Annotated in this window: 51 protein-coding genes, 1 tRNA gene and 14 pseudogenes (2 of these 66 cut by a window edge); 31 read left to right on the top strand and 35 right to left on the bottom strand. The window is 72.1% G+C overall.

Annotated features, from left to right (window positions below; translation table 11 throughout):
• Positions 1-122 carry the 3' portion of a hypothetical protein gene (locus OG534_RS37180; RefSeq protein WP_326593383.1) on the top strand. It extends 10 nt beyond the left edge of the window, so 122 of the gene's 132 nt are visible here — the last part of the coding sequence; the start codon falls outside the window, past its left edge; it ends in the stop codon at positions 120-122.
• A 179-nt stretch (positions 123-301) separates the two neighbouring features.
• Complete coding sequence (locus tag OG534_RS37175) at positions 302-571, top strand: hypothetical protein (protein WP_326586047.1); 270 nt, start codon at positions 302-304, stop codon at positions 569-571.
• A gap of 351 nt (positions 572-922) precedes the next feature.
• On the opposite strand, the gene OG534_RS37170 is transcribed toward OG534_RS37175, so the two are convergent.
• A complete protein-coding gene (locus OG534_RS37170) occupies positions 923-1,162 on the bottom strand; it encodes a hypothetical protein (RefSeq protein WP_326593382.1) in 240 nt (79 codons plus the stop codon).
• 170 nt (positions 1,163-1,332) lie between these two features.
• On the opposite strand from OG534_RS37170, the gene OG534_RS37165 reads away from it, so the two are divergent.
• A complete protein-coding gene (locus OG534_RS37165) occupies positions 1,333-2,400 on the top strand; it encodes an epoxide hydrolase family protein (protein ID WP_326593381.1) in 1,068 nt (355 codons plus the stop codon).
• A gap of 466 nt (positions 2,401-2,866) precedes the next feature.
• On the opposite strand, the gene OG534_RS37160 is transcribed toward OG534_RS37165, so the two are convergent.
• The 4 genes from OG534_RS37160 to OG534_RS37145 all read right to left on the bottom strand — a co-directional run bounded on the left by OG534_RS37160 (position 2,867) and on the right by OG534_RS37145 (position 7,520).
• Positions 2,867-4,087 (bottom strand): fibronectin type III domain-containing protein, encoded by a 1,221-nt coding sequence (locus tag OG534_RS37160; RefSeq protein WP_326593380.1) that lies wholly within the window; start codon positions 4,085-4,087, stop codon positions 2,867-2,869.
• Positions 4,088-4,831: 744 nt separating this feature from the next.
• Positions 4,832-5,191 carry a hypothetical protein gene (locus tag OG534_RS37155; RefSeq protein ID WP_326593378.1) on the bottom strand — a complete coding sequence of 120 codons (360 nt, stop codon included), beginning with the start codon at positions 5,189-5,191 and terminating at the stop codon, positions 4,832-4,834.
• 344 nt (positions 5,192-5,535) lie between these two features.
• Positions 5,536-6,624 carry a serine hydrolase domain-containing protein gene (locus OG534_RS37150; RefSeq protein ID WP_326593376.1) on the bottom strand — a complete coding sequence of 363 codons (1,089 nt, stop codon included), beginning with the start codon at positions 6,622-6,624 and terminating at the stop codon, positions 5,536-5,538.
• A 323-nt stretch (positions 6,625-6,947) separates the two neighbouring features.
• Positions 6,948-7,520: a TetR/AcrR family transcriptional regulator gene (locus OG534_RS37145; RefSeq protein WP_326593375.1), complete on the bottom strand. Its 573-nt coding sequence runs from the start codon at positions 7,518-7,520 to the stop codon at positions 6,948-6,950.
• 139 nt (positions 7,521-7,659) lie between these two features.
• Here OG534_RS37145 and OG534_RS37140 point away from each other — a divergent pair.
• The 3 genes and pseudogenes from OG534_RS37140 (at position 7,660) to OG534_RS37135 (ending at position 11,103) form a co-directional block, all read left to right on the top strand.
• A pseudogene (locus tag OG534_RS37140) lies at positions 7,660-8,453 on the top strand (SDR family NAD(P)-dependent oxidoreductase).
• 624 nt (positions 8,454-9,077) lie between these two features.
• Positions 9,078-10,115: pseudogene (locus OG534_RS38885) on the top strand (CehA/McbA family metallohydrolase); the annotation flags it as partial.
• A gap of 157 nt (positions 10,116-10,272) precedes the next feature.
• Positions 10,273-11,103, top strand: coding sequence for a hypothetical protein (locus tag OG534_RS37135; protein ID WP_326593373.1), 831 nt, complete (start codon positions 10,273-10,275; stop codon positions 11,101-11,103).
• Between the two features lie 93 nt (positions 11,104-11,196).
• Here the strand turns inward: OG534_RS37135 and OG534_RS37130 are convergent, their stop codons facing one another.
• From OG534_RS37130 to OG534_RS37090, 9 genes and pseudogenes are all read right to left on the bottom strand, one after another.
• Positions 11,197-11,610 carry a hypothetical protein gene (locus tag OG534_RS37130; RefSeq protein ID WP_326593372.1) on the bottom strand — a complete coding sequence of 138 codons (414 nt, stop codon included), beginning with the start codon at positions 11,608-11,610 and terminating at the stop codon, positions 11,197-11,199.
• A 651-nt stretch (positions 11,611-12,261) separates the two neighbouring features.
• Positions 12,262-12,870, bottom strand: coding sequence for a hypothetical protein (locus tag OG534_RS37125; RefSeq protein ID WP_326593371.1), 609 nt, complete (start codon positions 12,868-12,870; stop codon positions 12,262-12,264).
• A 10-nt stretch (positions 12,871-12,880) separates the two neighbouring features.
• Positions 12,881-13,630, bottom strand: coding sequence for a dienelactone hydrolase family protein (locus OG534_RS37120; RefSeq protein WP_326593369.1), 750 nt, complete (start codon positions 13,628-13,630; stop codon positions 12,881-12,883).
• Positions 13,631-13,681: 51 nt separating this feature from the next.
• Positions 13,682-14,398, bottom strand: a complete 717-nt coding sequence (locus OG534_RS37115) for a hypothetical protein (protein WP_326593368.1) — start codon at positions 14,396-14,398, stop codon at positions 13,682-13,684.
• 187 nt (positions 14,399-14,585) lie between these two features.
• A pseudogene (locus tag OG534_RS37110) lies at positions 14,586-15,773 on the bottom strand (anhydro-N-acetylmuramic acid kinase).
• Entirely contained in the window at positions 15,770-17,122 is a 1,353-nt protein-coding gene (locus OG534_RS37105) for an MFS transporter (RefSeq protein WP_326593367.1), read from the bottom strand. Before OG534_RS37105 ends, OG534_RS37110 begins: the two are co-directional and overlap by 4 nt.
• Before the next feature lie 200 nt (positions 17,123-17,322).
• Positions 17,323-17,697, bottom strand: coding sequence for a nucleotidyl transferase AbiEii/AbiGii toxin family protein (locus OG534_RS37100; protein ID WP_326593366.1), 375 nt, complete (start codon positions 17,695-17,697; stop codon positions 17,323-17,325).
• 15 nt (positions 17,698-17,712) lie between these two features.
• Positions 17,713-18,312, bottom strand: coding sequence for a hypothetical protein (locus tag OG534_RS37095; protein ID WP_326593365.1), 600 nt, complete (start codon positions 18,310-18,312; stop codon positions 17,713-17,715).
• Positions 18,313-18,525: 213 nt separating this feature from the next.
• On the bottom strand, positions 18,526-19,962 hold the full coding sequence (locus OG534_RS37090; RefSeq protein ID WP_326593364.1) for an amidase: 1,437 nt from the start codon (positions 19,960-19,962) through the stop codon (positions 18,526-18,528).
• Between the two features lie 175 nt (positions 19,963-20,137).
• Here OG534_RS37090 and OG534_RS37085 point away from each other — a divergent pair, with 175 nt between their 5' ends.
• Positions 20,138-20,464, top strand: coding sequence for a GYD domain-containing protein (locus tag OG534_RS37085; protein ID WP_326593363.1), 327 nt, complete (start codon positions 20,138-20,140; stop codon positions 20,462-20,464).
• Positions 20,465-20,556: 92 nt separating this feature from the next.
• On the opposite strand, the gene OG534_RS37080 is transcribed toward OG534_RS37085, so the two are convergent.
• Positions 20,557-20,877, bottom strand: a complete 321-nt coding sequence (locus tag OG534_RS37080; RefSeq protein ID WP_326593362.1) for a hypothetical protein — start codon at positions 20,875-20,877, stop codon at positions 20,557-20,559.
• A gap of 668 nt (positions 20,878-21,545) precedes the next feature.
• Between OG534_RS37080 and OG534_RS37075 the strand changes: the two are divergent.
• The 3 genes and pseudogenes from OG534_RS37075 to OG534_RS37065 form a co-directional block, all read left to right on the top strand.
• A pseudogene (locus OG534_RS37075) lies at positions 21,546-23,342 on the top strand (ATP-binding cassette domain-containing protein); the annotation flags it as partial.
• 162 nt (positions 23,343-23,504) lie between these two features.
• On the top strand, positions 23,505-23,933 hold the full coding sequence (locus OG534_RS37070) for a hypothetical protein (RefSeq protein WP_326594063.1): 429 nt from the start codon (positions 23,505-23,507) through the stop codon (positions 23,931-23,933).
• A 70-nt stretch (positions 23,934-24,003) separates the two neighbouring features.
• Positions 24,004-24,723: pseudogene (locus tag OG534_RS37065) on the top strand (NUDIX hydrolase); the annotation flags it as partial.
• Here the strand turns inward: OG534_RS37065 and OG534_RS37060 are convergent.
• Positions 24,618-24,902 (bottom strand): hypothetical protein, encoded by a 285-nt coding sequence (locus tag OG534_RS37060; protein ID WP_326593361.1) that lies wholly within the window; start codon positions 24,900-24,902, stop codon positions 24,618-24,620. The pseudogene OG534_RS37065 and the gene OG534_RS37060 sit on opposite strands and share 106 nt — an antisense overlap.
• A gap of 125 nt (positions 24,903-25,027) precedes the next feature.
• On the opposite strand from OG534_RS37060, the gene OG534_RS37055 reads away from it, so the two are divergent.
• From OG534_RS37055 to OG534_RS37030, 6 genes are all read left to right on the top strand, one after another.
• A complete protein-coding gene (locus OG534_RS37055) occupies positions 25,028-25,501 on the top strand; it encodes an NUDIX hydrolase (RefSeq protein ID WP_326593360.1) in 474 nt (157 codons plus the stop codon).
• A gap of 63 nt (positions 25,502-25,564) precedes the next feature.
• Positions 25,565-26,794, top strand: a complete 1,230-nt coding sequence (locus OG534_RS37050) for a methyltransferase (RefSeq protein WP_326593359.1) — start codon at positions 25,565-25,567, stop codon at positions 26,792-26,794.
• A gap of 127 nt (positions 26,795-26,921) precedes the next feature.
• Entirely contained in the window at positions 26,922-27,248 is a 327-nt protein-coding gene (locus OG534_RS37045; RefSeq protein WP_326586065.1) for a hypothetical protein, read from the top strand.
• The gene (locus OG534_RS37040) at positions 27,245-27,787 is read left to right on the top strand and encodes an NUDIX hydrolase (protein WP_326593358.1); all 543 of its coding nucleotides are present in this window, start codon (positions 27,245-27,247) and stop codon (positions 27,785-27,787) included. Before OG534_RS37045 ends, OG534_RS37040 begins: the two co-directional genes overlap by 4 nt.
• Positions 27,788-28,012: 225 nt before the next feature.
• Positions 28,013-29,746 (top strand): methyltransferase, encoded by a 1,734-nt coding sequence (locus OG534_RS37035; RefSeq protein WP_326593357.1) that lies wholly within the window; start codon positions 28,013-28,015, stop codon positions 29,744-29,746.
• Positions 29,743-30,219, top strand: coding sequence for a hypothetical protein (locus OG534_RS37030; RefSeq protein WP_326593356.1), 477 nt, complete (start codon positions 29,743-29,745; stop codon positions 30,217-30,219). The genes OG534_RS37035 and OG534_RS37030 overlap by 4 nt, the downstream gene beginning before the upstream one ends.
• Positions 30,220-30,230: 11 nt before the next feature.
• On the opposite strand, the gene OG534_RS37025 is transcribed toward OG534_RS37030, so the two are convergent.
• Positions 30,231-31,001 (bottom strand): hypothetical protein, encoded by a 771-nt coding sequence (locus tag OG534_RS37025; RefSeq protein ID WP_326593355.1) that lies wholly within the window; start codon positions 30,999-31,001, stop codon positions 30,231-30,233.
• Between the two features lie 126 nt (positions 31,002-31,127).
• Positions 31,128-31,796, bottom strand: a complete 669-nt coding sequence (locus tag OG534_RS37020; RefSeq protein ID WP_326593354.1) for a hypothetical protein — start codon at positions 31,794-31,796, stop codon at positions 31,128-31,130.
• A 363-nt stretch (positions 31,797-32,159) separates the two neighbouring features.
• Between OG534_RS37020 and OG534_RS37015 the strand changes: the two genes are divergently transcribed.
• Complete coding sequence (locus tag OG534_RS37015) at positions 32,160-32,885, top strand: MFS transporter (protein ID WP_326593353.1); 726 nt, start codon at positions 32,160-32,162, stop codon at positions 32,883-32,885.
• Positions 32,855-33,622 (top strand): MFS transporter, encoded by a 768-nt coding sequence (locus OG534_RS37010; RefSeq protein WP_326593352.1) that lies wholly within the window; start codon positions 32,855-32,857, stop codon positions 33,620-33,622. Before OG534_RS37015 ends, OG534_RS37010 begins: the two co-directional genes overlap by 31 nt.
• A gap of 74 nt (positions 33,623-33,696) precedes the next feature.
• Here the strand turns inward: OG534_RS37010 and OG534_RS37005 are convergent, their stop codons facing one another.
• From OG534_RS37005 to OG534_RS36995, 3 genes are all read right to left on the bottom strand, one after another.
• On the bottom strand, positions 33,697-34,932 hold the full coding sequence (locus OG534_RS37005; protein WP_326586072.1) for an FAD-dependent monooxygenase: 1,236 nt from the start codon (positions 34,930-34,932) through the stop codon (positions 33,697-33,699).
• Positions 34,933-35,032: 100 nt separating this feature from the next.
• Positions 35,033-35,350, bottom strand: a complete 318-nt coding sequence (locus OG534_RS37000; protein WP_442807269.1) for a DUF7677 family protein — start codon at positions 35,348-35,350, stop codon at positions 35,033-35,035.
• A gap of 97 nt (positions 35,351-35,447) precedes the next feature.
• On the bottom strand, positions 35,448-35,915 hold the full coding sequence (locus OG534_RS36995; protein ID WP_326593350.1) for an RICIN domain-containing protein: 468 nt from the start codon (positions 35,913-35,915) through the stop codon (positions 35,448-35,450).
• 147 nt (positions 35,916-36,062) lie between these two features.
• Here OG534_RS36995 and OG534_RS38880 point away from each other — a divergent pair.
• Together OG534_RS38880 and OG534_RS38875 are read left to right on the top strand one after the other, a co-directional pair.
• A pseudogene (locus OG534_RS38880) lies at positions 36,063-37,097 on the top strand (ATP-binding protein); the annotation flags it as partial.
• A pseudogene (locus tag OG534_RS38875) lies at positions 37,084-38,022 on the top strand (nSTAND1 domain-containing NTPase); the annotation flags it as partial. The pseudogenes OG534_RS38880 and OG534_RS38875, both read left to right, overlap by 14 nt.
• Before the next feature lie 225 nt (positions 38,023-38,247).
• On the opposite strand, the gene OG534_RS36980 reads toward OG534_RS38875, so the two are convergent.
• Positions 38,248-38,475 carry a hypothetical protein gene (locus OG534_RS36980; RefSeq protein ID WP_326593347.1) on the bottom strand — a complete coding sequence of 76 codons (228 nt, stop codon included), beginning with the start codon at positions 38,473-38,475 and terminating at the stop codon, positions 38,248-38,250.
• Here OG534_RS36980 and OG534_RS38870 point away from each other — a divergent pair.
• From OG534_RS38870 to OG534_RS36970, 3 genes and pseudogenes are all read left to right on the top strand, one after another.
• Positions 38,405-38,593 (top strand): annotated as a pseudogene (locus OG534_RS38870) (hypothetical protein); the annotation flags it as partial. The gene OG534_RS36980 and the pseudogene OG534_RS38870 overlap by 71 nt on opposite strands.
• Before the next feature lie 64 nt (positions 38,594-38,657).
• Positions 38,658-39,587, top strand: a complete 930-nt coding sequence (locus OG534_RS36975; RefSeq protein WP_326594030.1) for a WD40 repeat domain-containing protein — start codon at positions 38,658-38,660, stop codon at positions 39,585-39,587.
• Positions 39,588-39,640: 53 nt separating this feature from the next.
• On the top strand, positions 39,641-39,904 hold the full coding sequence (locus OG534_RS36970) for a WD40 repeat domain-containing protein (RefSeq protein WP_326593346.1): 264 nt from the start codon (positions 39,641-39,643) through the stop codon (positions 39,902-39,904).
• Between the two features lie 234 nt (positions 39,905-40,138).
• Here OG534_RS36970 and OG534_RS36965 read toward each other — a convergent pair whose 3' ends face one another.
• The 7 genes and pseudogenes from OG534_RS36965 to OG534_RS36935 form a co-directional block, all read right to left on the bottom strand.
• Positions 40,139-40,534 (bottom strand): hypothetical protein, encoded by a 396-nt coding sequence (locus OG534_RS36965; protein ID WP_326593345.1) that lies wholly within the window; start codon positions 40,532-40,534, stop codon positions 40,139-40,141.
• A 69-nt stretch (positions 40,535-40,603) separates the two neighbouring features.
• The gene (locus tag OG534_RS36960) at positions 40,604-40,831 is read right to left on the bottom strand and encodes a hypothetical protein (protein ID WP_326586078.1); all 228 of its coding nucleotides are present in this window, start codon (positions 40,829-40,831) and stop codon (positions 40,604-40,606) included.
• A 9-nt stretch (positions 40,832-40,840) separates the two neighbouring features.
• Positions 40,841-41,827: pseudogene (locus OG534_RS36955) on the bottom strand (TerC family protein).
• 165 nt (positions 41,828-41,992) lie between these two features.
• Positions 41,993-42,847: a hypothetical protein gene (locus tag OG534_RS36950; protein ID WP_326593344.1), complete on the bottom strand. Its 855-nt coding sequence runs from the start codon at positions 42,845-42,847 to the stop codon at positions 41,993-41,995.
• A 7-nt stretch (positions 42,848-42,854) separates the two neighbouring features.
• Complete coding sequence (locus tag OG534_RS36945; RefSeq protein WP_326593343.1) at positions 42,855-43,511, bottom strand: hypothetical protein; 657 nt, start codon at positions 43,509-43,511, stop codon at positions 42,855-42,857.
• Between the two features lie 380 nt (positions 43,512-43,891).
• A complete protein-coding gene (gene gdhA / locus OG534_RS36940; protein ID WP_326593342.1) occupies positions 43,892-45,247 on the bottom strand; it encodes an NADP-specific glutamate dehydrogenase in 1,356 nt (451 codons plus the stop codon).
• 310 nt (positions 45,248-45,557) lie between these two features.
• Positions 45,558-47,146, bottom strand: a pseudogene (locus OG534_RS36935) (SpoIIE family protein phosphatase).
• 278 nt (positions 47,147-47,424) lie between these two features.
• Here OG534_RS36935 and OG534_RS36930 point away from each other — a divergent pair.
• Positions 47,425-47,649 (top strand): hypothetical protein, encoded by a 225-nt coding sequence (locus OG534_RS36930; RefSeq protein ID WP_326586083.1) that lies wholly within the window; start codon positions 47,425-47,427, stop codon positions 47,647-47,649.
• Between the two features lie 131 nt (positions 47,650-47,780).
• Here OG534_RS36930 and OG534_RS36925 read toward each other — a convergent pair whose 3' ends face one another.
• The gene (locus OG534_RS36925) at positions 47,781-48,194 is read right to left on the bottom strand and encodes a nuclear transport factor 2 family protein (protein WP_326586084.1); all 414 of its coding nucleotides are present in this window, start codon (positions 48,192-48,194) and stop codon (positions 47,781-47,783) included.
• A gap of 2 nt (positions 48,195-48,196) precedes the next feature.
• Here OG534_RS36925 and OG534_RS38865 point away from each other — a divergent pair.
• The 7 genes and pseudogenes from OG534_RS38865 to OG534_RS36895 form a co-directional block, all read left to right on the top strand.
• A pseudogene (locus OG534_RS38865) lies at positions 48,197-49,078 on the top strand (arylamine N-acetyltransferase family protein); the annotation flags it as partial.
• 286 nt (positions 49,079-49,364) lie between these two features.
• Positions 49,365-49,619 carry a hypothetical protein gene (locus OG534_RS36920; protein WP_326593341.1) on the top strand — a complete coding sequence of 85 codons (255 nt, stop codon included), beginning with the start codon at positions 49,365-49,367 and terminating at the stop codon, positions 49,617-49,619.
• A 198-nt stretch (positions 49,620-49,817) separates the two neighbouring features.
• Positions 49,818-51,443 (top strand): alpha/beta hydrolase, encoded by a 1,626-nt coding sequence (locus tag OG534_RS36915; protein WP_442807195.1) that lies wholly within the window; start codon positions 49,818-49,820, stop codon positions 51,441-51,443.
• A gap of 98 nt (positions 51,444-51,541) precedes the next feature.
• Positions 51,542-51,616, top strand: a tRNA-Trp gene (locus tag OG534_RS36910).
• A gap of 75 nt (positions 51,617-51,691) precedes the next feature.
• Positions 51,692-52,273: a hypothetical protein gene (locus OG534_RS36905; protein WP_326586089.1), complete on the top strand. Its 582-nt coding sequence runs from the start codon at positions 51,692-51,694 to the stop codon at positions 52,271-52,273.
• 170 nt (positions 52,274-52,443) lie between these two features.
• Positions 52,444-52,671, top strand: a pseudogene (locus tag OG534_RS36900) (GNAT family N-acetyltransferase); the annotation flags it as partial.
• Positions 52,672-52,851: 180 nt separating this feature from the next.
• Complete coding sequence (locus OG534_RS36895; protein WP_326594028.1) at positions 52,852-53,157, top strand: hypothetical protein; 306 nt, start codon at positions 52,852-52,854, stop codon at positions 53,155-53,157.
• A gap of 16 nt (positions 53,158-53,173) precedes the next feature.
• Here the strand turns inward: OG534_RS36895 and OG534_RS36890 are convergent, their stop codons facing one another.
• The 5 genes and pseudogenes from OG534_RS36890 to OG534_RS36875 all read right to left on the bottom strand — a co-directional run.
• The gene (locus OG534_RS36890; protein WP_326593339.1) at positions 53,174-53,608 is read right to left on the bottom strand and encodes a hypothetical protein; all 435 of its coding nucleotides are present in this window, start codon (positions 53,606-53,608) and stop codon (positions 53,174-53,176) included.
• On the bottom strand, positions 53,608-54,360 hold the full coding sequence (locus OG534_RS36885) for an MFS transporter (protein WP_326594026.1): 753 nt from the start codon (positions 54,358-54,360) through the stop codon (positions 53,608-53,610). Before OG534_RS36885 ends, OG534_RS36890 begins: the two co-directional genes overlap by 1 nt.
• Before the next feature lie 58 nt (positions 54,361-54,418).
• Positions 54,419-54,601 (bottom strand): annotated as a pseudogene (locus OG534_RS38860) (MFS transporter); the annotation flags it as partial.
• A 149-nt stretch (positions 54,602-54,750) separates the two neighbouring features.
• A pseudogene (locus OG534_RS36880) lies at positions 54,751-55,919 on the bottom strand (serine hydrolase domain-containing protein); the annotation flags it as partial.
• A 179-nt stretch (positions 55,920-56,098) separates the two neighbouring features.
• On the bottom strand, positions 56,099-56,394 hold the 3' portion of the coding sequence (locus tag OG534_RS36875; protein WP_326593338.1) for an ArsR/SmtB family transcription factor. 22 nt of this gene lie beyond the right edge of the window; only the last 296 of its 318 coding nucleotides appear in the window; the start codon falls outside the window, past its right edge — the gene reads right to left on this strand; its stop codon occupies positions 56,099-56,101.

Raw genomic sequence — 56,394 nt, 5'->3', positions numbered from 1 at the left:
TCGACATCAGGCTGTCGGACGAGGTCGAGTCCCTCACCGTCGGCCCCACGCCCCGGGTCACGTACTGGAACACCGATCTCCGCGCGGTCGAGGACTTCCTGTTCAGGTCGGGCAACAGCTAGGAGCTCCCTCATCGGGGGCCGGGCGCTGCCGCTGGGCCGAGCAACCGGGGGGAAGCACAACGGCGGTGGAGCCGCGGTTCGATTTCGGGTGTGAGACTTGTGACTCATCACATACGAGTCCGACCTGCGCCTGCTCGCCGGGCTCCGCGTGGCCGGGCTCCTGGTCGGAGGACATTTTCGTGGCGAGGGGCAGGCAGCTGGCCGTGGTCACGAACGGCGAACGCGCGATGGTGGTCCTGACGGATACCGATGGCAGCCCCTGGGAGCACCTCGTCGATCCGCACGCCGACAGCAGCTCTGGGCGCTATCCACTGTCCAACGGGCAGATCGACACATACGCCGACCGTGACACCGTCACCTTCGACCTTGCGTGCCGTGCCGTCGCGCACTTCATCACCCACGCAACCTGGCCCGCCGACGTGAGCATCGAGGACGACCGCAGCTCCTGACCCGGCGCGCCGGGTTCCGATCGGGGGCCGGGCGGTCGATACACAATCAGCCGGCGACCGGACCTGGGCCGAGCGTTCGCCGAGTGGATGGGCGGCGCCCTCCGGGGGCACCCTGCGGGTGTCACGTCCGTGACGGCCCCGGACTCCTCTCCAACCTCAGCTGCGGGGCCGAGCTCCCGTCCCGGGCTCTCCCGTGGAGCCAGATCGCGGAGTTCGCAGTGGACCTGCACGTCATGGTCGTGCTCGCCGTCGTCATCGTTGATGTCGAACTGTCGTGCTCGGCACGCAGGAAGACGAGGGCTTGCTCTCTCCGCGGTCCATTGCGCACGCCGGCCCTCCTCACTTCGTGAATCAGCACCTTGACGTCGTGGGGCGGGTCGTCGGGGGCGGGGTCGCGGCGGATGCCTTCGGATTCGGCGAGCTCGTGGCGGACGGCGACCGCGTGTCACTGCGGTAGATGCCGGTGCGGCGGCCGAGTCCGGCCTGGCCGGCCGCGCCGGCCTCGGCGAGGGCGACCAGTGCGGCGAAGTGTCCCTTGTGCGCGCCCTCGGCGGCCAGACACTCGCCGACGAGGCGGTCAGCGACGGCCACAGACACCGGCGTGCAGCCGGGCCGGTGGGGGGCGCGTTCGGGAGGCGGGAGGCGGGGTCGGGTTTATGGCGGCCTCCCCCTCCCCCCTTGCGTTAGTGCTACCAACGATCTAGCCGCGTTAGTGGCACGAACGTTTGGGCTGCGAATGAATCTTCCTGGAGGGAAGAACCGTGATCAAGCCGTTCCGCATCGACATCCCCCAGACCGACCTCGACGACCTGGCCGACCGTCTCTCCCGCACCCGTTGGCCCAACGAGGTCGCCGACGCCGGGTGGGACTACGGCTTCCCGCTGGCGCGGCTGAAGGAGCTGGCCGCGTACTGGCGCACCGGCTACGACTGGCGTGCGCACGAGGCCGAGCTCAACGGGCTGCCGCACTTCACCACCGAAATCGACGGCCAGAAAATCCACTTCGTCCACGTCCGGTCGGCGAAGCCGGACGCGCTCGCGCTGATCCTCACCCACGGCTGGCCCGGTTCGTTCCTGGAGTTCCTGGACGTGATCGAGCCGCTGTCGCGCGACTTCCACCTGGTGATTCCGTCCATCCCGGGTTACGGCTTCTCGGGGCCGACCCACCAGCGCGGCTGGGACAGCGTCCACGTCGCGCGGGCCTGGGCCGAGCTGATGCGCCGTCTCGGGTACGAGCGCTACGGTGCGCAGGGCGGCGACTTCGGCGCGGGCATCTCGACGGCGCTCGGCGCGGTGGCACCCGAGCAGGTGGTCGGGGTGCACCTCAACTACCTGCCGACGCGGCCGGACCCGGACGCCGACGTCGAACTGTCCGCAACGGATGAAGCCCGGCTGGACAAGGTCAGGCAGCTGATGGCGAACCGCCCGCCGTACCAGGCCCTGCAGGCCACCACCCCGCAGACCATCGGCTACGCGCTGACCGACTCTCCCGTCGGCCAACTGGCCTGGATCGCCGAGCGCTTCGCGCAGTGGACCGACCCCCGCTCGACGATCAGCGACGACCGGATGCTCACCGACGTCTCGCTGTACTGGCTGACCGCCACCGCCGCATCCTCGGCGCGGCTGCACCGCGAGACGCCGCGGCGGACCGAGCCGCGCCCGGTGCCGGTGGGCGTGGCGGTGTTCGCGCACGACATCACCCAGTCGGTGAGACCGCTGGCCGAGCGGTTGTACGACATCAGGCACTGGTCCGAGTTCGACCGCGGCGGGCACTTCGCCGCGATGGAGGTGCCGGAACTACTCGCCGAGGATGTCCGGGGTTCTTCCTGACCAGCATCAAGGACGACGATCAGGTCGCCACCGGCTGAGACGCACCGCCGGCCGCCGCCGCGAACGGCCCGGCGCACGGAGAACGCCCAGGCGGAAGACCCTGCCGAGCAGGCCGCTCGTATCCGCCGCTCGTTCCGGGCCGGGTCAGACGAGATCCGCGATGGTCGTCGCCCATGCGTGGGACATGGCCGTGCTGCCGCTGCCGCCCGCAGCGCCTCGAACGTGTAGAAGTACGTGTTCCCCTGCGCTGCCGTGTCGTCCGTGTAGTTCCTGGTCTCGGTCGGCAACAGCCCGGCGTGCAGCGGTTCGTACGCCTCGGTGGACGGGTTCCACCTGCTGACCCGATAGCCGACGATCGGGTCGCACAGCGAGGTGTCGTGGCATCCCCACGAAACGACGAGCCTGCTCGGTCCGGTGATCATCGTGGCGTAGGACCCGCCGTTGAGGAGCCCGGTGGTGACGACGGTCACGGACGGACGAGGTCCAGCTCGGTGGCCGTGACCGTGGCGACCGTCGGATCGTCGAGCCGCAGCCGGTTGTCCCAGCGGTCCTTGGCTATCACGGCGTAGACGTAGGTCTCGCCGTCGGGGATGGACGGGCAGAGCATCGCCTGCGGGTCGGACGTGCCTTCCGAACAGCTTTCGAGCCAGCGGACCGTGCCGTCGGGCTGACGTACTCCGCGCCAGGCGAAGTACGAGGCGATGTCGTCCTCTGCCGGAGCGTCCCAGCTCAGCAGCATGCCGTCGTTGCGTGGTGTGGCGCGCAGGCCGGTGACCGGGCCGGGGGCCACGCGGTCGCCGCTGCGGACGGTGACGGGGGCGGACAGCGCCGACTCGCTTCCGGCCGCGTCCACCGCGGTGACGGCGTACGTGTAGTGGGCGCCGGGGGTCATGCCCTGGTCGGCGCGCATGCGGTCGTACGCGGAATCGGTGTTCACGCAGGATACGCGGGTTAGCGTGGCGGGGTCGAGGGTGGTGCCCGGAGAGCGGTACAGGCGGAAGTGGCCGCCGTTCACCCGGTCGTTGTCGAAGGAGTCCGGCATCTTCCAGGAGACCCGGGTCTCGGACGCCTGGACGTAGGTGGTCAGGTCCGTCGGGGCCTGCGGGGGCGTCCGGTCGACGCCGTCGCCGATCACGGTCGCGGAGAACGCCGACGGGTTGCCCTTCGCGTCGAGGGCTCGGACGCGGTAGTGGCGGGGGGCGTTGGCGGGCGTGAGGTGGTCGTCGTACGACGGCTGGGTGGTCGTGCCGAGCAGCGTGTACGGGCCGGCCGACTGCGCGGCCCCGTACACCTCGTACCGGGCGGCATCGGCCACGGGCTGCCAGCGCAGCAAGGTGGTGAACCTGTCGCCTGTGGCCGTCAGGCCGGCCGGGGCTGCCGGGCCGGTCCGGTCCAGGGAGGTCGCCGACACGTCGAGGCTGCCGCGGGACTCGCGGCCGCCCTTGTCGACGGTGCGGACCTCGTAGAAGAAGGTCTGGCCGGTGGCCGGCAGCGCGTCGGTGAAGGAGGGGGCGGTGAGCAGGGCGGAGCCGCTGGCCTTGGACCAGCTCGTGGTGGCGAGCCGACGGTACACGCGGTAGCCCGCGAGGTCCGTTTCCTTGCTCGCGGTCCAGCGCAGGGTGGCCTGGCCCGTCATCGCGTCGTACGTGGCGGACAGGCCGGCGGGCGTCGCCGGGACCGCCTCCACCCACCGGTCGAACAGGCGCCCGGCGGGCGGGCGGGCGCCACGCGGTGTGGCGGAGATCGTGGAGGGTGCGACGGAACCGGGGTGTTGCCGGCGGTATCCGGGCTGTCGGTGACGTCGTCCGCGGAGAGCGTGACGGGCGGGTGGCGGCGGTCGCCGGGGTGGCGACGAGGACGCTGCCGACCGTGGTGAGGAGGGCTGTCGTGGCCAGCGCGCTCAGCCGGGTACGAGTGGTCACAGACGAAGGGCCTTTCCAGGACCCCGGCGACATGCCGGGGCTGCTCCGTGAGGAGGTGAAGGTGGCGTGGGAGAGGGCGGCTACGGTCGGGCCCGTGGGGTCGATCCTCCGCCGGAGGGGACTTTACCTTCCGGCATGCGCATCCGAACAGCGGGTTTGGTGGAGGGGTGTTCCAGGGACTCCGGGGAAAGGGACCCACTCGGCCAAATCCCCGCAGACCAGATTCCCGGCGACCTCAGCCCTCCGGAGCCATGCGACCGGCGCGGGGAACACCCGGCCGCCGCAACCCTCACGAAGGGGAGCAATGAGCAACGACCTTCACCGGGACCGGGAGCAGTACCCGGGCCGGGACCGGCTGGTGCCCGCGAGGACCGAAGTCGCATCGAGTGGAGAAGGGATCCGGGTACCGGGTACCCGGTACGGGGAGTATGGGGTGCCGGTCCGCCGGTCCGCCGGTCCGCCGGTCCGCCGGTCCGCCGGTCCGGGGGCCCGCGGCAGGGCAAGGGCCGTCAGGTGCGCGTGCACACGTGGATCGACATGGATCCGGAGAGATCCATGTGGCGGATGCGCAGTTCGCTTCCGTTGTAGGCGGCTTCCAGCTTGCCGAACATGTCGTTGGCGCCCAGCGGGTACCAGGGCAGGGAGAGCGCGACCCGGTCGTCCACGGTGTCGGGGACGCGCTCGGCGAAGGACACGTCGGTGCCCTCGCCCTCCCCCTTGGGGCCGGTGAGCACCTGGATGTCGAGGCGGCCTCGCTGGTGGCTCCACCGGCCGTTCCAGGTGCCGGCGGGACCCGACCAGACGATGCTCCAGGTGCCGTCGGCGCCGGCGACCGCCTCTGCCGTCGCTCTTGCGTCCGCCCTGGCCACCGGGGAGGGTCGACCGGATCGCCCAAGTGCCCTTCACGAATTCCGCGAAGGCGCGCCCCACGACACCGCTCGCAGCGGACGCGGAGGACGTGGGGGACGTGGCGGACGTGGGGGCAGCCGGGGAGTGCGAGAGCGAAGGGGAAGGGGAACCGGACGGGGCAGGCGACGAGGACGGTGGGGCGGCCGGTTTGTCCTTGCCGGTGCAGGCGGCCAGCGGTGTGGCGCCGACCCCGACCGCCAGGTACCGCAAGGTGTTGCGCCGGCCGATGAGTCTCGTCGCCGTTCGGATCTCGCGTGTGTTCATCGGGTCCCCCGCCTCGGTGCATTTGGATCTTGAACCGAGTCTACGAGGTCACCGCCCCCGCCGGACGCCGAGCCGTGTCAGTGCGGCATGGCCGCATGCTCCGACTGAAGGGTGCGCAGGAGGTCGAAGGCAGGGCCGTCCACCGGGCGCTGGGTGTTGCCGAGGGCGATGACGGCAAGCCGCTTCTCGGGTCGAAGCCGACGAAGGAGGAGAAGCCCCCGGTCCCTCCGTTGTGCCAGACCTGGAGGTGGGAGCCCTGCCGGGGGTGGAGGCGGTGAGCCATCCAGCCGAGGTGCACCCAGGCGAAGGGGCTCGTACGGTGCTCGACCGAACGGCTCAGGCGGATCGCCTCGGCGAGCTCTGCGGGACCGCCGTCCAGCTGGGCCCGTACGAAGGCCACCAGGTCGGTCGCGGTCGACCGCAGGCCGCCCGCTCCCACCAGGTCGGCGAGGTGCCACGGTGCGGCGGGGCGCCCGCGGCGGCCGTGACCCTGCGCGGAGCGTTCCGAGCGGGTGCCGTCCACCGTCACGACGGTGTCGGTCATGCCCAACGGGGCGCAGATCTCGCGGGTGATGAGGGCTTCGTACTCCGTGCCGGCCCGGCGGGCGAGGGCCAGCCCCAGCAGCCCGGCGCCGAGGTTGGAGTAGCGGAACCGTTTCCCCGGCGTGGTCCCCAGGCGCGTCCTGGCCAGCCCCGACAGCAGGACGTCGGCCGTGCAGTCGGCGTACGGATCCGGCTTCGACGGGCGCAGCAGAGCCTGGAGGAGCATGCCTCGGGGCAGTCGCGGCAGGCCGGAGGTGTGGGTGGCCAGATGCTGCAGGGTGATCTGACGGCCGTCCCGTGACGGTACGGCCGTCCCGTCGGGCAGCAGATCGCCGAGCGGCTCGTCCAGGCCCACCGTGCCGGCGGATGCCAGGCGCGCCAGGGCCAGGGCGGTGAACGACTTGGTCACCGAGCCGATCTCGAACAGGGTGTCGGGGCCGGGGGCACGGCCGTGGTCCGCGCCGGTGCTGCCGGCACCCCGGATCTCCACGGCGTCTTCCGCCACGACGGCCACTACGGCGCCGACGCGCTGCTCGGCCAGCCGGTCCGCGGTCTGCTGGGCGAGGGTTCCAAGTTCTTGTGCCATGACGGCCATCATGGCTGCGTCCCTCGCGCTACTGGTGCGCCCTGATGATGATTTCCGGCCGTCGGCACTCCGACCTGAGCAGTACGACGAGGCGATGACGGTGGGTCACCCGCGGTCGGGACCACGTGGACGATCTGCCCCTCGGCGGGCCACTGGCCGCGGGCCAGTAGATCCTGATCAAGCGGTGCGAGATCCGATGAGCCAACGACGACCACGGCGCCGCAGCGGGATCCGGGACCGTCCGGCGCCCTCTGGTCCCGCCAAGCAGGCGAGCGGGCGAGCAGGCGAGCAGGCGAGCAGGCGAGCAGGCGAGCAGGCGGCGTCTACGGGGTCTGCGCCGGGGTGAGTTTCGTGAGGATCAGCAGGGTGTCGACGAGGTCCTCGGCGGGGGCGCCGGTGGCCAGGCGGCGCAGTTGCTGTCCGAAGACGAGGGCGACGGCCGCGGCGGCCAGGCGTTCGGGGTCCGGCACGCCGAGTTGGGTCAGGATCCGGGTGGCCAGCAGGTCGTAGGCGGCGAAGCACTCGGCTGCGGCGGCACGCAGCCGTTCGTCGCGGCCGGCTTGGACGTACAGCTCGAAGGGCGCGATGTGGCGGCTGTCGAAGCCGTTGCCGCCCGCGACCTGCGCCACCACCTCGGCCGCCTGTCCGATGTCGAAGCGCTCGTCGGAGCATGCGTCGGCGAGCTGTGTGAAGTGCCGGGTCTCCTCGGCCACGAAGTGCAGCAGGCTCTCGCGCAGCAGCTCGTGCTGGGTGGCGAAGTGGTAGGTGACGGAACCGAGGGAGACTCCGGCCTCCTTCGCGATCCGCCGGTTGGTGACGGCGGCGATGCCGTCCTGCCCGATGATCCGCAGTACGGCGTCGATGATGCTCTGGCGGGTGTCGGAAGCATGGGGCATGGCGTCATTCTGCCCCATCGGCGGGTACGACTGCCCTGGCAGGGCTGGGGCGTTGGCGGCGGACGCGGTGTGGACAAGGGGCGGAGTCATCCCTACTGTTCGTTCGAACGAACAGCCGAAGGCCGCACCGGGAGTTGTCATGGACATATCTGGATCGAACGTTCTCCTCACCGGGGCAACCGGAGGCATCGGCTCCGCACTTGCCGCGCACCTGACCTTGCAGGGGGCCCGCCTCACCGTCACCGGACGGCGGGAGGAGGCCCTCAAGGCCACCGCGGACGCCTGCGGCGCCCGCACCGTGGTCGCCGATCTGGCCGTCCGCGCCGATGTCGTCCGCCTCGCCGAGACCTGCGCCGAGGCGGACGTCCTCGTCGCGAACGCCGCGCTGCCCGCCAGCGGCGACCTTCTGGACTACACCGAGGAGCAGCTCGACCGCGCCCTCGACGTCAACCTTCGCGCGCCCATCCTGCTCACCCGGCTGCTCGCGGCGCACATGGCGGCCCGCGGCCGCACGGCCACATCGTGCTGGTCGGCTCCATTTCCGGCAAGGCGGCGACCAAGTCGACCTCCCTGTACAACGCGACGAAGTTCGGGCTGCGCGGATTCGCCCTCGCCCTGCGCCAGGAGCTCAGGGGCAAGGGGGTGGGAGTGTCCCTGGTCCAGCCCGGCTTCGTCCGCGACGCGGGGATGTTCGCCGCTACCGGTGCCGCCACGCCGAACGGCATCAGGACCGTCACGCCCGACCAGGTCGCCGCCGGCGTCGTACGAGCCGTCCGCCGCGACAGGTGCGAGGTCAATGTCGCGCCACTGGAGCTGCGGCTGCTGAGCGCGATCGCCGGGCAGTTCCCCGGGTTCGCCGAGCGGGTCCAGGCCCGGGCGGACGTCGACGGCTCCGTGCGGCAGATCGTCGACGCCCAGCGATCGAGCCGTTAGGCGGGGCGAGCGCCGGTGCTCCCGCCGCCGGGCCACCGCCGGGCGACCGCCGGGCAGGAGCACCGCTCGCCCCGACTCCCCCACCCTCGTACGGATCCGCCCGCGCCCGCACGCCTCCGCACCCACGCGCCTTCGCACCCGCACCCCGCACGCCTTCCCTGCCACCTCACGTGAACGGAGAGCACGGCTGTGCCGAGTGAACACCTCCCCAAGGACGCGCCCGACCCCAACCCGCATGTCGAGCGCAGGTCCCTGCTCCGATTAGGGGCCCTGCTGGCCGCGGGCGGAGCCGCCGCGCTGGTTCCCGCACCGATCGCGCACGCCACGACGCGGGGCCAGGGGACCGACGCGGTGACCACCACCTACCGCGGCCACTCCCCCTACGGCAACGACCAGTGGGCGTACGTCGCCTTCGACGTCCCCGCCGGAGTGCAACGGATCTCCGTCTCCACCTCCCACGACGCCTCCGCCGGCATCCTGGATCTCGGCATCTTCGGCCCGTCCGGCTTCCGCGGCTGGTCGGGCGGCGAACGGTCCGGGTTCGCCCTCTCCGCGGCGGAAGCCACCCCCGGCTACGTGCCCGGGCCCGTCGAGCCCGGAAAGTGGTCCGTCATCCTCGGGCCGATGGTCGGCAGCGCCGCCGGAATGGCCTGGCAGGTCGACGTCACCCTGCACCACGGAGACCCGCTGCCCCAGGCCCCGTACGACGTCCTGCCGACCTCGGTGGCGGGGCGGGGGCCCGGCTGGTACCGGGGCGACCTGCACCTGCACAGCGTGCACTCCGACGGGAAGCGCACGGTGGACGAGATCGTGGCGGCCGCCCGCCAGGAGGGGCTGCACTTCATCGCCACGTCCGACCACAACACCAGCTCCACCGGCGTGACGTGGCGCGGCAACGTCCCGACCGACCTGCTGGTCATCAACGCCGAGGAGGTCACCACCCGCCACGGCCACTGGCTGGCCGTCGGCCTGCCGCAGGGCGAATGGGTCGACTGGCGCTACGGCCCCGCGAACCAGGGGGCCTTCGAGGGCCACGCCCGGCGCGTGCACAGTCTGGGCGGACTGACGATCGCCGCCCATCCGCTCACGCCGGCACCGGGATCCTTCTGGGAGTTCGGCCTCGACCGCGTGGACGCGCTGGAGGTGTGGAACGGACCGTGGACCCTGGACGACGCCGCCAACATCGCCGCCTGGCACGTCATGCTCTGCCTCGGCAAGCGGGTCGCCGCCGTCGGCAACAGCGACGCCCACAGCCACGGGGACGCCGTCGGCCGGCCGCACAACGTGGTGTACGCCTCCGGCCTGTCGACGCCCGCCGTGCTGGACGCACTGCGTCTGGGCCGGTCGTACGCCGTCGAATCCGCGGCCGTGACCGTGGACTTCACCGCGCGCGCCGGCGGAGCGGTCGCGGGGCCCGGCGAGGAACTGCCGCTGTCGTTCTTCGACGCCGTCGACGTGACCCTGAACGTGACGGGCGCCCCGGACAGCATCGCCACCCTGTACACCGAGTGGGGCATCATGGCCGCCACCTGCATCGACGGCAGCGGCAGCGGGCAGCTGCGCTGGCGCGGCTGGGGCAAGGCCTCCCTGTTCGCCCGGGCCGAGGTGCGCCGGCCCAAGCCCGCCTCCACCACGCTGGACCAACTGGTGGCCCTCACCAACCCGGTGTGGTTCTACTCCGCGCAACTGCCCCCGTACGACGTCGAACGGCGCGCGCTCTTCCACACCGAGCGCCGCCGCGACGGGTCGTGGAGCAGCATGCGCCGCGCTGCCGGGCGCCACCGCCGGCGCCGCTTCGTTCACGGGGATCCAGAGCGCCGTGGCGGGCATGCCGGACGGCTCCGTCGTGGTGCTGGGCATCGCGCCCGACAACGGCCTGTGGCTGACCACCGTACGGGGTGCGGTCACGCTCCAGCCCTGGCAGCGGGTCGCGGGACCGGACGGCTCGGCCGGCTTCACCGTCCGGGAGGCGGACGTCGCGGCCTTTCCCGACGGCACCTGCCAGATCGTGGTGACGGCCATGGACGGCACCGCCTTCCACCAGCAGCGCCGCGCGGACGGCGGGCTGCAGGGGTTCCGACCCCTGTCCGGCTTCACCTCGAAGAGCCGCTGGGGTGCGACGAAGGTGTCGATCACCGCCATGCCCGACGGGTCCGCCCAACTGCTCAGTTACGGCACGGACGGTGCCATGTACCACTGTGCTCGCGGGCGGGACGGTGCGTGGACGCCCTGGGGACGCCTGGCCGGCTACAACGGGGCCCCGACGTTCTCGGGTCCTGCCCTGGCGATCACCGGGATGCCCGACGGTTCCTCCCAGGTCCTCGCGATCGGGCTCGACGGGCTGGTGTACCACCAGCTGCGGCGGCCGGACGGTTCCTGGACCGGCTTCCGGCCCCCGCGGGGCGTCACCACCGCCACCATGGGGGCCAGCGCCATCGGCATCACGGGGACGCCCGACGGCTCCGCCCAGGTCGTGGCGGTCGGGCTCGACGGACGGCTCTGGCACAACGTCAGGAAGCCGGACGGCTCGTGGACGCCGTTCGCCCGGATACCCGGCCCGAACGGGAAGGACCCCTTCCCCGCGGGGCAGGTCCGCATCACCGCCCTGCACGACGGCACCACGCACCTGGCGGCCATCAGCGCCGGCTAGGCGTGTCTTTCGGACCCTGCCGTCGATCGGATCGGCGAGGCCTTCGAGGGGTTCGAGGCGTTCGAGTCCGAGGCCCGCTCGCCCCCGACGGGGTCAGGGCATCTCGTCGGGGTCGCAGCTGGCCCTGCGCAGCCCGATCGTGCGCAGGGCCCGCATCAGGGCTTCGGAGTCTCCCTCGCGCACGACGTGGACGGCTCCCTCGGCCGCGAGGACCGACACCGCGCGGGGCACGTGGGCTGCGGACGTCCGCAGCACCACCCCGCTCGGGGGGTCCAGGGCGCGCACCCCGTGGAACACGCGCAGGACGTCCGGGTCCGCGTCGAGACGGTCGATCCTGGCGGGCAGGGACAGGACGGTGATGTCGGGCAGCAGGACGCGGGCGTGCGCCAAGGCGACGGCGGCGTCGTGGGCATGCGAGACGACCCGGAAGTGCGGGTTGCGCTGGATGCCCGAGCGGAGCAGCTCCAGCTGCTCGCCGTCGGGCACGCCGACCACCAAAACGGTCATCACCTGTTCCATCATGCGTTCCGGTACGCCGCGAGGCGACCCGTGGCACGGAGACCGCGACGGGCCTCGCACCTCCCGCACCTCCCACGCCGGCCCGGGCGCGGTCTACGAGGCCGGGCACCGCGCGGGTACCAGCGGCCCGGGGTGCAATCCGCATGCGGGTCCCGTCCCACACCACGGTTTCCGCGGGCAGGATCAGCAGACCGGCCTCGCCGTCGGCCCAGGCCGCCCCGACGCGCCGCACCTGGACGGCGGCGCCCGCCGTTGCCGGCCATGTAGACGGTCGGGTCGACCTCCCAGCCGCGCTCGGCGAGCCACTCCTCGAGCTGTGCCATGGCCGAAGAGGTGTCGCCCCGCGCGGCCACGCGTACGTGTTCTCGTTCTCGTTCTTCTCGTTCTCGTCGTCCATGCCCTGTCCCCCCGTTGTGGTCGGTCGTCCGACCACGAGCGATGTTCTCAGGTGGCACCGACGGCGGCCCCGCGATTTCACCCCCGTCCTGCCCGACCACCTGCCGACACAAGGGAGCATCTCCTGGGATTGAACGATTTTCTTGCCGAGTGCCCTGGGAAAGTCATCCCGGAAACGCCGAGTGTCACGGTTCCGATGTTTCCCCTCGGCTCGGTGCCGCCTCGCGTGTCGGCTCTGCTCGGCTATCGGGCCAGAGCGAAGGTCCCGGCGGCGACGGCTCCGCCCACCGCGGCGCCGACCAGGACTTGGGCGAGGGTGTGGTCCCTCAGCTCCACCCGGGACCAGCTGACGACGGCGACCAGGAGGGAGGCGAGGAGCACCCAGGGCCCGTAGGTCATGGCGAGCATGGCCACGCTTCCGCAGGACACGGCCGCGTGCACGCTGATCTTCCAGGCAGGGGTCACGGCGAGGAGGGCGGCCAGGGTGACCAGCATGGCCACGATCAGCGCGATCATCGTTCGGGGGGCACCGAAGGCCCACAGCAACAGGATGCCGGTGGCGACCGAGGCGACGACGAAGGCCATCACGATGATGCGCTGCTGCCTCTGGCCGACGTGCCGGTCGGCCCAGCGGCCGCGGCGGATGCCGTACGTGATGAAGGCCAGAGGGATGACCGCGGCGAACAGGCAGCCGAGCAGACCCCATCCGATGCCGGCGAGGCGGCTGTCGTGCCAGCCGATGAGGAGGGTGTCGGCGATGATCCAGGTCTTGGGATCGAGCCCATCGGTGATCAGGCGAGCGGCCCGGGACTCGTTCCGGGACTCATGGGGCCGGGTGATCGTGGTCGTCACGCCGTGAGCCTCAGCTGCCGGTCAAGGAGCGGTCGAGGAGGGGCAGCAGGCGCTCCCAGTGGCGCTGCAGCGCGGAGGGGTTGAAGGCGTCGGTGTCGGACATGGTGAAGCCGTGGACGGTGCCGGGGTAGACCTCGCACGTGTAGCCGACACCTGCGGCATCCAGGGCCTGGTCGAGCTCACCGATGGTCTCGGGCGACATGTCGTTCTCGGCGAGGCCGAGGTGGACCTGGGCGGTGAGCGCGGAGACGAGGCGGTGCGGGCTGTCGGGTGCGTCGGTGACCAGGGGGCTGGGGTGGAATCCGGCGACGGCGGCCACCTGGTCGGGGTGGGCCGCTGCGGTGCGCATCGCCAGCACGGCGCCCATGCAGTAGCCGATCACCGCGACCGGACCGGAGCTGACCTCGGGCTGGGTGGTGAGGAACCTGAGGTACGCGTCGGCGTCGCTGAGGGCACGTTCCGTGGTGTGCGCCTCGATCAACGGCATCAGCCGGGCGAAGACCGCGGGCCGGCTCTCGTTTCCGATGTGCTCGGGGAGTTCGATCACCGGTGCCGGGCCGTGCCGGTAGTAGAGGTGGGGGACGAGGACGTAGTACCCGTGCCCGGCCAGTTCGCGGGCCATCTCCCTCAGCACGGGCCGCACGCCGAACGCGTCCGTGTACAGCAGCACCCCCGGATGCCTCTCGCCACCGTCCGGGAAGGCGGCGAAGGCGTCGGCCCGGCCGTCCGTGGTGGGAATCTGCAGAGTCTTGGTGGGCAAGGTCTTCCTTCCTCGGGCTGCTGCCGGTGCACAGCCTCTCTCAGCGCGTACTCACCTCGGACGGTGCGGTTCCGGGTCCCGGGGAACGGCGGCGAACACCGGGCCACCGACGGCCCGCTCCAGACGGTATCGCCTGAGCGTCCGATCGAAGCGGGCCCGGCTGCCCGGCAGGGCTCCGCGGAAGTCGGCGATCAGCGCCTCGTCCGGCACCCGCGCGGCGAGCCCGGCGACCACCGGGTCCGTGCCGGGACGGCCGCGGAGGTCGGCCGCTGGGTGCAGCGGCAGGTCGGGGCCGTCCAGCTGCAGGAGGTCCCAGAAATCGTCGGCGTACGGCTGGACGCCGTCCTCGAAGCCCGTCTCGTCGACCAGTTCCTCCGCTGTCCCGATCAGCCGGTCGAGCCACTTCGGCAGCGAGTCGGCTTCCACGTACAGTCCGCCCTCGCGGTACTGCATCAGCACCTGGCCCCACCGGCCGTCGGCTTCGATGTCGACCCAGGTGACGCCGCCACCGCCGTCGTCCGTGACCAGCCAGTGGGGGTGCGGGAGGCCGTGGTCGCCACCCTGACGGGGGTGGCCGGTCAGTACGAACTCCACCGGCGGCACCGCGAAGCCGCCGAGCCGGCCCAGCAGTTCACGAGCCTCGGCCGGCACCGGGACGGGCCAGCTTGTCGAAGTCGGCAGCTGTCGCGCCGGGTTGTGCCGCGGGTCGAACGGGACCCGGGCGGCCAGCACCCGAAGTCGCTGCACGAGGGCGTCACCGGAGATCATCCGACCACGCTACCGGAGCAGCGCCCGTTCGGCGGAGCCGATGCCGCTGTGGGGACCAAGGGCGAGCGGGTCGGTGAACACGGCTCGTCCTCTCCGTCCGCACCCGGCCTACCCACTCCGCCGACGGCCGCTGCCGCGCTCTCCTTCCGACGTCAGCGAGTCAGGGCTCTCCCCCGGGGCCAGCGGGTCAGCGCCGCACCGGGGCCCCCACGGTCAGGGAGCTCGGGGCACGGGTCGGCTTCGCGGGAAGTTGGAGCGGGCGGCTGCCCGGGGTGATCGAGCCCAGGACGCGCGGGCCCGCGGCTCCGGTGCACCCGGGAGCGTTGCCCGGGAGGCCGTGCAGGGTGAGGTAGCCCAGCACGGCGAACGCGTAGCCCTCCTTCGCCGCGGCGGGCAGCCCGAGCGCCTCCGACGATGCAGCCCTCCGCGCCGCCCAATTCGGCGCGGAGCATCCCCGTCAGCGTCGGGTTGCGCACACCGCCTCCCGACGCGAAGACCTCCGTGGCTCCCAGCGGCCGCAGCGCGTCGGCGACGGTCCGGGCGGTGAGGCGCGTGAGCGTGGCGACCACGTCCTGCGGCGGGAGCTGTCCGAACCCCGTCAGCCGGGCGCGCAGGTATTCCTCGTGGAACAGCTCCTTGCCCGTGGTCCGCGGCGCGGGCAACCGGTAGTACGGCTCAGCGAGCAGGCACTCCAGCAGAGCATCGTGTACCCGTCCGGCGGCCCCGAGCGCGCCGTCCGCGTCGTACGCGAGCCGCCGCCGGTCAGCTCGCGCACCGCGGCGTCGATCAGCGCGTTGCCCGGGCCCGTGTCGAACGCCATGGGGTCGCCGGTCCTCGGCACCACGGTGACGTTGGAGATCCCCCCGATGTTCAGGGCTGCCGGCACACCGGGCCGGCCGCGCAGCAGCATCAGGTCGATCAGGCTCACCAGCGGCGCTCCTGCCCGCCGGCCGCGACGTCCCTCGGCCGGAAGCCGGAGACGACCGGGCAGCCGGTGGCCTCGGCGATCCAGGCCGGTTCGCCAAGCCGGAGGGTGCCGTGGACCCGCCCGTCCGCCGCCCAGTGGTACACGGTCTGCCCGTGCGACGCGATCAACTCCAGCCCGTCCCCCGCACAGTTCACGGTCGGCCCGGACGGCGAGCCGCCCGAACGCCTGCCCGATGCGGGTGTCGAGTCGGCAGACGCCGGCGAGCGTGGTGGCCGAGGGGGGCAGGGCCGCGGCGAGCGCGGCCTGCAGGCCGTCCGGGTACGGCTCGCTCACCATGCCCAGCGGGGTGAGGTGGAGCGCGCCGTCCCCGGCCCGGTACTCGAGGTCGCAGGCCGCGGCGTCGACGGCGTCGTACGAGGTGCCCGACATCAGGCCGACGACCCTCATCGCAGGGGCTCCCGGTGGTCGTTCCCGCGCAGGGTCAGCAGCGCCAGTGAGCTGAGGGCACAGGCGCCGGCGGCGTAGTAGGCGGGGATGGCGGTGTCTCCTGTCCGGGCGGTCAATGCGGTGATGACGAGTCCCGCGCAGCCCGAGAACACCGCGTTGGCCAGGGCGTAGGCCAGCCCGAGCCCGGTGCAGCGGACGCGCCGCGGGAACATCTCGGCCAGCATGGCCGGCCCCGGTCCGGCCAGCAGGCCGACGAGCGCGCCCGCGGCCAGCACGGCCGCTGCCCGGGTCGGCGGGGACGCGTCGGCGGACTGGAGCACGTGCAGGAGGGGGAAGGCGCATACGACGACGCCGAGCGCGCCGCCGAGCATGACCGGGCGCCGCCCGAACCGGTCGCTGAGCAGCCCTGCGGGCAGGATCGAGGCGGCGAAGCCCAGGTTGGCGAACGTGGTGGCCAGCAGGGCGTTGCGGAAGGAGGCGCCCAGCGTGGACTGGAGGTAGGAGGGCAGAACGACGAGGAAGGTGTACCCGGCGGCCGACCAGCCCATGATCCGCCCGATGCCGAGGAAGACGGCACGGACCTGTTCGCCTCTGTTGGGCGGCCCGCCGGAACCGTGGGCCCCGGACCCCGGCGCGGCCTCGCTTGCGGCCTTGGCCTTCGGGGGCGCCGCGGGTGGCTCCTCCAGCGCCGTACGCAGCCACAGCGCGACCATTCCGAGCGGCAGGGCCAGCAGGAACGGGACCCGCCACCCCCACGCGTACAGCGCCGGCTCGGGCAGGACCGTCGCGAGGGCGGCGGCCGTGCCGGCGCCGGCCAGCAGGCCGAGCGCGACGGTGAAGGACTGCCACGCGCCGTAGAGGCCCCGGCGGCCCGGCGGCGCGTTCTCCGTGATCACGGACACCGCGCCGCCGAACTCCCCGCCCGCGGAGAGTCCTTGCAAGACGCGCAGGAACGTGAGGAGCCAGGGGGCCGCCGGGCCGATGGCGGCCTGGGTGGGGAGGAGCCCGATCAGCGTGGTGGCGAGCGTCATGAGGCCGATGGTGACGACGAGGGTGGGACGGCGGCCGAGGCGGTCACCGAGACGCCCGAAGACCAGGGCGCCGACGGGCCGGAAGAAGAAGGCGAGCGCGAACGAGGCGTAGGTGGCGACCAGTGCCCCGGCACCACTCACGGCCCCAGCTCCTGTACCCGCGTGCGGGGTGAAGAAGTTGGCCGCGATGACGGTGGCGAAGCAGCCGTAGACGCCGAACTCGTACCACTCGACGAGATTGCCGGCCGAACCGGCCAGCAGGGCCCGGCGAGCGGCGGCGCGAGGCGGCGGCGCCGGGAGCAGGTCGGTCGAGGTCACCCGTGCTGCGTGCCCGCTCCGCGTCTTCCCGACGCCTCACGGGGGCACGGTTCAGCACATCGGCGGCAGGGCGCGCGCGCCCTGTGGCCCAGTGGCCCCCGTTGCGGTCCGAGTACCCGGCGCCCCCCACGACAACGTCCGGAGGGCCCCGGGCCGTGCCGCGGTGGCTCGCGCGGATGACGCTGCGCGGTCGCGCGGTCCTACCGCCCCAACACCGGTTCCAGCGCCCGGCTCAGACGCTCCAGCCATTCCTCGGCCGTGCCCCGTACCTGTGGGTGGTTCGCGCGGAAGTCCTCCCAGTCCACGGACCACAGCGCCACCTCGTCGAGGCGCAAGGCGTCTGCGGCCGCCGTGTCGCCCCGCCCGTCGCCGCCCGGCGCGTGGCGGAACACCTTGCGCAGCAGCTGTGGGGACAGCTTCGTGGCGTCCGCCTCCGCGAGGAGTACGGCGTCGTAGAGGTCCTTGGCCCGCGCCCGGCCCTCCGTGGCGCAATCGGCGTGGAGCCACAGCAGCTTCCAGGCGAGCGACAGTTCACGGCCTGCGGTGCCGCACGACGGTCGGACCCGTACCGTCACCACGGGGTATCGCCGTCAGGACGGGGGACTCCGGGAGCCACTCGTCGCGGGCGAAGTCCAGCCGTACCTCGCCGGGCGGGAGGCCTTCCGCCTTCCAGGGATGGTCAGGCGTATGCCCGGCGTGTCGTACTCCGAGTAGGTCCAGGTGCCGTCGTCCCGGGCGGCGTCCGCCTCGAGCACCACCCCCGGCGCGGCCACCGGCCGCTCACGCACCAGGTCGAGCAGCGCTTCGTGCGGCGGGCAGTGGTCGGGCTCCGTTTCGACGACCCAGTGGAGCCCCTCGGGCGGTACCACGGGTCGAAGGCCCCTGGTGTCGAACTCCTCGAACTTCCAGATCTCGTACCGGTCGGCGCCGTCGGCCGCCTCCGGCCACTGCTGTACGTCCGACGGTTCCTCCACGTACGGATACGGGTGCTCGGGATCGACCGGGACCAGCAGGAGCCGGGGAACGATCCAGTCGAGGTCCGCCGGCTCCCGCGCGTCGGCGCCCACCCACGCCGGCATCACCATGCTCCCCCGCAGCACGAGGTCGTCGCCCAACGGGGACCCGACGACGAGACCGAGCAGGTGATCGAGCACGGCCCGGTGCATGATGCGCCACCGTTCGCCGTCCACGCCACAGGACACCGGAGGTCCGCCCGCCCGCCGGTCCGAACGAGTCTCGGACTCCCCCTCGACATGCCTCATTCCCGCCCCGCACTCGCCCGTCTGCTCACCGGTGACCGATAACCAACTGTATGGACCACCACTGACAGCGACCTGCGCGAGCGGGCCGCATGCGGAGGGCGCGGACGGGCCCGACCGCGCCGCCCATGCGGACAGAACCGGTCAGGAAGCCGACAGCTGCGGGCGCCGCTCCGCCCACGGCCGGGCCGCCTCCAGTTGCGCTGCCACCCGGAGCACCGTCACCTCGTCGTCGCTGCGGCCCACCAGCTGCACGGCGAGCGGCAGCCCGTCCGCGCCGTGACCGGCCGGGACGGAGGCGGCCGGGTGGCCGGTGACGTTCCACAGCGCGGTGTAGGCGACCATCGGGCGCGAGCGCGCCAGCGCCGTCAGCAGTCCGGCGCCGTCCAACGCTCCCACCGCGCGTGGGCGCGCGGCGATGACGGGGGTGAGCAGGAGGTCCATGGTGGTGAACATCCGGTCGACGCGCTCCGCCAGCCGCTCCCCCGCCCGGATCCCGCGCTCCACGGCGGATTCGGGGACCAGCCGGGCGAGCGCGAGGGTGCTGCGGGTGCGCCGTTCCAGCCGGTCGGGGCGCTCTACCGCGTCGGCCTCCGCCCGTACTCCGCCGCAGAACTGCGCGGCGAACGGGACCGTCGCGTCCGGGTAGCGCGGGTTGACCTCCCGTACGTCGTGGCCCAGTTCGCGCAGCGCCCGTACGGTCTCCAGCAGGGCCCCGACGTGTTCGGGATGCGGGCGCACCCCGGGCACGGCGGACTTGGCGGAGTAGCCGATGCGCAGCCGGCCGGGCGGGGTTTCCAGGGCTCGTACCCAGCCCTCGGTCGTGGGGCGGGCGCTCCAGCGGTCGGTGGCGGTGGTGCCGGCGAGGACGTCATAGAGCAGGGCGGCATCGCGCACGGTGCGGGTCAGTGGCCCCACGGTGCCGAGGGCGTACCAGAGGTGGGGGTTGGGGGCGGTGGAGACCCGGCCGCGCTGGGGCTTGAGGCCGAACAGCCCGCAGCAGGCGGCCGGGATGCGGATGGACCCGCCGCCGTCGCCGCCGAGCGCCGCCCCGACGAGTCCGGCCGCGACGGCGGCGGCGCTGCCGCCGCTGGAGCCGCCGGGGGTGCGGGTGGTGTCCCAGGGGTTGCGGGTGTGGCCGTGGGCTTCGGATTCGGTGTAGGGCCACTGGCCGAACTCGGGCATCGTCGCTGCCGATGATGACGGCCCGGCGGCGCGCAGGCGGCGTACGGCCTCGGAATCTGCGGTCACGGGGGTGTGGTTGGCTGCGCCGCCGAAGCCGGTCACCTGCCCGGCGACGTCCAGCTCGTCCTTGACGGCGATGGGCACGCCGTGGAGGGGGCCGTCCGCCTTTCCCTCGTCCCGGGCGTCGGCCTCGGCGAGGGCCTGCTTGGCGAGGACGACGCGGAAGGCTCCGAGGGCGGGATCGAGCCGGGTGATGCGGCGCAGCGCGGCCTCGACGAGGGCGCGGGAGGTGATCTTCCCGGTGCGCACCAGCTCGGCCTGCCGCTCGACGCCCTGGAATATCAACTCCGCGTCCTCCCGGTCGCGTTCCCCGCCCCGTGCGCCGTCGCTGTCCATGGCCACCCCTTCCGCGTACCTGTCCGGTAACTCCGGGCAAGGCTCGCTCCCCACCGCGTGTCCGTCAAGCACCCCGCGGCGGCCATCACCCCGGCTGTTCGGGGGACCTGCGGGCCGCCCCGGCGCTTCTGCCACCCGGAGCGGGCATCCCTTCACGAAACGAAAGGGAGACACGATGCCGCTCTACCTGTCGAGGTTCAGCTACACACCGGAGACGTGGGCGAGGCTGATCGGCCACCCCGAGGACCGCGCGAAGGCCGCCCGGTCGTACATCGAGTCCGTCGGTGGAAAGCTCCACGGATTCTGGTACGCCTTCGGCACGCACGACGGCTACAACCTGTGGGAAGCCCCGGACAACGTGTCCATGGCCGCGGTCGCACTGGCGATCAGTGGAGGCGGCGCGCTCAGTTCGTTCGAGACGACCGTCCTGCTGACCGTCGACGAAACGCTGGAGGCCCTGAGCAGGGTCGAGCAGGTCCGGTATCGGCCTCCTGGCGTGTGAGCGCACGGGCGGTCACGCCGAAGGCCGTGGCGCGCACGTGCCCGGAGCGCGGTCACTCGCCCGTGTGGCGCCCGTGTGCGCGCCGGGCGCGGTCACTCGCCCGTGTGCGTGCCACTGGGGGGACCACAGGGGGCGCGGACGCACTGCCATTCCGGCGGTGCAGGGGAGTCGCCCTTGCCGGGACGGTCCTTCCCCTTGCCGTGCTTACCCTTACCCCACTTATCGTGCTTGTCCTTGCCCCACTTGCCGGAACGATCCTTACCGGACCCGTGGTGGTCACTCTCCGCCACGACCGTGAGCGCCGACGCCGGAGCAGCGGCGAAGGCCGTCGTGGGCACCAGCACGCCTCCCGCGGCGATCGCGGTCGAGGCGGCAAGCAAGACGAGACGTCGCGTTCGAAAGATGCGGATCAAGACCGTTCTCCTTTGGCTTGAAAGAGGGGAAGGCGTTTCCCGTTCCATTACGCCCCGGCGCTCACCTCGGGTCACGTCCCTCCATCACGTGGCTTGACGGACAACGGCGGCCCCGCTAGACGGCCGGGTACAAGGCGTAACGCGTAGGTCCGGGGCAGCCCGGGACCGGCAACAGCCCGGGGAGCGGGCCACTGCAGACAATCCGCACGGGTGAGCAGACCTGTTCGAGCGAGTTTCAGCGCCGTCGCCCCAGGACCTGCCAAGGCCCCTGGCTGGGCCAGAACATGCGTTCCCACATTGCCCCCGGACGGGCCGTGACGGGCTCGATTCAGGGCCGTTCTTAGAGCACCAGTACCAACCCTGCGTCCATCCGGAGGATGTCGTGAATCCCGTGCCCGCCCACCGCGTGACCCCCTCGCTTTTCGAACACGGCCCACTCTCCCCTTGCCCCCGGCCGGCACCGCGGCGCCGCGTTGACGCGGTCTGCCGGCCAGCCGCCGTGGGTCACGACCGAGTACGAGGTGGGCGGCGTGAGCGAGAAGAGCACGTCCGGTTCCGGCGGCGCCCGGTTATCGGAGTCGGAGCGGCTCCTGTTCGGCGGCGAGCTCGCGTACGACATCGGCTGGGACCGGCACGAGGGCGCCTGGCTCAAGCTCGGCCTGTGGACGATGGCGAAGGGTCTCCCCCGCCTCGTCGGCACGGGCGTGCGGCTCGCGCACCTCGCGGACGCCCACGCCCTGCGGGTCGTCCTCGGCTCCGAGATCAGCCGCGGGATCACCCAGGCAGTCGGCCTGGTCGCGGTCAACGGCGTACTCGGGCACCTCCTCACGGACGGCACCACCAAGGAGCGGCTGGCCGGGGCGGTGCCCGCGCTCGTCGTCGTGGCCCTGACGGCGCTGCTCGGATCGCTCCTGCGGTCCGCGTCCACGGCGGCCACCGGCACGCTGGAGCCCAAGGTGCAGCGGGTGGCGACCGAGCGCTACCTGGGGCTGGTGCACCGGGTCGAGCTCGCGGCCGTCGAGGACGACGAGTTCCACCGGCTGCTGGACGCCGCCCGCTACGGGGCCGACTCCGCCCGGCGCATGATCCGCTACTGCACGAGCACGCTGAACTCCGCGATCTCCCTGATCGCCGCGGCCGGTGTCCTCACCATCCTGCACCCGGTCCTGCTGCCGCTGCTGGTGCTGATGACCCTGCCGAGCGCGTGGAGTTCCGCTGACCATCTCCAAGCAGCGGTACATCTCGTTCCACACCTTCGTCCAGCACGCGGGCTGGGCATCTGCTGGGGCAGCTGCTGACCCAGCAGGAGGCCGCGGCGGAGGTCCGCGTCCACGACGTCGGCCCGTTCCTCCTCGGGCACTTCCGGAACATGGCCGAGACCAGCGAGCGCGAGCAGACCCGGCTGGCCCGGCGGGCCGCGCGGATCGGGCTGGTCGCCGACGGCGCCGGCGGCGTCGCCACCCTGCTCACCTACGGTGCGCTCGGGCTGCTGCTGTGGGGCGGGGCCATGGAGCTGGCCGTGGCGGGCACGGCCGTGCTGGCGATCCGTACGGGCGCCTCCAGCCTGGACTCCCTGGTGCTGCACATCACCGACCTGCACCAGGAGAGCCTCTTCGTCGCCGACTACGAGCGGCTGTGCCGGGAGGCCGAGGCGCGCGCCGTTCCGTCCGGCGGGGAGCCGCTGCCCGAGCGGCTGCGGGAGGTCCACTTCGAGAAGGTCACCTTCACCTACCCCGGCAGCGACGGCGAGCAGCCGGAGCCGACGCTGCGGGAGGTCAGCCTGTCCTTCCCCATGGGAAAGATCATCGCGCTGGTCGGTGAGAACGGCTCGGGCAAGTCCACCCTGGTCAAGCTGCTGGCCGGGCTGTACCTGCCGGACGAGGGCGGCGGGACGATCCGGTGGGACGACGTCGATGCCCGAACGGCGGACCGCAGGCAGGTGTTCTCCCGGGTCGCGCTGATGTCGCAGAACTTCTTCCACTGGCCGTTCACCTTCCGCGTCAACGTGGCCATCGGCGAGGCCGACCGGCCGATCGACGACCGCGCGGTGGAGGAGGCGGCCGACTACTCCGGGGCCGACGAGGTCCTGGCCGGCCTGCCGCGCGGGCTCGGCACGCTCTTGGCGCGCGGCTACCGGGGCGGGCACCAGATCTCCGGCGGCCAGTGGCAGCGCGTCGGGATCGCCCGCGCGAAGTACCGCAAGGCCGAGATCCTGATCGTGGACGAGCCCACGAGCGCGCTGGACGCCGTCGCCGAGCAGCGGGTCTTCGACCAGATCCGGGCCCTGGCCGCGAGCACCGGGCAGACCATCGTCCTGATCACCCACCGCCTGCACTCCGTACGCCACGCCGACCATGATCCACGTCCTGAAGGAGGGCCGGGTCGCGGAGTCGGGGACCTTCACCGAGCTGATGGACGAGAAGACCGGCACCGGGGACTTCCGCGACGCCTACCTCGTCCAGGCCGCCGCGCGTTCGACGCCCCGCTCCCGGCGCAGCCCGGCGGCGACCACGACGCGCTGCCCGCCGAGGACCGCGCATGACCCCTGCCGACGCGGTGCTGTTGCCCGCCGCCTTGCCGCTGTTCCCTGCCGCCGGACCCTGGTCGCGGGGTTCACCACGTGCGCGGTGACGGGTGTGCCGCTGCTGCTCGCCCGCCCCGGTGCCGGCTGGCTGGCCGTTCTCGCCCTGGCCGGCGCCTGCCAGTTGGCGGCCGCCGCCGTGGCGGGTACGACCCAGAGGTCGCTGCGCCAGCAGATCTGCCCGCCGGAGCTGCAGTCGCGGGCGCAGCAGACCTCCACCTGGCTGGTATCCGGGAGCAAGCCCTTCGCCGCCCTGACCGGCGGCGGGCTGGCCACCGCGTACGGAGTCCACGCGGCCCTGCTCGCCGGGACGCTGCTGCTCCTGGTACCGGTGGCCGTGCTGTGGCGCTCGCCCGTGCGGCGCATGGCCGCCATGCCCGTCGCCGCCCCGGCCGTCGGTGACGTCGGTGGCGTCGGTGGCGTCGTAGGGGGAAACCGGTCGCCCGCCGACAGGCCCGGAAAGCCCGGCCCGTGACACCCCCACCGCCCCGAACGTTCCGAACATCCTGCCGTCATCCGCTTCCGCCCTGAACTGCGAGGCAACCTTGCCACCCACCCGCTCCCACATCCGCGACCTCGTCACCGCCTACCTGGGTCGCCACCCCGCCGAAGTAGAGTCTCTGGCACCGCTGTTGCACGCGCTGGAGGACGGCGGCGCCGATCCCACGAGCCGCTCCACCCTGCCGGGCCACGTCACCTGCAGCTCCGTCGTCATCGACCGGGACTGCCGCGTCCTGCACATCCATCACAAGGCCACCGGCAAGTCCCTCGCGCCCGGAGGGCACGTCGAGGAGGGCGACCGCACGCTGCTGGAAGCGGCGCTGCGCGAGGTCCACGAGGAGGCCGGTATCCCGCCCGGCGCCCTGTGCACCACCGTCGCGTACGGGAGGGCGCCCTTCGACATCGACGTCCATGACATCGACGCCAACCCCGTCAAGGACGAATCCGGTCACCAGCACTACGACTTCCGGTTCGTGTTCTGCCTCGCCGACACCGACGCCGAGGTCTCCCCGCAGCCCGACGAGGTGTCGGGAGCGGAGTGGCGTCCCTTCGAGGAGGTGGCGTCGCCGTCCCTGCGGGCCAAGCTCCTCGCATCCGCTCTCGACGGCCGGGTCGAACCGGTGAACGCGTCGGCGTTGATCCACGACGATCAGGGCCGCTACCTGCTCCATCTGCGGGACGACGTGCCCGGGATCTGGGAGCCGGGGGCCTGGGCCCTGCTGGGCGGTGGCCGCGAGCCGGAGGACGCCTCGCTGGAGGCGACGGTGCGGCGGGAACTGCGGGAGGAAGCCGGACTCGCGCTGCCCGTACTGGAGCCCTTCGCCGTGGAGTTGGCCACCGGCACCGACGGCATGGCCGTACCGGTCCAGATCTTGGCGGGCCGGTGGAACGGCGACCGGCCGAACTCCCGCTCACCGAAGGCGTCATGCTGGCCTGGTTCCACCCGGCGACGATGCCCCCGCCTGCGGCTGAGCCCCTCCACCCTGGATCTGGTGCGGCGGCACGCGGCAGCTGCGCCGCCCAAGCCCGCTTCCCGTGCCGGAGGTGGTGCGGCGGTCACCAACGGCCGTGCCGGAACAGCGCCCCGGGCGACAGGCCGGCAGCGGAAGCGTTCCCCACGTCGTCGGCGTCCACCTCTACCTGGAGCGCGACGGCCGGGTGCTGCTCGGACTGCGGCACCCCGACTCCGCGTTCGCGGGTTCCACGCACCACTTCCTCGCCGGGCACTGCGAGCAGGAATCGGCCGTGAGCTGCCTGGTGAGGGAAGCGGAGGAAGAGGCGGGCCTGATCATCGACCCGGACGACGTGGAACTGGCCCACCTCGTCCACCTCGTGGACGAGCCGGGCGGACAGCCGCGGGTGGGGCTGGTCTTCCGCGCCCGGCGGTGGCAGGGCACGCCCGAGGTACGCGAGCCCGACCGCTGCGTGTCCTGGGGCTGGTGGCCCGCCGACGCCCTCCCCACCCCGTCGTCCCCTACACCGCGGGCCGCCGTCGAGGGCATCCGGGCCGGCCGCCTGTACACCGAACTCGGCTGGACCTGACCCTGGCACCCGCCCCCTCTCCCCATCTCCCCTCTCCCCATCTCCACTGTGAAGGAGTCGTACGTGGCCGATCCCACCGTGCCGCCGCCGCCCGCCCGCGCCAGAACCACACCCGAGGACGGCCCCGCCGTGGCCCGCGCGGAGCTGGTCGCCCGACTGGAGGCCGACGGGGCCCTGGGGCCCGGCCCTGTCCGCGACGCCTTACTCGGGCTGCGCCGCGAGGTGTTGATGCCGCAGGCGTACGTACGGCGCAGCAAGCCGGACGAGACTCCGCTGCGCTGGGACCTCCTCGACTGGGCGGTGGCGGCGGACCGGGAGGAGCTGCTAGGGCTGCTGTACGGCGGGCAGAGCGTGTCGGTCCAGCACGAGGGCGAGCCGATCCTGGGCCGGGTGCCGGGCCCGCGCTCGGGCGGATCGATGACCGCGATGTCCAGCACGGTGGGGATGACCGCCGGGCTGCTCCAGCGGCTGGACCTGAGGCCGGGGCAGCGCGTCCTGGACATCGGCACCGGCGCCGGGGTGTCCGCGGCCGTGGCGTGCGCGGTCGCCGGAGATGCCGGGGTGGTGACCGTGGACCGGAACCCGCACGTCACCGCTGCCGCCCGCGAGCGGCTGGCCGCCCTCGGCTACCGGCCGACGGCCGCGACGGGCGATGGTCAGCACGGATGGCCCGCGCAACGCGCCTACGACCGGACCTTCGTCTCCTACGCCGTCACCCGCGTGCCCCTGGCCTGGCCGGAGCAGTTGGCACCGGGCGGGCTCGCCCTGGCCACCCTGTCGACCTCCTCCCCGTCCTGGCCGGGCCTCGCGGTCATCGCCAGGACCGGGGCCGGACGGCTGGAGGCACGCGTGGAAGCGGTGGAACTCGGACACCGTCCGGCACACGGCGGGAAGCAGATCTTCCTGAACGCCCGCTTCCGGAAGCGGATCGACGCCGGTGCCGTCGACGGCGAGAGCACGCACACGACCCGCACGGGCCCGCCCCCGAGCGGGGCGCGTGGATGTGGCTGGCGCTGGACCACCTCCATCCCGGGCTGGTGCGGGACTGGAGTGCCGACCGCCTGGTCATCGGTGCGCCCGCGTGCGGGTCCTGGGTCACCGCCGGCCCCGACGGCGCCGGAGGGTGGACCGTCACCGCCCACGGGCCGCGGGAGATCTGGACGGAGATCCAGGAAACCGCCGCCCGCTGGCAGGCCGCCGGATCCCCGGCCTCCTACCGTCTGCACCTCGAACCCGACGAAGACCAGTGGGTCAGCGCCGGGACGGGACCGGCGGAGCTGTCCTGGCCCCTGACGATCACCCCCGATCCGGTACCGGCTCGACAAGCCGACAGCCCGTACTCGCACCCGCACCCGCACCCGTACCCGGACCCGGACGCGGACCCGGACCCGGACCATCACGCGACCCAGGAGAAGACCACATGACCACGCTCCCCGCCTCCGCACCACGCACCGGAGGCTGCCTGTGCGGCGCGATCCGTTTCACGGTCACCGGACCACCGGACTACCCGCACACCTGCGCCCTAGACGACGGGGCGACCCGCGTCGCGATCACGCTCTCCGGGCTGGGGAACCCGCCCGACCTGGTCCCCGTCAACCAGAGCCACCGCGACAGCGCCGTCCCCTGGCCGGCCCAGGTCTCCGACACCCGCCACCGACCCGGGCCGCCCGACGAGGTGGTCGGGTTCCCGGCCACGACTCCGGCCGGGGTGGCCGAACCCACGCGCCGTCCCGGGACCGCGCGGTGAGCGGCGGCGCCCGGCATTCCGTGCCGGTCGACGTCCACCTCATCCTGCGCCGCGACGGCGAGTCCGGCCCCGAGGTGCTGCTGTCCCGCCGTGCCGGGCCGGTGTACGCGTCCGGGCTGTGGCACCTGCCGTCCGGGCACCTCGACGCGGGCGAGGACATGGTCGAGGCGGTGATCCGGGAGGCCCGCGAGGAGACCGGCGCCCTCATCGACAGCGAGGACGTGACCGTGGCCGTCACCGTCCACCACCGCCCTCCCGTGGGCACCGGTTCGCGCATCGGCGTCTTCTTCGAGGTGCGGCGGTGGTCGGGCGAGCCCCACGTGAGGGAGCCGGACCGATGCGACGCCATGGGCTGGTACCCGCCGCACGCGCTGCCGGACCCGATGGTGGCGTACTGCCGGTCCGGCCTGGACGCCTACCGCGCCGGGCTGCCCGCCGCCGTGCGCTTCCAGCAGCCCGGCGACCGGATCCACCACACCGCGGGCGCCCCCGACCGCACCCGTCTCCCGCCCGGTCCGTCCCGGGGCGGGCGGAGTTGACGTACCGACCGCGGGAGTGCGCCGAACAGCCCGTCGGCCGGGACACCGCATCGTCCACCGGCCCGGAAGACCAGTCGAGGAGCAACGGCGTGGGACATGTCGTCCGCGAGAGGTGGCAGCAGTGTTACGCCGACGGAAGGGGTTTCCGGCAACTGGGGGATGTCGAGCGGTCGCTGCTCGCCGAGCACGTCCCCGCGCCGGACTGCGGCGGGCGGAGCGCTGGACGTGGGGTGTGGTACCGGGGAACTGGCCGCCTACCTCGCGTCGCTCGGCTACGCCGTGGACGCCTGCGACTTCGCCGACAGCGCGATCGACCGAGCCCGGAAGGAGCGCCCTGGCACCGAGGATGTGCGCTGGCTGCGGCTGGACATCGAACGCGACGACCCCGTGGAACTGAACGGGGACGGCTACGACGTGATCACCCTGCGTCTGATGTACCCGTTCCTGCGCGACCGCAGCCGCGTCCTGCACTCGCTCGGCGAACGGCTGCGGCCCGGCGGCGCGCTCGTGATCATCACGCCGACCGCCGAGCAGACCCCGGAGCAACAGCGCGACATCGCTCTCGACGAGGACGAGATCCGGCTGCTCACCGCCTGCTGGGAACAGGCCGAGCGGCTGGACGCGGCCGGGCTCGCCGTCCTGGTCCTGCGCGGCCCCTGTCACTCCGACACCACGGCGGTCGAGAAACGCCCGCCCACCGGCCACGCCTTGACGGGAGCCCTCGCCGTCGTGACCGACCCCACCGGTCGGGTCCTGCTCGGCCGGTCCACCCGGGGCATGTGGGAGCTGCCCGGCGGCAAGACGTCCGGATCCGAGGACTTCGCTGCGGCGGCGGTGCGGGAGCTCGCGGAGGAGACCGGCCTGACGGCCGCGCCTGACGACGCGTACGTGGTGACGGTGCTCGTCGACGACAGCCACGGCGTGCCCCGGCTCACCGCGGTCGTCCGCGTCGTCGCCTGGTCCGGCGCCCTCACCAACCGCGAGCAGAAGCTGTTCGAGCGGTGGGATTTCCACGATCTGCACGCCCTGGCGTGCGTCGGCCCGGTGTTCACCCCGGCCGCGCAGGCCTTGGACGCCATCTGGCCCGGGGTCGTCCCGGGCCTACCGCCCGTCCACGCCCACCCGCTCGCCGTCGAGCCGCCGCCCGTGCCCGGCGAACCGTCCGAAGCCGTCCGGTTCCGCCGGCAGATGGCCGAGGCGGTCGTCAGCGGCGGCTGGGCTTCCTCCCCGCCGGTGCGGGATGCGCTGCGCACGGTACCCCGGCACCGGTACGCGCCGGAGAAGGACCTGAGGACCTCGTACGACGCGGACCTGGCCATCGTCACCCGTCGCGACGAGACCGGGCGGGCGACCAGCTCGGTATCCGCGGCATGGCTCCAGGCCGACATGCTCGAAAGCCTCTGCCTCGGTCCGGGCGCGATCGTGTACGAGGCGGGATCCGGCGGCTACAACGCCGAGCTGATCGCCCACGTCGTCGGCCCGGCCGGCCGGGTGGTCACCTGCGACATCGACCCGTACGTCGTGCGCCGCACCCGCCGGCTGACCACGGAGGCCGGCAGCGGGCGCGTGGTCGCCTTCCAGGGGGACGCTGCCTCGGGGGCCCTGGTGCAGCACGCCCCGGGGCGGGTTCGACGGGAGCGTGATCACCTACAACGTCTGGGACATCGCCCCGGCCTGGCGGGAGCAGCTCGCCGAGGGCGGGCGTCTGAGTCCTACCGCTGGAGATCGGCGGCTACACCCGGGCCGTCGCGTTCGAGCGGCGCGGTGACGTGCTGCACGCGCGGAAGTTCACGCACTGCGGGTTCGTCCCGGCGCAGGGCGAGCACGCCCGTACCACCCCGGTCGTCGACCTGCTCGGCGGTGAGTTGCAGGTCCGCTTCGACGACGGGGATCCCCGCGCCGTCGAGGGGCTGGAGGAAGCTCTGCGCGGGCCGCGCCATGAGGTCGCCACCGGGGTGACCATGGGCGGCGGCTTCTCCTTCGGCTCGCTCCAGTTGTACGCGGCCACGACCCTTCCCGGCTTCTGCCGGCTGGCCGCGCACGTGGAGAAGGGCACCGGCGCCACCCGGATCGCGAAGGGCAGTGACGCGCCGGCGATCCTCGGAGACGGTTCGCTGGCCTGCCTCGTCCATGTGCAGACCCGGAACGGAGACAGCCCGGCCGAGCAGGAGTGGGAGTGGCGCGTGGACGCCTTCGGCGATCGGGGAGCGCGGCTCGCGGCGCGGCTGGCGGCCACGGTCCGGACCTGGGACCGCGACGTGCGTGGTGGCGCCGACCCGGGGTTGAGCGTCCACCCGGCCGGTACCCCCGATCACCGGCTGCCCCCTGGCGATGTGCTGGACAAGGCGCACTGCCGTCTGGTCCTCCGATGGCCGGGACGTGGACGCCCTCCTCCCGGCTCCCGGCGGGCGTGGCGGAGGAGGGCGATGTGAGGAACCGTGGGCTACGGACGGCTGTCGAGCCAGCTCAGCTTCGTGGGCGTAGAGCACTCGCTGGCGGTAGTCCGTCCCCGCCGGATCGGCAGGGTCCCAGTTCGCCGTGCAGTCGGACGCCGCCCCCGGCGGCGGTGTTCGGAGACGGACCACAACCGCCCCGTGCCGCGCTCGACGTAGAGGTCCTCGGCGCCCCGGGCGGTCTTGACGGCCTGGCCGTTCTGGACCAGTTGGCCGTTGCTCCACTGGAAGCGCCACAGGTTGCCCGGCTCGTCCGTGCCCTTGGACTCGTTCACGTACAGCGTGCCGTTGTACGCGGCCGCGCCCTGGGCGCCTCCGTTGGCCATCGGCAGGTAGTTGGCCCAGCCTTCCGCGGTGACGTCGGCGGAGCGCCCCTCCAGGGCCGAGACCGGGTACGAGGCGATGCGTCCGGTGGAGGGGTAGCCGCTCTCCGGACGGCAGTACTCGCCCATGATCAGGCGGTCCGGGACGGTGCTGCGGTCCAGCGAGATGTAGGAGGCCTTCGGCGCGCCGGTGGAGACACAGGCGTAGGAACCCCTGGGGTTGCTCTGCGTCGCCTTGAACTTCCACGCGGCGACCTGCGGCATCACGTAGCGGTAGCCGAAGCTGTACCAGACGTTGTCGTGCCGGCCGACCTTCGTCTTGACCTCGACGTTGGAGGTGGTCTTCACCCCGTCGGTGTCGGTCCCCATCTCGTCGTGCGTGCCGGGGTCGCCGTCGGGGTCCAGGTCCATGATGTAGCGCATGTCGAAGACGCGCATGCCGTTGCGGGTGTCCGCGACGTAGAGGTAGTTGCCGTACCAGACGATTCCGCCGGCGTGGACGCCCTTCTGGATCCGGGTACTCGGCGGCGTGCAGCCCGTCGAAGGAAACGTGGTCGGCGGAGTTCACGTAGGTCCAGCCCAGCAGGACGTGCCGGTACTTGACCTCCGGACTGCCGGTGGCCGGGTTGGTCCGGCTCTGCACGAAGGTGATCCGGACGCCCTTCTGGTTGCAGGCGTCGTTGTCCTCCAGCTCGGCAGGAGTGCAGTCGCCGGCCGTCGGGAGCGGGTCGTTCTCCCGGCCCGGGTCCCAGCCGTCGTAGGAGCGAACAGCTGGATGTTGCCGGCGTCGCCCCACAGCTCGTTGTCCTTGGCGTCGGAGACGCCGGTGAAGCCCTGGGGGACCCATTCCTGCGAGACGGAGTCGTCGTTCTGCAGGCAGTACTTGACGTCGGGGTCCGGGGCGGTGCCGAACGAGTCGCGGGAGCACCACGGCTGGACGGTGCGGTTCGCACCGGCCAGCAGGTTCTGCACGCCCGACTTGGGCAGCACCGAATCGAGGCGGGCGACCCGCTTGGTGGTCTCGGCGTTCAACTCGCCGGGCGACAGCGTGAAGTCACCGGGCGAGGCGGCGCCACCGGGAGCGGTCCAGGCGCGCGTGCCGTGGGGCGAGGGGGTGCCCGCGGTCGCGCGGGGCTCCTGGGTCCAGGACTCCGGCGCATCCGGCGGAAGGTCCTCCGCCTGGGCCGGCGCCGCGAGGCCGGTGAGCGCGAGCGTGGCCGCGGCAGCTGCCACGAGCCAAGCGCGACGTATTCGCCTAGGCCGGCATGTGGGGGTTGCCTCCGTTGCTCATGTGACAGGTGAGTCAAACGGAGGCTTCCAGATCACTTGCACGAAAGGCAAGCTTGATCGTTTCATCAACGGCCGCACCGCGAGCGCAGTTGCGGATCATCGGGACATACTCCACCCCTTGGGCGGGCGGCCCGGATACCGGCGGGCCGCGTGGCCGCACCGAGTACAAGGGCGCATGAGCGCGGCCCTCCGCGTGGGTCGCTGACGGGAACGGTGAGGGCGCGCTGTATAGGGTCTTGGCAACGTCCTTTGCCGCCTGTGTCTGCCTGGCTGCCCTGCCCTGCCCCGATCATCAGGAGTGCTGCCGTGGGACCTGTTGAGACTTCGCCTCAGCCCGGCGGCCTCGGGTGGAACCGCGAGACGGCGACGCTGGCGCTCCTGTCGTTCGCCATGCTGATCGTTTCGCTCGACCAGTACATCGTGGTCGTGGCGCTTCCCGACATCGCGCGCGACCTCGGCTATTCCGCGCAGACGCTCCAGGCGGTCATCAGCGCCTACGCGGTGGCCTCGGCGGGCTTCCTCCTGTTCGGCGGGCGTGCCGCCGACCTCCTCGGACGCCGCCGGATCCTGGCCGCCGGCCTCGCACTCTATTCCGGGGCGGCCTTCGCGGGAGGACTCGCGACCAGCCCCGGAATGCTCCTCGTCGCCCGCGCCGTCCAAGGTCTCGGCGGAGCCCTCGTCTTCCCCACCACCCTGGCACTCATCAACACCACCTTCGGAGAAGGCCGCGCCCGCAACCGTGCCTTGGGAATCTGGGGAGGGGCGGGCGCCGCAGGACTCGTCATCGGCGTGCTGCTCGGCGGCATCCTGACGCAGGCGTTCGGCTGGGAAGCGGTCTTCTTCGTCAACGTCGCCCTGGCCGGCCCTGCGCTGGTGCTCGCCTTCGTGGTGATCCCCGGGACGGTGAACGCGAGAAGGCCGCACGTTCGACCTGCCCGGTGCGCTCGGCGTCTCCCTCGGTGTCACGCCTCGTCGTGTTCGCCCTCGTGCAGGGCCCCGGCATGGGCTGGCTCTCACCGGGCATCCTGGTGAGCGCAGCGGCGGGCCTCCTGCTGATCGGAGCCTTCGTCGTCATCGAGCGGCGCAGCTCGGACCCGCTCATGCCGCCCGGGCTGCTCGCCAACCCCAACCTGATCACCGGCGTCGCCATCGCCTTCATGTTCATGGCGACCTTCGGCTCCGTCCTCTACTTCCTGTCCCTCTACTTCCAGGAGGTGCTGGGGTACGACGCGTTGCAGACCGGCGCCGCCTTCCTCGTCCCCACGGCGGTGGTGGTGGCCGGTTCGACGGTCGCGGGCCAGCTCGTGACGCGGTTCGGTCTCCGGCGGACGCTGGCCGCGGCCCTCGCCGTCGGTGCGCTCGGCGCGGTCGCAATCGGCTTCGCGATCTCGCCGGACGGCACGTACATCGAGCTCGTCCCCGGCCTCGTCGTGCTCAGCATCGGCGACGGGGTGGTGTTCACCGCCATGTTCATCGCCGCCGCGACGGGAGTCCCCGACCGACAGCAAGGCATTGCCTCGGGTATTGCCTCCACCGGCTCGGGCGCGGGCGCGGCTGTCGGCCTGGCCGTCCTCGTCCTCGTCGCGACTGCCGGCCTCGACGGCCTCTCCGGTGAACAGCTTCGCATCGCCACCGCCGACGGGATCCGTACCGCGCTCTTCGTCGTGGCGGGCGGAATCGCGCTGACCTTCCTCGTCGCCGTGAGACGGTGCCCGACACCGTCCGGACCGGGACCGGTTCCCGTGCCGTACCAGACCCGACGCTGCTGACCACCGGGCTTGCCGTGCGCGTTCGCTCGTACGGGCGCCGGGCGCCGCGGCCGGCGACACCGGCGGGTCCCTGCTCACCTGGGCAGGCGGAAGCCGTTGAAGAGGTCGTCCATGCCGCGCAGCGCCAGGCAGGTGGGGGTGGCACGGACCGCGAGGTCTCGGGCGGCCACCACGAGCGGGTTGCGGAGGGCGCCCAGGCGGCCGATCCGGCGGGCGCGGACGCGCACGGCGTCGGTGCGGTCGCGGCGTGCGGCGGTGTACGCGGCGAGGGCGGCCGGGACGGAGTCGGTGCCGTCTGCGCCATCGCCCCTGCCTCTACTCATCCAGCTGTCCGCGCTGTCACTGCTGTCACTGCTGTCTCCGGCGGGCAGCAGGTGGGCGAGGACCACCGCGTCCTCGATGGCCTGGCAGCCGCCTTGGCCGAGGTTCGGGGCCATGGCGTGGGCGGCGTCGCCGAGCCAGGCGATCCGGCCGTGGTGCAGTCCGGGCAGCGGTGCGGCCAGGTCGTAGAGGTCGTTCTGGAGGACGTCGGCCGGGTCGAGGCGGCTGATGCGGTCCAGCAGGGCCGGAATCGGGTCGTGCCACGAGCCGAAGCGCTGCCGGAGTTCGGCACGGGGGTCGGCCGACCGGGTGCCGGCCGGCACGACGGCGGTGGCGTAGAGGTAGAACCTGCCGTCGGAGAGCGGGGTAACGCCGAACCTCTCGCCCCTCCCCCACGTCTCGCTCATGGCCGGTATCCGGAGGTCCGGTGCGTCCACGATCGTTCGCCAGGCGGTCTCGCCGATGTAGTGCAGGCCGGGGTGGGTGGGGAAGTACGCGCGCCGCAGAGGGCTGTGAATGCCGTCGGCGGCGACGACGAGATCGGCGGGAAGGTCCGGGCCGGCTCCCGTACGGACGATGGGGCGGCCCGCCGCGTCGTCCACGCCGGTCACAGCGGTGCCGTAGCGAATGGCCTCCGGCGGCAGGGTGGCGGCCAGGGCTGCGGTGAAGGCCGGGCGCGGCACGGCGATGGGGGCCATCCCGTACCGGGCCGCCATGTCCGCGGTGCCGGCCCGGGTGAGCCACCGGCCCTGGGCGCGGCGCAGGCCCATCGTCGTGGGGACGGCGCTGCCGGCGGCGCGGGCGGCGTCAACGCCGATGGCGTCGAGTGCGCGCAGGGCGTTGGGGGCGAGGCCGATGCCGGCGCCGGTGGTGGGGGGTTCGGGGGCACGTTCGCAGACGGTGACGTGCCAGCCGCGTCGGTGCAGTGCGATGGCGGCCGTGAGGCCTCCGATCCCTGCCCCGGCCACCACCGCGTGACGCTTCGTCATGAACACCTCTCTGTAGCCGATGGTCCCGTGGCTCTTGTCCGGCCCGGACGTGGAGGTTGTCGAAGTCCTCGGCCGCGGGGTCCGCGCCGTCGCGCGGCGGTCATGGGCCGTGGAGCTCGGTCTCCCACGCCTCGAAGGGAGGCTCCACCTGGTATCCGGGGTCGCAGCGTTCACGGATCCACTGGGCGGCACGGTACTGGGCGTCGCCGTCGTTGAGCGTCTGTCCGTGATCATCGACTTCGAGAACGTTGGCGAAAATCGCGAAAACCATCTCGAGGTCCGAACCGAATTCGAGCAAGTGGGCGCGATAGTCAATCCCTTCCAGCAGGTCGACGTCCAACGTGCCGTTACCCAGGTAGAACGCGAAGAGCCGGAGAGCGGCCCGTACATCTGTCGGAAGGTGTGTCCACGAGGTCATCATCCATGAGACCGGTGAAACGTGTTGGGCCGCTGCTGCATGAACGACCGGGGCGCCCGCCCGGCCCGGCACGCGATGTGCCGGGCCGGGCCTGCGTTCAGAAGTCCCAGCTCTGGCTCCGCGCGCCGTTGCAGGCCCAGCTCACCAGGAGCTGGCCGTTCTCGGGCCGGCCAGCCAGGATGTCCAGGCACTTTCCGTTGATCCGGTTGCGGATTTCGCTGCCGTTCCGGAACCACTTCTGGTGGAGACCGCCGTTGCAGTCCCACATGGCCACCGAGCCCTGGTCACCCAGGTGGGGAGCGTAGATCTCCAGGCACTTGCCGTTCATGCTGGAGCGGATCTGCTCACCGTCCCAGCGCCACTGCTGGTTGGTGCCGCCGTGGCAGTCCCACGTCACGGTGGAGGCGCCGTTCTCCTGATGGAACATGAAGATGTCGGCGCACCTTCCGTTCAGGTTGGACTTGAGGAGCGGCGCCGCGGCGAACGCGGGCGCGCCGGTCAAGGTGGCGCCGGCCAGCAGTCCGGTGGCCGCCGCCAGCAGCATCAGTCGTCGCACGTACCTCATGGTTTCTCCTTCGTGTCGCCTTGGCGCGGTTGCGCTGGGCCATGTCTAGCCGCCGGTTGTTGTCCGGCGCCGGAACGTGGGTTCCGGACATCAAAAGCTGGACAAACACCACCCATCACGGCTGCGGAAAGACGCGGGAAGGAAGCCATGCCACGCCCCGAACGCCCGCTCGACCCGGACACCGGTCCCCTGACACGGTTCGCGGCCGACCTGCGGAAGCTGCGCGAGGCGGCGGGACGGCCGCCCTATCGGGCACTGGCCAAACGGGCGCACTATTCGTCCACGACACTGTCGGACGCCGCGGGCGGGAACACGTTTCCGAGCCTTGCCGTCACGCTCGCGTACGTCGAGGCGTGCCAGGGTGACCGCCGCGCATGGGAAACCCGATGGCATGCGGTCGCCGCCGAGATGGCCGCGAGCGCACACGCTGCTGAGCCCGGGGAAACAGAAACCAGCCGGCGGAGCGCACCGTACGCGGGGCTGTCGGCGTTCCAGCCGGAAGACGCCGACCGCTTCTTCGGGCGCGAGCGGCTGACCGGCGAGGTGCTCGCGAAGGTGCGTGAGCACCGGTTCCTGGTGGTCTTCGGGCCGTCCGGATCGGGGAAATCCTCGCTGCTGCGGGCGGGGCTCGTCGCCCACGCGCAGGCATCGGGGTGGCCGGTGATGCTGTTCACGCCGGGCCCGCATCCCCTGGAGGAGTGCGCCATCCACCTGGCCTCGGTGACGGGAGAAGCTCCCGGCGCTCTGGTGGCCGAGCTGCTGGACGATCCCGCGGCGCTGCACCTGCGGATCCGGCAGGCCATGATCGACCGTACGCCGGACGTCGACACGCTGATCGTGGTCGACCAGTTCGAGGAGGCCTTCACCCTCTGCGGGGACGCGAACGGGACCGGGAACGGAAACGGGGACGGGGACGAACGGGACGCGCTCATCGGCATGCTGATCGCGGCCACCACGGCGGCGACCAGCCGGACCCGGGTGGTACTCGGTGTGCGCGCCGACTTCTACGGCCACTGCGTCCAGGACCCCCGGCTGGTCGAGGCGATGCGCGACGCGCAGATCGCGGTCGGACCGATGAGCATCCAGGAGCTGCGCGAGGCCATCACCCGGCCGGCCATGCTCGCCGACTGCACGGTGACCGGCCCGCTGCTGGCGGCCGTGGTCGCGGATGCGACCGGTCAGCCGGGTGCGTTGCCCCTGGTCTCGCACGCGATGGTCGAGACCTGGCGTCGGCGCAAGCGGCAACCGCCTGACCCTGGACGGGTATCTGGCGGCCGGTGGGATCCAGCACGCGCTCGCCCACACCGCGGAGGCCGCCTACCGGGCGCTGTCGCCGGTGCAGCAGGACCTCGCCCGATCGCTGTTCCTCCGGCTGACCGCGCTGGGCGACGGTACCGAGGACACCAGGCGCCGGATCACCAGGGACGAGCTGGACCCGAACCCCGACACCGCCTGTGTGCTCGAGTCCCTTGCCCGGCAACGGCTGGTGACGCTGGACGAGGGGTGCGTCGAGATCACGCACGAGGCGGTCATCCGGTGCTGGCCGAGGTTGCGCGGCTGGCTGACCGAGGACCGGGACCGACTGCTCCTGCACCGGCAGCTCACCGACGCGACCTCCGGCTGGGAGCGGCAGGGGCGCGACCCGCACGCCTTGTACCGGGGTGCCCGCCTGGCCGCGGCGCTGGAATTGGCCGCCGCGGAGGGCAGCCGGCTCACCTCCAAGGAAAGGCGCTTCCTCGACGCGAGCCGGGAAGCGGAGGCCGGCGAGATGGTGGCGGTCAGGCGACGGACGGTCCGCCTGCGGCAGCTGGTCACGCTGCTCACCGTGCTGGTGGTCATCGCGGCGACCGCGGGCGGGCTGGCCGTCGACTCCCGCGACTCGGCCATCCGGCAGCGCAACGTGGCCATTGCGCGGAAGGCCGCCGCGGACGCGGCCGAGGTGCGGCAGCAGAACCCGTCGCTCGCCGCGCAGCTGAACCTGGCCGCGTACCGGCTGGCCGCCACCGGCGACGTCCGCGACCAGCTCATGAGCGCGTTCGCGGTGCCGTGCACGAGCCGGCTCACCGGCCACACCTCCGACGTGGTCTCGATCTCCGTCGCCCCGAAGGGCACGGTCCTGGCCACCGCGAGCTGGGACCGCACGGTCCGGCTGTGGGACATCGGGGACGCCCACCACCCCGTACAGCTGGCCGTCGTGGACCAGCCGGAGCGGCTGATGGCGGTGGCGTTCGGTGAGGGCGGCCGTGTCCTGGCCACGGCGAGCGAACGCCTCGGTGCGGCTGTGGGACGTGGCGAACCCGCGTGTACCCGCCGAGCTGACCACGCTGCCGGATCAGCGGTCCGCGCCGACGTGGGTGGCGTACCGGCCCGGCGGCGTCATCGCCACCGGCCACACCGACGGCGCGGCGCGGCTGTGGAACGTGAACGATCCCCGCCACCCGCGGCTGTTGGCCACCACCTTGGCGGGCCACACCGGTACGGTCACGTCGGTGACGTTCAGCCCGGACGGGCGCACGCTGGCGACCACCGGCGACACCACCACCCGACTGTGGGATGTCACCGACCCTGCGGATCCGCTCCTCCTCGACGTCCTGCGCGGACACACCGACACCGTGACCTCGGCCGCTTTCAGCCCCGACGGCCGGACCGTGGCGACCGGGAGCTGGGACCGCACCGCGCGGGTCTGGGACATCGCCGGCCGCCGCGGCCCGCAGAAAGCAGCGGTCCTCCCCTCCGGCCGTCCTGCTCGGCCATCCCGCGATCGTCTGGTCGGTGGCCTTCAGCCCGGACGGCAGCACGCTCGTCTCGGTGGGCGGGTCCACCCTGTTCTGGGATCTCGCAGCCCCGGCGAACCCGAAGCGGGCCGGAACGGTTCAGGGCGGGTTCTACCAGGCCGCGTTCAGCCCGGACGGCCGTACGCTCGCCAACTCCGACCGGCTCCTGGACCTGCGGGATCTGTCGCTCGCGACCCACGACGACGTGGTCACGTCCCTGGCGTTCGACCCCGGGGGCCGCCTGCTCGCCAGCGCCAGCTGGGACGGCACCGCACGGCTGTGGCAGGTCACCGGCGGCGGCCGGGCCCTGTGGCCGCTGTCGGTCCTGCACGGGCACACCAGGTTCGTCCGGTCCGTGGCTTTCAGCCCGGACGGGCGCATCCTCGTCACCGCCAGCGAGGACGGCACCGTCCGCGTCTGGGACGTGACCGATCCGCGGAGACCGCGGCTGACATCGGTCCTCACCCCCGGGGCCGGCGAGGTCGGCGGGGCCGGCTTCGGCCCAGACGGGCACCTGCTGGCCGTCCGGGCACAAGAGACGGCCGAACTGTGGGACCTGACCGATCCCGGCAACCCCCGGCCGCTGAGCCGGATCGCCGAGGACGGCCCGGTCGTCACGATGGCCTCTTTCCGGCCGGACGGCCGCACGCTGGTGACGAGCACCGGCGAGTCCGGTTCGCTGCGGTTCTGGGACATCAGCGATCCGCGCAGCCCCCGGGAACTGCCGTCCCCGCTCCGATCCGACCCTCTGACCGGCGGCGTGTTCAGCCCCGACAACCGGAGGCTGGCGGCCTTCCACCGAACGGACAAGACGGTCTGGCTGATCGACGTCAGCGACATCGGCCGTGCGGCGAAGGCGACGCGGCTACCGGCGTCCGGCGGCTGGCTCTACAGCTGATCTTCGACGCGGACGGCCGCCGACTGGCAGCGGGCGCCGGGGACAGCAAGGCCTTGCTGTGGGACCTGAGTGGTGGGGCTGCCGCTCCCACTGTCCTCACCGGCCATTCGAACCCCGTCCCAGCCGTGGCATTCAGCCCGGACGGCCATACCCTGGCCACCGGCGGCAACGACTTCACGATCCGGCTGTGGGACACCAGCCTGGACAGGGTCGCCGCCCGCATCTGCGACAGCGCGTACCCCCGGATCAGCCGAGCCCAGTGGGCGCAACACTTCACGGCGGTCGACTTCAACCCGCCCTGCCCTCCCGCCACATGACACCCGTCACCACCACCGAGCACCCCTTGGTCGACGGCGACGCGGTGAAGGGCCGCGCCGGTGAACACCCGGGGAACGGCGCCGGGGTAGTGGTCGATGACCGCTTCGCCGCTGTCGCGGCCGGCGGCGAGTCCCCAGCCCTCGCGGGGAGAGCGGCCGAACGCAGTCGCGACGTTCCCGCGATTCAGTGTGCGGCGCCGACTGTGTCAGAGTCGGACGAGCGGCCTGGAGGGCTCAGTGGGCGCCCGTGTGCGGGCGCGCGGGACGTGGCAGTGGCTGACGCCAGTCGCCCAGGCTCGTGAGGAGAAACCGGCGGGCGAGAGAACGTATGTCGTCCCACGCCGGATCGGCGGTCAGGGCGTTGTCCCAGAGGCCGACGCGGCAGGTTGCATCGATCTCGCCGAGGCGGCGGCCGATGGCCCGAAGAGTGCGCAGATCCTCGGGCTCGAAGACTCCGCGCTCCGCGAGTCCTTCGGAGACACGGCAGAGGAGCTCCACCTCTTCGACGACGTCCTTCGTCTCCAGCTCACGCTCGCCCAGCCAGACAAGCTGACCCTGGGTCTCGGCTGCCAGGAGGGCCATGAAGCGCAGCGTCCAGGTGCGCAGGTGCACGTCGCCGAGATGGTTCATGCATGCAGGATCGCACCCAGCTCCCGCAACCGTGTTCGACGACACGGAGAGCGGGGAGCCGTCGATGGGTCAGGAGGGGGCTTGGTCCTCGGCTCCCCCGAGCCGGTCGGTTTGCGGTGGCCGGCGGGTCGCTTGCGCGGCTCCGGTGCAGGAGGGATTCGTGCAGGGGGCCTCGGCGTACAGCGGGACGTAGACGCCCATCGTCTTGTACCGCTGGACCGTGGTCGGCAGTGGCTGCTTGCAGGACGGGCACAGTTGCCCGGGGCGGGTCGCCGCATGGTGCTTTTCTCCGTACATGTACCGACTTTAATCCCAGTTTGCCCGGATTTGAAGGGCTCTTTTGGGTAGGCGGTCATTTGTCCTGTGCGGGCTCGCCGCTGTCGGCGGCGGTGGCCTAGCAGGCTCAGCGCCACGGACACGGTGAGTACGACGACGATCACGGCGAGGCTCACCGGCGAGGGGATCTCCGGGATCGCCGGGTTGATCAGCTTGTGGGAGGCCTGCAGGACCAGCTTCACGCCGATGAAAGCGAGGATCAGCGCCAGCCCCTTGCCGAGGTAATGGAAGCGTTCCAGCATGCCGGCCAGCATGAAGTACAGGGCCCGGAGGCCGAGGATGGCGAACGCGTTGCTGGTGTAGACGATGAAGGCGTCGCTGCTCACCGCGAGCACGGCCGGGCACGCTGTCCACGGCGAAGACCAGGTCGGCGGCCTCGATCGCGGCGACCACCGCGAGCAGCGGCGTCGCGACCCGCTTCCCCGCCTCCTTGACGAAGAACTTCGCCCCGGCGTACTCGTCCCGGACCGGGATGATCTTGCGGAGCATCCGTACGGCAAAGCTCTTGCCGGGGTCGAAGCTCTCCTCCTCGTCCTTGAGGAGTTTGTAGGTGCTGTAGAAGAGGATCGCCGCGAAGACGTACAGGACGGCTGTGAACCGGCTGACGACGGCGACGCCGGCGGCGAGGAACAGGCCACGGAACACCAGGGCGCCCAGCACCCCCAGGAACAGCACGCGGTGCTGGTAGGCGCGCGGGACCTTGAAGTAGCCGAAGATCACGGCGAAGACGAACAGGTTGTCGACCGACAGGCTCTTCTCCAGCAGCCAGGCCGTCGTGTACTCGGTGCCGGCCGTGGTGCCGAGGACGAGTGAAGACGACCGCGCCGAAGACCAGGGCCAGGCTCGACCCACACGCCGCTCCAGGCGGCTGCCTCGCGTGAAGCCGATGACGTGTGCCTCCCGGTGGGCAAGCAGGTCGATCGCCAGCGACAGCAGGACCGTCGCGGCGAAGACGATTCACAGCCAGTAGGGCACATCGTGCACGGCGGGCCCCCGCGGGACGGCAGGTAGGGCGGCTTCCCTTACAAACGAGTCTGGGGGACCCGCACCGAGTTGTCCTCCGGCGAGCCGGCCGGACCCTGCCACGCCCCGGTGGGCTTGCGCCTGCCCGGCCGTTCCCGCTCAGACATGAAGGTGCAGGAAGACCAGGAGAGCGTCGTCCGGCACGCCGTCCAGATGGCGTTGTACGTCCTGCTGCGCTCCCGATGCGATGTCCGGTACGTGCGGGCACACGGCACGGCCGCCGCAGGCCCTGTGGATCCCTTCCTCGCCGTCCCCGTACCACCAGCCGTCCAGGGTGAGCACATTGGGGAACCTGGCCCCGTCGTACTGCGAGCGGCCGCGGATGAAGTCCTCGCGGGAGAGACCGCCGACGTTCTTGAGGGGATCCCGGATGTCGAGGAAACCACTGCCGTAACGGTGGGTGCGGGCAGCGCTCCTGAGCTCGTCCAGCGCTGACAGGTAGGCGCCGATGAGGGGCTGAGCCTGGTAGCGCTCGTAAGCCGGTGTCCAGGGGTCGGGCTCGCCCTCCACTTGGGACAGGGCGAAGGGCGATACTCCCATCTCCGCCTTGCTGCGTTCCAGGAAAGGCTCGTACGGCTGAGGAGCGGGATGGCGGCCGGACAGGTCCGCCCACAGGTCCCATGCTCGGCCGGCCAGGGTGACGGACTCGGCGTGGTTCGCACTGAGGTCGAGCAGACCGCGGGGGCCGCCCGCGCACATGCCGGGCAGACTGGGCTCGCTCGTGCCGTCGTATCGCGGCCGGTCGTGCACGAGCCGTGGATCCGACTCGAAGCCGGCCTGGACGGCGAAGCCGGCACCGGAGGCACCGCCGCAGATTCGGTAGTGGTCCCAGATGTCGAACTCCGCGCCGAGGCCCTTCTCCCGTTCGAATGGAGCCACCGCCTCCGCGACCGCCTCGTCCACCCGCCCCGCTGCCGAACCCGGCAGGCACACCACGATCCTCATTCCGGCCATGACCTGATCATGCCGAAGGGCTGGCAGGCAATCCATCCGGTTTCCCCGCTCCGCCCGTCAGGGCCGCAAGCCCGCTCGCCTGAGCGCGATCTCGGACAGGGCGGCGACGACTTGCTGGTCGCCGCGGCGCCAGGCGTCTGCGAGGCCGGCCGGCGGGACGGAGATCGTGAAGAGGTCGCCCGGCGGTCCGGTGAGGGCGCGCAGGGCGAGCAGGTCGGCGCCTCCGGGTGCGTCGAGAAGGCGTCGGATGGTGGCGCTGCGCCGGATCCAGCGCAGGCGCAGGGGGAGCCACAGCAGGAGTACGAGCGCCCACGGGGACGACGATCAGGGCGACCGCGGCCAGGGTGGCCAACTGGCTGATGGTGTCCTGCAACGACTGTCCTGCGTCGGCGAGCCCGGTGCCGGCGTCGGCTGCGGACCGGAACGGCTTCTTCAGGAGGTCGCCGACAAGCGGCACGTCCGAGACTGTGTCGCCGGCGTCGTCGAGGGCGGTGGCGAGGCTTTCGCCGGAGCTCTCCACCCTGCGCCCCGGCTCGGCCAGCAGCATGATCGCGTCGTGGACGGCCAGGGCGAACTTCACCGCGGCGGCGATCAGGACCACGGCGATCAGGTCCGCGAGGATCTGGCAGGTGCGCCGTGCTGGGGTCTGGGCGTAGAGAAGCATCGGCTGCTCCCGTTCCGGTCATGGCGTCGAGGAGGGCCGGCCCCCACCAGAGGTGTGCGGTGCTGCGGCAAGGCTCGGCCGGTTGCTCGACCGTATGCGGACTCGGCCCTTCCACTGGTGTCCACGGGTGCACGTCTGCGACACGTTGCCGGGTTGGCGCAGCGCCGGTGGCGCCGCCAGGGCGAGGTGCGTCCCGTACTCGGGGGCCGCGCCGCACGGCTGCCTCGCCCTCGGGTCACCGCGCGACCAGCCGGGGCCGCCGCCGAGGAGACCGGCGGCGGCGGCCGCGCCGCCCTGGCCCGCCCCGGCCCGGCCCGCCCCGCCCCGCCCCGGCGGCTGCTGACCCAGGTGGCCTACCTGGGTCAGGCGTGGTCGTCGGATCAGATGACGCCCTGCGCCAGCATCGCGTCCGCGACCCGCTCGAAGCCGGCGATGTTCGCGCCGGTGACGTAGTCGCCCGGGGCTCCGTACCGCTCGGCGGTCTCGTGCGCGACGGCGTGGATCGAGCGCATGATGCCGGCGAGCTCGTCCTCCACCCGCTGCGCGCTCCAGGCCACCCGGCCGGCGTTCTGGCTCATCTCGAGGGCGCTGACCGCGACCCCGCCCGCGTTGGCGGCCTTGCCGGGCCCGAACGCGACCCCCGCATCCTGCAGGATCCGTACGGCCTCGGGAGTGGTCGGCATGTTGGCGCCCTCGGCGACCGCCTTGACCCCGCCCTCGACGAGCGTACGGGCGTCCCGCGCGTCCAGTTCGTTCTGCGTGGCGGAGGGGAACGCGATGTCCGCCGACACCTCCCAGACCCGACCGCCCGGCACGAACCGCGCCGAGGATCCGCGCCGCGCCGCGTACTCGCTCACGCGCCCGCGCTCGACCTCCTTCACCTGCTTGAGCAGTGCGAGGTCGATGCCCTTGTCGTCGACGACGTAGCCCTGGGAGTCCGAGCAGGTCAGCGGGTTCGCACCGAGCTGCTGGAGCTTCTCGATCGTGTACAGCGCGACGTTGCCGGAGCCGGAGACCACCGCGGTCAGCCCGTCCAGCGACCCGCCCCGGACCTTCAGCATCTCGGCGGCGAACAGCACACTGCCGTAGCCGGTCGCCTGCGGCCGGATCGCGGAGCCGCCCCAGCCCTGCCCCTTGCCGGTCAGGACGCCGGCCTCCCAGCGGTTGGTGATGCGCCGGTACTGGCCGAAGAGGTAGCCGATCTCGCGGCCGCCGACACCGATGTCCCCGGCGGGCACGTCGGTGTGCTCTCCGATGTGCCGGTGCAGCTCGGTCATGAAGGACTGGCAGAACCGCATGACCTCGGTGTCCGACCGGCCGTGCGGGTCGAAGTCGCTGCCCCCCTTGCCGCCGCCGATCCCGAGTCCGGTCAGGGCGTTCTTGAAGATCTGCTCGAAGCCGAGGAACTTCGCCACACCGATGTCCACCGACGGGTGGAAGCGCAGGCCGCCCTTGTACGGGCCGAGCGCGCTGTTGAACTCGACGCGGTAGCCGCGGTTGACGTGGACCCGGCCCCGGTCGTCCTGCCACGGCACGCGGAAGAGGATCTGCCGCTCGGGCTCGGTGAGCCGCTCCACCAGGGCCACGGCCGGGTCGGCGTACTCGGGGCGGGCGGTGAAGACGGGGGCCAGGGTCTCGAGGACCTCCCGTACCGCCTGGTGGAACTCGGGCTGCGCGGGGTTGCGGCGCTCGATCTCGGCCCGCAGTGCTTCCAGCCTGTCCTTCGAGTCCTTCACGTGTGTCCTTCCAGGGAGTGCGCGGTGCGCAGACGACGGCAGGTGCAGGTACAGGTACAGGTACAGGTACAGGTACAGGTACATCGTGTCCGCGGGTCCGCGAGTACCGGTCGATTCCGAACGCAACGCGCGCCGGACACGCGCTTTCGGAATAGTTTTTCCGGAGTGCGGCCCCTTTCGGAGGCTACCCCGCACGGCGCAGCTCTGGGGAAGGCTTCTGTCCCACGGACAAAAAAGCGTCCCGCGCGCCGGTATGCGCCGTGCCCCGGCTGCCGTGAGCAGCGGACCCGACGATCGGCGCGGGCGCGTTTCAGTCGGCCTGCCCGGTCGTCGGCGTGGCCCGGGCGATGAGCAGGGCCACGTCGTCGTGGTCTCCCGGGTGCCGCATGGTGTGCAGGAGCAGGTCGCAGGTCTCGTCCAGCGAGGCGGCTCGGGTCGTCCAGGACGTCGAGGAGGACTTCGAGACGCGTGTCGATCGGCTCATCGCGGGTCTCGACCAGGCCGTCGGTGTAGAGGACGAGTTGGTCGCCCACCTCAAGGGCGAGGCCGACGGTGTGGAAGGCGACACCGCAGCCGCCCAGCGGCGCGCCGGTGGGCAGGTCGAGCAGCTCGCGTTTCCCGTCCTGGTGGAGGAGGACGGGCGGCAGGTGCCCGGCGAGGGCGAGGTGGCACCGGGCCGTGTGGGGGTCGTAGACGGCATAGACGCAGGTCGCGATCGTGTCGAGACCCTCGGTGACGTGATCGAGGTGGTGCAGGACCTGGGCGGGGTCGAGATCGAGATCGGCCAGCGTCCGGGTGGCGGTGCGCACGCTGGCCCATGGTGGCCGCGGCTGCGACTCCGCTGCCCATGACGTCGCCGACGACGAGTGCGGTCTTGTCGCCGCTCAGGGGGATCACGTCGAACCAGTCGCCGCCGATCTCCATCGTGGCCTGGGCGGGGCGGTAGCGGGTGGCGACCTCCAGGCCCGGCCGCCGCGGTGGCGTGTGGGGCAGCAGGCTGCGCTGGAGGGTGAGGGCGGTGTGGCGTTGTTCCTCGACGGCCCGGTGCCGTTCGGTGACGTCCACGCTGGAGGTGGCCACGCCCAGCACGGTCCCGTTGGGGGCTTCGAGCCGGTAGAACGAGATCGACCATGCATGATCGTGATCCGGGTCGGCCGGCGTACGGCCAACGGTGTACTGGTCCACGATGGGGATGCCGGTGGCCAGGACCTCGCGCATCGACGCTTCGAAGGACGCGCCCACGGCCGGCAGCACCTCGTGGACGTGCCGGCCGATGTGCTCGGCGGCCGGCACGCCGTTGAGGCGTTCCTCCGCCGGATTGACCGAGACGTACCTCAGGTCGGTGTCCAGCACGCCCAGTCCGACCGGCGACTGGGCCACCAGCCGGGCGGACAGTGCCAGGTCCCGTTCCACCTGCCGTACGGTCGCCTGGTCCGCGGCAAGGCCCAGGGCGTAGTACTCCTGCTGGGAGTCGAGCAGCCGCATGTTGCGGAACTCGACCATGCGCGTGCTTCCGTCCTTGTGCCGGACGGGGAAGACTCCGACCCAGCTGCCCCCTCCCTCCATGACCTGGGAGAACATGCCCAGCACGTCCGGCAGGTCGTCTTCATGGACCAGCAGGTGGCCCGCGAACGCTCCGAGTGCCTCTTCGGCGGTGTAGCCGAACAGGTCCTCGGCCTGCGGGCTCCACAGATCGATCTTGCCCTCGGCATCGAGGAGAATGGCGGCCACGCTCAGCACATCGAGCAGGCCGCCCGGCCCGGACGTGGCAGCCCCCGGGGTGGACGTGGCAGCCCCCGGGGTGGACGTAGCGGCCCCCGGGGTGGACGTAGCGGCCCCCGCGGACGTGGCGGCCCCCGCCCCCTCGGGACCGTCCCGCGAGGGCTCGATTGCACCCATCTCCGGGCTCTCCTTCCGGCCGCCGAAGGCTGCGGCCCTATGCCGGGCGGTGATCACGTACCGGCGTCTGCGCTCCCGGCCATCTCATCGTCCCCCGCCACCGGCCGCACGCGCACGCCACGCTGTCTGCGGAGCGGCGCCTGCCGGACGGAGCCGCGACGGGGCTCGGAGCCGCCGTTGCGGCAGTGAGTGACCGAAGCCATGCGCAATGTCACTGCCCGTGTCAACGTGTGACTGGTCGAACTTCCGAGACCTCCCTATCGCGAGGAGCCACCGTCATGGGCGGTACGCAGGACAAACGGCAGCCGGGCCCGTCGGGACAGTCGGGACAGTCGGGCAAGGGACCCGACGAGATCGGGACGGGCCCCAAGCACCCCACCGGCAAGAACCCGACGCGCCCCCAGCAGCCGGAGAAGGTCTCCCGCCATCCGGACGACGAGGCCAGGCGTCGCCGTGAAGAGGACCGGCTGCGCGAAGGCGACGTCGAGGGCGACGAGGTGTAGCGATCGGCGAACCCGGGGGCCGATCGGGCGGTGGCCACCCCGATCGGCCCTGACCGAGCCCGCTTCCGGTGTCGCCCGCAGGCGCGACGAACAGCGATTCGCCGTTGCGGAGCGGACCGGGCATCGCCACGTCACATGCCCTCGGGCGGAACGGGTGTGGCCTGGTGGTAGTACATCTGCCACGTGGCGCCCGCGCTCCCCTTGCGCCAGAGCGAACTGCGTCGTGCCCGGTCTCCGCCGATCGTGGTCTCGTAGGTGAGGTGCACCAGCCCGGGCGCCAGCACGACGCCGGTCATCTCCGAGGGTTCGTAGCGCGGGCCGTCGTCCGCCGCACCGTCCATCTCGGGCAGCGCGGCGAGGATTTCCTCGTACGTCCACCGCCGCCCCGAGGCACCGACTTCCACGAAGTGCGGGTCAAGGAGTTCCCGGGCCGACGTCCGCGACGAGCGCACGCCGGGGTCCATCAGACGCAACTCACCTGCGATCGCTTCGTCGACCTCATCGGCCGCATCAACCTCGTCGGCCTCGTCGTTCCCTCTGCTCATGCATGCATCTTCGTCCAGGGGCTCGAGGCACCGCAACCGAGTTACTGCCGCATCCCGGCACAGGTCCTACGACCAACGGAGTACGGGGATACCCGACGCGCAGCCGAGGCTCGGGTTCCCTGCCATTGGCTAGCGTCGCAGCCATGCGGAAAGCCGATGTGCAGAGCTACCTGCAACGCCTGGGGATCCCGGATCCGGTCCCGCCCTCGGTGGCGGGCCTCCATGCGCTCCATGCGGCGCACGTGGAACGAGTGCCTTTCGAGACGTTGGAGATCCATCTGGGACGGCCGACAACCACCGATCCGCGGGAATCCGTCGCCCGGATCCTGCGCGGGCGCGGCGGGTACTGCTTCCACCTCAACGGCGCCTTCGCCACCCTGCTGCACGCACTCGGTTACACGGTCACCTGGCATCGCGGCGGAGTCCACGGCGCGCCGGAGAGCCCTGCGCCGGGAGTGACCGGCGACCATCTCACGCTCGTCGTGGCGTGCGAAGGCCGGTCGTGGTTCGTCGACGTCGGGCTCGGTGATGCGCTGCACGAACCGCTTCCCCTGCGCGCGGCGACGTACCGGCAGGGGCCTTTCACCTACCGGCTGAGCCGCTCGGGCGTCGAGCCGGGCGGCTGGCGGTTCGACCACGACCCGCGCGGCACGTTCGTCGGCATGGACTTCTCCTTGGCCCCCGCAGGTCCGGACGACTTCACCGAATGGCACCGGAAACTGTCCACGTCACCGGAGTCGGGCTTCGTACGCATCTTCTCCGCGATCCGCAGGGATCCCCACGGCGTGGACGCACTCGAGGGCTGCGTCCTCGGCCGGACGGACGCGACGGGCCGCAGCCAACGGGAACTGGACACCGCCGGCGACTGGTTCGGAGCACTCACCGACCTGTTCGGCTCACCCTCGACGACACCTCAGCCGCCGAGCGCAGCGTCCTGTGGACCCACGTGCATTCCCGGCATTTGGCGTGGAAGGCCCGCCGCTGCTGACCCTGGCCTTGCGCCGTCTGAGTACGGAGCGCACCCGGAGGTGAGTAGCCGAGCGGCTTCGCCGGCTCTGCAGACCGTGTTGGATCGGGGCATGAACGAAACCTCCCCCTCTGTGACTCCCCCGGCCCAGGCGCAGGCCGCGGGGAAGGGACCGCTCCCGCTTCCTGGCCGTCCTGTCCGCCGTGCTCTTCGTCCCGGCCGCCTTGGCGGCGGGCGTGCTGACCCTGTCGTCCGAGCGGGCAGCGCGCTGCGTCACGTACGGGGAGCAGTGCGCCCAGGGGCTGCCCGGTTGGCTGTTCGGCTGGAGCGCGGGCATCGCCGTCGTGGCGTTCGTCGTCGCCTTGGCCGCGCCCGCGCTGCGTGTACGGCAGGCCGCACTGGCGGCCCAGCTCCTCGCGGAGTGCACGGCGCTCATGGTGATCCTCAGCTACGCGTGAGCGGCCTGCCGCAGGTCAAGCCCGGCCCCGGCGATCCGGGAACGTACCACCCGGGTCCTGGCCGGACGCTTCCCTGGGTGGGACGAGGGGTCACCTCCTGGGGTAGCGGGAAATCAACTCCCGGTGGGACGACACGCTCGGCGGTCGGCGGCTACGTTGTCGGCGGCCGTTCCGCAACTCATGACGGAGGATCGCCGGATGCAGACCCGCTTGGCTGATGACCCCCGCAAACGACTGGTGTGGGGGTTAACCCTCGTCCTGATCGCGGTCACCGTGCTCCTCGGGGCCGCGCCCGGGGTTGCCACGGCGACGCCCGTCGCCGTCGCCGCCCCACCCGTTCCCGTCCTGTCCTGGGGCCCCTGCGGCACGAACGCCGACGCCCCCGGGGACGGCTTCGAGTGCGCGACCGCCCGAGTACCGCTGGACTACCGCCAACCCACCGGGCGGACGATCCCCCTCGCGGTCACCCGGCGGCTCGCCGCCGACCAGGCCCACCGCACCGGCGTCCTGCTGCTGCACCCCGGCGGACCCGGCAACTCCGGCGTGGACTTCGCCCGCAACAGCTACGCCGCGCTCCCCGCCTCCCTCCGTGACGCCTTCGATGTCGTCGGGTACGACATGCGCGGCGTGGCGCGGAGCGGACAGGTGGAGTGCTGGGACGACAAGGAGTACTCCGCCGCCGTCGACGCCGCACGCGGCGTGCCCGGCCCGGGCGCCCTGCACGGCGCCATCCGGCAGGGCGCCGACTTCGCCACCGCCTGCCGGCAACGGTCCGGGGACCTCGTGCCGTTCGTCGGCACCGGCTCGAACGCCAAGGACATCGACCTGCTGCGCCAGGCCCTCGGCGAGGAGACGCTGTCCTTCTACGGCCGTTCCTTCGGCAGCCACGTCGGCACCGTCTACGCCGCGCAGTTCCCGCGGCGGGTGCGTGCCATGGTCCTGGACGGGGCCTATGATCCGCGGCGCTACGCGGACGTGCCGTACGCCTACGACGGCCCGCAGTTCGTCGCCCTGGACGCGGCGGTCGGCCGGTTCCTGGACTGGTGCGCGCAGAACGCCACCACCTGCGGATTCGGTGAAGGCCGGCCGCGGCAGGCCTTCGAACAGCTCAAGCGGGCGCTGGACGCCGAACCGGTCATCACCGCGAGCGGACGCCCGGCCACCGGCTACACCCTCGCCTACCGCCTGATGTTCAACATCAACGCGGGCAAGGAGATCTGGCCCTATCTGGGCGAAGCCCTGCGGGCGGCCCAGAACCGCCAGGGTTCGTTCCTGTTGTCACCGCCCTCACCCGCGTCCTTCGACTTCCTCAACGTCAACATGGCCGTCGAGTGCGCCGACCGCGCCTACCCGGCCGGCCGCCTGCTCCTGGGCACGCTGGTCAGCGCCCACGTCGCCGCGGCGCCGCTGCTGGGACCGGCCATCGGCCTCGGCCCGCCCACCTACGACCACAACCACGCGCCCACCTGCGCCCAGTGGACTGCCGAGCGGCCGAGCCGGTACGAGGGCTCCTACCGGGCGGCGGGTTCCGCCCCGATCCTGATCCTCGGCACGACCGGGGACCCGGACACCCCGTACCAGGACGCCGTGGCCCTCGCCGGGACGCTGGACAACGGGCGGCTGCTGACCTTCGACGCCGAAGGACACACCGCCTACAACCGGAGCGCGTGCGTCAGCGCCCTGGCCACGGCCTACCTCGCCACCCTGGCGCTGCCCGCACGGGGCACCGTCTGTGCGGACGAGGCACCCCCGGGCGCGCTCGACCGCCGCACCGCCGGCATCGAGGTCGACGAGACGCGCGACGCGATCCCCGCCCTCCCCTGACACCGGACACCTCGCCCTGAGCACCGCGCCGGCCTCGGGGTGGAATGAAAACGAGTGGTGGGAAGGGCAACGGATCGACTTAAGATGCCGGGGTGGGCGGAGCCGTAGCGCAGAGGTCGACGCGCGCGGACTCCAAATCCGCGAGGACGCCGGTTCAAATCCGGTCGGCTCCGTCCGCAACCGCCCGCTCCGGGCGGCGACAGCCCCACCGCTCTCGCTGCTCCCGGGGTGATGGATATTCTCCCGGTATGAAGATCATCATCGGCGTCGCGATCGGGGCACTCTTCGGGGTGGCGACCTCGCTCGTCAACACGCTCTCCTCTCCGTACTTGCCGCTCGGAGCGTCCATCACGGGCACCGTCTTGGCCGGCGCCGCCAAGGTGCTCAGCCTGTTGATGGACTCCGGCTGGGCGTGGGCCGCGCTCGCGGTGGCGACGGGCTGGCTGGCCAGGACATGGGCAAGGGGCGCGCTGACCGGCGCCCTGGCGCTGATAGCGGCCACGGCGGCGTACTACGTGATGGACTCCTCGATCCGAGGCGAACCGCTGGCCTGGTACGAGTCGGAACTGACCTTGTGGTGGGCGGCGAGCGTGCTGTTCGGCACGGCCCTGGGCGCGGTGGGCGCAGCCATCAGGCGCCCGGGGACAGCCGGTCTGCTCGCCGCGCTGACGGTGCCGGTGGGCGCTGCCGCGCAGATGCTCTTGATGCCGCCCCGGCCCCACATGACCCTGACCCCGGGCATCATCCTGGCCGAGGTCATCGTCTGGACGGGCGCCGCGCTCGGTGCCGGCTGGGCGGTCTACCGATTCCGGGCCGAGCGGCGCGCGTAATTCCCAGGCGGTCGTGGCGACGGTCTCGTACGGTGCCGGGATGTTGACTGTACGCGTCATGACGGAAGCCGATGTCCCGGCTGTATCAGCGGTACGCGTGACCGGCTGGCAGGCCGCGTATGCCGGGATCGTGCCCCAGACCTTCCTCGATGCCATGACGGTCGAGGCAGATGCTCAGCAGCCGCCGGCAGCACTTCGCGAGGTCGAAGGAGGGCACGACCACGACCAACCTGGTAGCGGTCGACGCCCATGGGCACGTCGCGGGTTGGGCCTGCCTCGGGCCCGCGCACGACACCGGAACGAGTACGACCACGGGTGAGCTCTACGCCCTGTACGTTCAGCCCTCACTCATCGGGTCCGGAATCGGCCGCACGCTCCTCGAAGCCGTGCACGCCCGCGCTCATGCCCATGGCCTCGACCTGCTGCTCTTGTGGGTCCTCACCGCCAACGTGACGGCATCGCTTCTACGAGCGCGCCGGCTATGTCGCCGACGGCGCTGTCCAGGCCGACGACTACGACGGAGTGCCCGTATCCGAAGTCCGTTACCGGCGCACGCTGTGCAGGCCCACGGCCGCATCATGACGGCACTTGCGTCTTTCACCTTCGTGCGCCACGTCGACGGGCTCCGCCACCACTTCGAACGCGACGGGGAGCGCCATGGCCGCCCCGCCTACCGCCGAGCGGACGGAAACGTCTGGTGTGTCTGGTCGCCGGCCGACGGCTGGCACTGCGAGATCGCCGGCGGCCTCGTCACGGCCCATCCCCTCACCAGCCACGCCGACGAACCCGCACCCCCGGCCACCGTCTGGCGCAGCTTCAAGGGCGACCGGTCCTACCTCTACGACCTCCAGACCCCCGACCCCGACCCCGACCCCGAAGCATGATGCGCCGGACGGTCCGTCAGGGCCGGGGGCCCGGCTTCCGCCCGGCGTCATCGCCCGTACGCATCGACAGCGGCGGGATCCTGCCGAGCACCACGAGCCGGTGGCGTACGGCCATGACGACCACCGCCGTCGCGAGGATGACCACCCCGCCCAGGCGCAGGATCGCATCGTAGGCCTCCTCCGGCGGCCGCTCCGGCGTCATCGCCGAGATCGCCGCCGCCGTCCCGGCCAGGGCGATCGCGCCCAGCGTGACCAGGAACGTCAGCAGCACGCCCGACGCCTCCCCCGCCCTGGCCGGTGCGACGACCTGCTGGGTCGCCACGCTGGAGAAGGTCCAGCCCAGCCCCAGGCCCAGGCCGCACCACGCGAACACCGGCACGTACAGCCACCAGGCGCTGACCTGGGTCAGCGCGTACATCCCCGTGCCCGCGACGGCCCCGGCGAGGGCCATCACCGCGGTCGGCCGCAGGTGCCGGGCCAGCCGCGCCCCAGCGGCCCGCTGACCGCGACCAGCAGGGCCGGGGCCAGGAACACCGTGCCCGCCAGGAGCGGTGAGAGGCCGCGTACGCCCTGGAGGTAGAGGGTGGCGAGGAAGACGGTGACGCCGTAGCCCATGTTCGAGGCGAGCCCATCCCGGTCACCAGGACGTACGGGACGTTGCGGAACAGCCGCAGGTCGACCAGCGGGTGCCGGGCCATCCGCTCCCGCACCAGGAACAGCCCGCCGGCCCACCGCCACCGCGAAGAAGGCGATACGGGCGCTCGTCCAGCCCCAGGCGTCCCCGCGCTCCACGGCCAGGGTGAGGGCGGCCAGCGAGCACACGATCAGGAAGCACCCCGCGAGGTCGAGCTCGCGCGGCGCCGACGTATCGCGCGAGTCCGGTACGTACACCAGGGCGGCGAGCAGCGGGACCAGGCTCAGCGGCACCATCAGCCAGAAGATCCAGCGCCAGCCGGGCCCCTCGGTGAACCCTCCGCCCACGAAGGGCCCGAGCGCGGTCCCGATGTTGGCGACGCCGAACACGGCGCCCAGAGCCCTGGCACGGGTCTCCTCGGGAAAGGTATTGGTGATCACGGCCACGGACACCGGGAAGACGAACGCCGCGCCCACCCCTTGTGCGATCCGGGCCACGACCAGCAGACCGAGGCCGGGAGCCAGCGCGCAGACACCTATCCGGCCGCGAACAGAGGCGGTCCCGGCCAACGAGGGTGCCCCGCCGTCCGAAGACGTCCCCCACCCGGCCGCCGACGATGAAGAAGCAGCCGATGGCGAGCATGTACGCGGACAGGGTCCACTGCGCGGCCGAGACCGTGACGCCGAGCTCCGCCGCGATACCGGGAAGGGCGAGGTTGAGGGCGAAGAAGTCGAGCTGGATGCAGAACAGGGCGACGGCGACCGCGACGAAGGCCCCCGTCCTCCGCGCGGCCGCCGAGACCCGGCGCACTGAGGGGCGTTCCTCTCAGCCGACGCCGCCGGGACACCCCCGATGGCCGCATGCATGCCCTCGTCCCATTGTGGAGCGGCGGCCGGCCGCAGCCCGGTGGCGAGGCCGTGGACGCATGCGTACGGCTCAGCCCGAGGGGGCGGCGTGGGGCAGTACTCGGCCTCCATGATGCTGGTCGGGGCTCCGCGCTCCAGTCCCCGTTGCGGTTGTAGGCGAGCTGGTGGCGGCCGTCCTCGGTGGTGACGGCCAGGGAGGTCGACCCCACCATGCCTCCGCCGTGGCCCCAGAGCGTTGTGCCGCAGCTCGTCCGGAGCTGTGTGAGGCCGAGTCCGTAGGACATGTCGGAGCGCTCGGGGTGCGGGACGGTCGTTTTCATGGCCTTGAGCTGTTTCGGAGAGAGCAGTTCGCCGCGCAGCAGGGCGCTGTAGAACCGGTTCAGGTCGCCGGTGGTGGAGATGATGTCGCCGTCCGCCCAGCCCTGCGACCCGTTCATCTCGGTGACGTCGTCGATCCGGTCGGGTGTCTCCTCGAACAGCTTGGAGTAGCTGCGGCTGCTGGGCCGGGGCATGTGGATGCTGTTGCCGGGGTTGGAGGTGGACCTCAGGCCCAGCGGCTTGATGATGCGGTCGCGGACCTCGGCCTCGTACGTCCGCCCGCCCGCCTTCTCGACGATCAGCCCGGCCAGGATGTAGTTGGTGTTGGAGTACGAGAACCGGGCACCGGGCTCGAACAGCGGCGCGTGGGAGAGAGCCACCTTCACGTGTTTCCTGGGCGGCAGGGTGTCGTAGCGGTGCTTGAGGTAGCCCTCACCCCGTATGTACGTGTCGAGGTACTCCTCGTCGGCCAGGTAGTCGAAGAGACCGGTGGTGTGGTTGAGGAGCTGACGTACGGTGATCCTGCGGCCGTCGTTGCCGTTGCCCCGTACCAGGCCGGGGAGATGGCGCTCCACGGTGTCGTCGAGGCTGAGCTTCTTCTCCGACTCCATCTGGAGCAGGACGGTCGCCACGAACGTCTTGGTGATGCTGCCGACGCGGAACCGGTCGTTCGTGCCGCGCGGCGCGCCGGTCGTCAGGTTGCCGACACCCGACGTCGCCTTCCAGACGCCGTTGGCGTCGCGCACCTGGGCCGTGATGCCGGGGATGCCGGCTTTCACCTCCGCGTCCATCGCGCGCCGGGTCGCCTCGTGCCCTGCCGTCGAGGGGGGCGTCGAGGGGGCGGTGTCCGTGGAGGCCTGGGCGGGTACCGCGAAGGCGGTCGCCGCCATCGCGGCCGCCGCGAGACCCACCGCGCCGACCCGTGCGGTCTTCCGTAACGCCATCCTGTGCTCCTTACGGTTCTTGGTGCTCCCTGTCCGGCGGCGGGCGTACTCGTGCGGCTCCCGTGGAGCCGAGTAGGGCCGCTTTCCGCACGACAAGACCGCAAATGATCAGCGGAGGGTTGAGCGAACCCGGGGATTGGCCGATTCACCGGCCCTGTCCCCGCCTGACCGCGCCGGGCTCACTCCTGCGACTCGGCTGCCACGATGCCCAGCAGTCCGGGGAACCTCTCCTCGATGTCGGCCCGGCGCAGGCTCGCCATCCGGCTGTTGCCCCGGTCGACCTGCCGGATCAGCCCGGCCTCGCGCAGGGCGCGGAAGTGGTGCGTGACGGTCGCCTTGGTCGAGGGCAGCCCGAAGGAGCTGCAGGTCCGCGCGGCGCCGTCGGGTTCGGCTGCCAGTTCGCGCACCACTCGGCGGCGCAGCGGATCGGCCAGCGCGGAGAGTACGGGGCCGAGCTCGATCTCCTCGACGCTCG

Origin of the sequence: Streptomyces sp. NBC_01294 (assembly GCF_035917235.1) — a bacterium.
Lineage (GTDB): Bacteria > Actinomycetota > Actinomycetes > Streptomycetales > Streptomycetaceae > Streptomyces > Streptomyces caledonius.
This window is presented reverse-complemented; position numbering and strand designations above follow the sequence as displayed.

What these genes read in the sequence shown, in the direction of transcription:
- OG534_RS37150 (WP_326593376.1), bottom strand. Translation starts at nt 6,624, where the DNA reads ATGGCACAAGAACTTGGAACCCTCGCCCAGCAGACCGCGGACCGGCTG.
- OG534_RS37145 (WP_326593375.1), bottom strand. Translation starts at nt 7,520, where the DNA reads ATGCCCCATGCTTCCGACACCCGCCAGAGCATCATCGACGCCGTACTG.
- OG534_RS37130 (WP_326593372.1), bottom strand. Translation starts at nt 11,610, where the DNA reads ATGACCGTTTTGGTGGTCGGCGTGCCCGACGGCGAGCAGCTGGAGCTG.
- OG534_RS37115 (WP_326593368.1), bottom strand. Translation starts at nt 14,398, where the DNA reads ATGATCTCCGGTGACGCCCTCGTGCAGCGACTTCGGGTGCTGGCCGCC.
- OG534_RS37090 (WP_326593364.1), bottom strand. Translation starts at nt 19,962, where the DNA reads ATGGACAGCGACGGCGCACGGGGCGGGGAACGCGACCGGGAGGACGCG.
- OG534_RS37085 (WP_326593363.1), top strand. Translation starts at nt 20,138, where the DNA reads ATGCCGCTCTACCTGTCGAGGTTCAGCTACACACCGGAGACGTGGGCG.
- OG534_RS37045 (WP_326586065.1), top strand. Translation starts at nt 26,922, where the DNA reads ATGACCACGCTCCCCGCCTCCGCACCACGCACCGGAGGCTGCCTGTGC.
- OG534_RS37025 (WP_326593355.1), bottom strand. Translation starts at nt 31,001, where the DNA reads ATGCGCGTCTTCGACATGCGCTACATCATGGACCTGGACCCCGACGGC.
- OG534_RS37010 (WP_326593352.1), top strand. Translation starts at nt 32,855, where the DNA reads ATGGGCTGGCTCTCACCGGGCATCCTGGTGAGCGCAGCGGCGGGCCTC.
- OG534_RS37005 (WP_326586072.1), bottom strand. Translation starts at nt 34,932, where the DNA reads ATGACGAAGCGTCACGCGGTGGTGGCCGGGGCAGGGATCGGAGGCCTC.
- OG534_RS37000 (WP_442807269.1), bottom strand. Translation starts at nt 35,350, where the DNA reads ATGACCTCGTGGACACACCTTCCGACAGATGTACGGGCCGCTCTCCGG.
- OG534_RS36995 (WP_326593350.1), bottom strand. Translation starts at nt 35,915, where the DNA reads ATGAGGTACGTGCGACGACTGATGCTGCTGGCGGCGGCCACCGGACTG.
- OG534_RS36965 (WP_326593345.1), bottom strand. Translation starts at nt 40,534, where the DNA reads ATGAACCATCTCGGCGACGTGCACCTGCGCACCTGGACGCTGCGCTTC.
- OG534_RS36960 (WP_326586078.1), bottom strand. Translation starts at nt 40,831, where the DNA reads ATGTACGGAGAAAAGCACCATGCGGCGACCCGCCCCGGGCAACTGTGC.
- OG534_RS36950 (WP_326593344.1), bottom strand. Translation starts at nt 42,847, where the DNA reads ATGGCCGGAATGAGGATCGTGGTGTGCCTGCCGGGTTCGGCAGCGGGG.
- OG534_RS36945 (WP_326593343.1), bottom strand. Translation starts at nt 43,511, where the DNA reads ATGCTTCTCTACGCCCAGACCCCAGCACGGCGCACCTGCCAGATCCTC.
- OG534_RS36930 (WP_326586083.1), top strand. Translation starts at nt 47,425, where the DNA reads ATGGGCGGTACGCAGGACAAACGGCAGCCGGGCCCGTCGGGACAGTCG.
- OG534_RS36925 (WP_326586084.1), bottom strand. Translation starts at nt 48,194, where the DNA reads ATGAGCAGAGGGAACGACGAGGCCGACGAGGTTGATGCGGCCGATGAG.
- OG534_RS36915 (WP_442807195.1), top strand. Translation starts at nt 49,818, where the DNA reads ATGCAGACCCGCTTGGCTGATGACCCCCGCAAACGACTGGTGTGGGGG.
- OG534_RS36905 (WP_326586089.1), top strand. Translation starts at nt 51,692, where the DNA reads ATGAAGATCATCATCGGCGTCGCGATCGGGGCACTCTTCGGGGTGGCG.
- OG534_RS36895 (WP_326594028.1), top strand. Translation starts at nt 52,852, where the DNA reads ATGACGGCACTTGCGTCTTTCACCTTCGTGCGCCACGTCGACGGGCTC.
- OG534_RS36890 (WP_326593339.1), bottom strand. Translation starts at nt 53,608, where the DNA reads ATGGCCCTCGCCGGGGCCGTCGCGGGCACGGGGATGTACGCGCTGACC.